General features: G+C 72.4%; 54 protein-coding genes and 2 pseudogenes (1 of these 56 running past the window's edge). 24 read left to right on the forward strand and 32 right to left on the reverse strand.

Going from position 1 to position 55901, the window contains the following annotated elements; translation table 11 throughout:
- Positions 1-53 precede the first annotated feature (53 nt).
- Both ACQF4J_RS06730 and ACQF4J_RS06735 read left to right on the forward strand, forming a co-directional pair.
- Entirely contained in the window at positions 54-1067 is a 1014-nt protein-coding gene (locus ACQF4J_RS06730) for a glutathione S-transferase family protein (RefSeq protein ID WP_427165085.1), read from the forward strand.
- A gap of 49 nt (positions 1068-1116) precedes the next feature.
- Complete coding sequence (locus ACQF4J_RS06735; protein ID WP_351580747.1) at positions 1117-1401, forward strand: DUF4235 domain-containing protein; 285 nt, start codon at positions 1117-1119, stop codon at positions 1399-1401.
- Between the two features lie 57 nt (positions 1402-1458).
- Here the strand turns inward: ACQF4J_RS06735 and ACQF4J_RS06740 are convergent, their stop codons facing one another.
- Together ACQF4J_RS06740 and ACQF4J_RS06745 are read right to left on the reverse strand one after the other, a co-directional pair.
- Entirely contained in the window at positions 1459-1851 is a 393-nt protein-coding gene (locus tag ACQF4J_RS06740) for a VOC family protein (protein WP_351580650.1), read from the reverse strand.
- A 114-nt stretch (positions 1852-1965) separates the two neighbouring features.
- A complete protein-coding gene (locus ACQF4J_RS06745) occupies positions 1966-2709 on the reverse strand; it encodes a TetR/AcrR family transcriptional regulator (RefSeq protein WP_351580653.1) in 744 nt (247 codons plus the stop codon).
- Positions 2710-2833: 124 nt separating this feature from the next.
- Between ACQF4J_RS06745 and ACQF4J_RS06750 the strand changes: the two genes are divergently transcribed.
- The 3 genes from ACQF4J_RS06750 to ACQF4J_RS06760 all read left to right on the forward strand — a co-directional run bounded on the left by ACQF4J_RS06750 (position 2834) and on the right by ACQF4J_RS06760 (position 8337).
- The gene (locus ACQF4J_RS06750) at positions 2834-4336 is read left to right on the forward strand and encodes an APC family permease (RefSeq protein WP_427165088.1); all 1503 of its coding nucleotides are present in this window, start codon (positions 2834-2836) and stop codon (positions 4334-4336) included.
- An 11-nt stretch (positions 4337-4347) separates the two neighbouring features.
- Positions 4348-5982 (forward strand): amidohydrolase, encoded by a 1635-nt coding sequence (locus tag ACQF4J_RS06755; protein ID WP_427165090.1) that lies wholly within the window; start codon positions 4348-4350, stop codon positions 5980-5982.
- 624 nt (positions 5983-6606) lie between these two features.
- On the forward strand, positions 6607-8337 hold the full coding sequence (locus tag ACQF4J_RS06760) for a hypothetical protein (RefSeq protein WP_427165092.1): 1731 nt from the start codon (positions 6607-6609) through the stop codon (positions 8335-8337).
- 79 nt (positions 8338-8416) lie between these two features.
- Here the strand turns inward: ACQF4J_RS06760 and ACQF4J_RS06765 are convergent, their stop codons facing one another.
- The 5 genes from ACQF4J_RS06765 to ACQF4J_RS06785 are packed head-to-tail and all read right to left on the reverse strand — an operon-like array spanning position 8417 to position 12806.
- On the reverse strand, positions 8417-9664 hold the full coding sequence (locus ACQF4J_RS06765) for a cytochrome P450 (protein ID WP_351580665.1): 1248 nt from the start codon (positions 9662-9664) through the stop codon (positions 8417-8419).
- A complete protein-coding gene (locus tag ACQF4J_RS06770; RefSeq protein ID WP_351580668.1) occupies positions 9661-10269 on the reverse strand; it encodes a GTP-binding protein in 609 nt (202 codons plus the stop codon). The genes ACQF4J_RS06765 and ACQF4J_RS06770 overlap by 4 nt, the downstream gene beginning before the upstream one ends.
- A complete protein-coding gene (locus tag ACQF4J_RS06775; protein WP_058921397.1) occupies positions 10250-10621 on the reverse strand; it encodes a DUF742 domain-containing protein in 372 nt (123 codons plus the stop codon). The genes ACQF4J_RS06770 and ACQF4J_RS06775 overlap by 20 nt, the downstream gene beginning before the upstream one ends.
- Positions 10618-11028: a roadblock/LC7 domain-containing protein gene (locus tag ACQF4J_RS06780; RefSeq protein WP_030043913.1), complete on the reverse strand. Its 411-nt coding sequence runs from the start codon at positions 11026-11028 to the stop codon at positions 10618-10620. The genes ACQF4J_RS06775 and ACQF4J_RS06780 overlap by 4 nt, the downstream gene beginning before the upstream one ends.
- A 5-nt stretch (positions 11029-11033) precedes the next feature.
- On the reverse strand, positions 11034-12806 hold the full coding sequence (locus tag ACQF4J_RS06785; RefSeq protein WP_351580672.1) for an ATP-binding protein: 1773 nt from the start codon (positions 12804-12806) through the stop codon (positions 11034-11036).
- Between the two features lie 287 nt (positions 12807-13093).
- On the opposite strand from ACQF4J_RS06785, the gene ACQF4J_RS06790 reads away from it, so the two are divergent.
- Both ACQF4J_RS06790 and ACQF4J_RS06795 read left to right on the forward strand, forming a co-directional pair.
- A complete protein-coding gene (locus tag ACQF4J_RS06790) occupies positions 13094-13456 on the forward strand; it encodes a DUF1304 domain-containing protein (RefSeq protein ID WP_351580675.1) in 363 nt (120 codons plus the stop codon).
- Entirely contained in the window at positions 13453-14016 is a 564-nt protein-coding gene (locus ACQF4J_RS06795) for a TetR/AcrR family transcriptional regulator (RefSeq protein ID WP_351580678.1), read from the forward strand. The genes ACQF4J_RS06790 and ACQF4J_RS06795 overlap by 4 nt, the downstream gene beginning before the upstream one ends.
- A 7-nt stretch (positions 14017-14023) precedes the next feature.
- Here ACQF4J_RS06795 and ACQF4J_RS06800 read toward each other — a convergent pair whose 3' ends face one another.
- On the reverse strand, positions 14024-14887 hold the full coding sequence (locus tag ACQF4J_RS06800; protein ID WP_351805708.1) for a hypothetical protein: 864 nt from the start codon (positions 14885-14887) through the stop codon (positions 14024-14026).
- A 66-nt stretch (positions 14888-14953) separates the two neighbouring features.
- A complete protein-coding gene (locus tag ACQF4J_RS06805; protein WP_351580684.1) occupies positions 14954-15913 on the reverse strand; it encodes a GlxA family transcriptional regulator in 960 nt (319 codons plus the stop codon).
- A 71-nt stretch (positions 15914-15984) separates the two neighbouring features.
- Between ACQF4J_RS06805 and ACQF4J_RS06810 the strand changes: the two genes are divergently transcribed.
- Positions 15985-16935: an NADP-dependent oxidoreductase gene (locus ACQF4J_RS06810; RefSeq protein WP_351805706.1), complete on the forward strand. Its 951-nt coding sequence runs from the start codon at positions 15985-15987 to the stop codon at positions 16933-16935.
- A gap of 1 nt (position 16936) precedes the next feature.
- On the opposite strand, the gene ACQF4J_RS06815 is transcribed toward ACQF4J_RS06810, so the two are convergent.
- Together ACQF4J_RS06815 and ACQF4J_RS06820 are read right to left on the reverse strand one after the other, a co-directional pair.
- Positions 16937-18043, reverse strand: a complete 1107-nt coding sequence (locus tag ACQF4J_RS06815) for an NAD(P)-dependent alcohol dehydrogenase (RefSeq protein WP_427165098.1) — start codon at positions 18041-18043, stop codon at positions 16937-16939.
- A 40-nt stretch (positions 18044-18083) separates the two neighbouring features.
- Positions 18084-19538, reverse strand: a complete 1455-nt coding sequence (locus tag ACQF4J_RS06820) for an aldehyde dehydrogenase family protein (protein ID WP_427165100.1) — start codon at positions 19536-19538, stop codon at positions 18084-18086.
- A gap of 103 nt (positions 19539-19641) precedes the next feature.
- Between ACQF4J_RS06820 and ACQF4J_RS06825 the strand changes: the two genes are divergently transcribed.
- Positions 19642-20079, forward strand: a complete 438-nt coding sequence (locus ACQF4J_RS06825) for a MarR family winged helix-turn-helix transcriptional regulator (protein WP_351805702.1) — start codon at positions 19642-19644, stop codon at positions 20077-20079.
- A 205-nt stretch (positions 20080-20284) separates the two neighbouring features.
- Positions 20285-20665 (forward strand): anti-sigma factor antagonist, encoded by a 381-nt coding sequence (locus tag ACQF4J_RS06830; protein WP_351580699.1) that lies wholly within the window; start codon positions 20285-20287, stop codon positions 20663-20665.
- 15 nt (positions 20666-20680) lie between these two features.
- Here ACQF4J_RS06830 and tuf read toward each other — a convergent pair whose 3' ends face one another.
- Positions 20681-21874, reverse strand: coding sequence for an elongation factor Tu (gene tuf / locus ACQF4J_RS06835; protein ID WP_351580702.1), 1194 nt, complete (start codon positions 21872-21874; stop codon positions 20681-20683).
- 56 nt (positions 21875-21930) lie between these two features.
- The gene (locus ACQF4J_RS06840) at positions 21931-22884 is read right to left on the reverse strand and encodes a ribose-phosphate diphosphokinase (RefSeq protein ID WP_351580705.1); all 954 of its coding nucleotides are present in this window, start codon (positions 22882-22884) and stop codon (positions 21931-21933) included.
- A 194-nt stretch (positions 22885-23078) separates the two neighbouring features.
- Between ACQF4J_RS06840 and otr(A) the strand changes: the two genes are divergently transcribed.
- Positions 23079-24938, forward strand: coding sequence for a tetracycline resistance ribosomal protection protein Otr(A) (gene otr(A), locus ACQF4J_RS06845; protein ID WP_351580708.1), 1860 nt, complete (start codon positions 23079-23081; stop codon positions 24936-24938).
- A 10-nt stretch (positions 24939-24948) separates the two neighbouring features.
- Here otr(A) and ACQF4J_RS06850 read toward each other — a convergent pair whose 3' ends face one another.
- Positions 24949-26139: a cytochrome P450 gene (locus ACQF4J_RS06850; protein ID WP_351580711.1), complete on the reverse strand. Its 1191-nt coding sequence runs from the start codon at positions 26137-26139 to the stop codon at positions 24949-24951.
- Positions 26140-26284: 145 nt separating this feature from the next.
- Between ACQF4J_RS06850 and ACQF4J_RS06855 the strand changes: the two genes are divergently transcribed.
- A complete protein-coding gene (locus ACQF4J_RS06855) occupies positions 26285-26947 on the forward strand; it encodes a DUF4230 domain-containing protein (RefSeq protein WP_351580714.1) in 663 nt (220 codons plus the stop codon).
- Here ACQF4J_RS06855 and ACQF4J_RS06860 read toward each other — a convergent pair whose 3' ends face one another.
- From ACQF4J_RS06860 to ACQF4J_RS06885, 6 genes are read right to left on the reverse strand one after another with little or no spacing between them, the layout of a single operon-like run.
- Entirely contained in the window at positions 26948-28720 is a 1773-nt protein-coding gene (locus tag ACQF4J_RS06860) for a complex I subunit 5 family protein (RefSeq protein WP_351805696.1), read from the reverse strand.
- Positions 28720-29067, reverse strand: a complete 348-nt coding sequence (locus tag ACQF4J_RS06865; RefSeq protein ID WP_427168575.1) for a sodium:proton antiporter — start codon at positions 29065-29067, stop codon at positions 28720-28722. Before ACQF4J_RS06865 ends, ACQF4J_RS06860 begins: the two co-directional genes overlap by 1 nt.
- Positions 29068-29075: 8 nt before the next feature.
- Positions 29076-29816 (reverse strand): MnhB domain-containing protein, encoded by a 741-nt coding sequence (locus ACQF4J_RS06870; protein WP_351580726.1) that lies wholly within the window; start codon positions 29814-29816, stop codon positions 29076-29078.
- Entirely contained in the window at positions 29813-30073 is a 261-nt protein-coding gene (locus ACQF4J_RS06875) for a hydrogenase subunit MbhD domain-containing protein (protein WP_351805694.1), read from the reverse strand. Before ACQF4J_RS06875 ends, ACQF4J_RS06870 begins: the two co-directional genes overlap by 4 nt.
- Positions 30066-30518, reverse strand: coding sequence for an MrpF/PhaF family protein (locus tag ACQF4J_RS06880; RefSeq protein WP_427165106.1), 453 nt, complete (start codon positions 30516-30518; stop codon positions 30066-30068). The genes ACQF4J_RS06875 and ACQF4J_RS06880 overlap by 8 nt, the downstream gene beginning before the upstream one ends.
- The gene (locus ACQF4J_RS06885; protein ID WP_351580735.1) at positions 30515-30697 is read right to left on the reverse strand and encodes a hypothetical protein; all 183 of its coding nucleotides are present in this window, start codon (positions 30695-30697) and stop codon (positions 30515-30517) included. The genes ACQF4J_RS06880 and ACQF4J_RS06885 overlap by 4 nt, the downstream gene beginning before the upstream one ends.
- A 250-nt stretch (positions 30698-30947) precedes the next feature.
- Between ACQF4J_RS06885 and ACQF4J_RS06890 the strand changes: the two genes are divergently transcribed.
- Positions 30948-31568 (forward strand): VanZ family protein, encoded by a 621-nt coding sequence (locus tag ACQF4J_RS06890; RefSeq protein ID WP_351580738.1) that lies wholly within the window; start codon positions 30948-30950, stop codon positions 31566-31568.
- A 139-nt stretch (positions 31569-31707) separates the two neighbouring features.
- A complete protein-coding gene (locus ACQF4J_RS06895; RefSeq protein ID WP_427165109.1) occupies positions 31708-32937 on the forward strand; it encodes a lectin in 1230 nt (409 codons plus the stop codon).
- An 8-nt stretch (positions 32938-32945) separates the two neighbouring features.
- On the opposite strand, the gene ACQF4J_RS06900 is transcribed toward ACQF4J_RS06895, so the two are convergent.
- On the reverse strand, positions 32946-33182 hold the full coding sequence (locus ACQF4J_RS06900) for a hypothetical protein (RefSeq protein WP_200703357.1): 237 nt from the start codon (positions 33180-33182) through the stop codon (positions 32946-32948).
- Between the two features lie 326 nt (positions 33183-33508).
- Here ACQF4J_RS06900 and ACQF4J_RS06905 point away from each other — a divergent pair, with 326 nt between their 5' ends.
- The 4 genes from ACQF4J_RS06905 (at position 33509) to ACQF4J_RS06920 (ending at position 37813) form a co-directional block, all read left to right on the forward strand.
- Complete coding sequence (locus tag ACQF4J_RS06905; protein WP_427165111.1) at positions 33509-34549, forward strand: PHP domain-containing protein; 1041 nt, start codon at positions 33509-33511, stop codon at positions 34547-34549.
- 134 nt (positions 34550-34683) lie between these two features.
- Entirely contained in the window at positions 34684-35340 is a 657-nt protein-coding gene (locus ACQF4J_RS06910) for an HAD family hydrolase (protein WP_351581457.1), read from the forward strand.
- Between the two features lie 61 nt (positions 35341-35401).
- On the forward strand, positions 35402-36610 hold the full coding sequence (locus ACQF4J_RS06915; protein WP_427165114.1) for an FUSC family protein: 1209 nt from the start codon (positions 35402-35404) through the stop codon (positions 36608-36610).
- Positions 36611-36853: 243 nt separating this feature from the next.
- Positions 36854-37813: an SDR family NAD(P)-dependent oxidoreductase gene (locus tag ACQF4J_RS06920; RefSeq protein ID WP_351581460.1), complete on the forward strand. Its 960-nt coding sequence runs from the start codon at positions 36854-36856 to the stop codon at positions 37811-37813.
- A 26-nt stretch (positions 37814-37839) separates the two neighbouring features.
- Here the strand turns inward: ACQF4J_RS06920 and ACQF4J_RS06925 are convergent, their stop codons facing one another.
- Positions 37840-38670, reverse strand: a complete 831-nt coding sequence (locus ACQF4J_RS06925) for an alpha/beta fold hydrolase (protein WP_427165116.1) — start codon at positions 38668-38670, stop codon at positions 37840-37842.
- Positions 38671-38830: 160 nt separating this feature from the next.
- On the opposite strand from ACQF4J_RS06925, the gene ACQF4J_RS06930 reads away from it, so the two are divergent.
- A complete protein-coding gene (locus tag ACQF4J_RS06930) occupies positions 38831-39859 on the forward strand; it encodes an SDR family oxidoreductase (protein ID WP_351581466.1) in 1029 nt (342 codons plus the stop codon).
- A 31-nt stretch (positions 39860-39890) separates the two neighbouring features.
- On the opposite strand, the gene nrfD is transcribed toward ACQF4J_RS06930, so the two are convergent.
- The 8 genes and pseudogenes from nrfD to ACQF4J_RS06970 all read right to left on the reverse strand — a co-directional run bounded on the left by nrfD (position 39891) and on the right by ACQF4J_RS06970 (position 49326).
- Positions 39891-40853, reverse strand: a complete 963-nt coding sequence (gene nrfD, locus ACQF4J_RS06935; RefSeq protein WP_427165119.1) for an NrfD/PsrC family molybdoenzyme membrane anchor subunit — start codon at positions 40851-40853, stop codon at positions 39891-39893.
- Positions 40850-41695, reverse strand: coding sequence for a 4Fe-4S dicluster domain-containing protein (locus ACQF4J_RS06940; RefSeq protein ID WP_351581470.1), 846 nt, complete (start codon positions 41693-41695; stop codon positions 40850-40852). Before ACQF4J_RS06940 ends, nrfD begins: the two co-directional genes overlap by 4 nt.
- Positions 41692-44937, reverse strand: coding sequence for a formate dehydrogenase (gene fdh, locus ACQF4J_RS06945; RefSeq protein ID WP_351806723.1), 3246 nt, complete (start codon positions 44935-44937; stop codon positions 41692-41694). Before fdh ends, ACQF4J_RS06940 begins: the two co-directional genes overlap by 4 nt.
- A gap of 12 nt (positions 44938-44949) precedes the next feature.
- Complete coding sequence (locus ACQF4J_RS06950; protein ID WP_351581474.1) at positions 44950-45183, reverse strand: hypothetical protein; 234 nt, start codon at positions 45181-45183, stop codon at positions 44950-44952.
- Positions 45184-45338: 155 nt separating this feature from the next.
- Positions 45339-46628 carry an ROK family transcriptional regulator gene (locus ACQF4J_RS06955; RefSeq protein ID WP_351581476.1) on the reverse strand — a complete coding sequence of 430 codons (1290 nt, stop codon included), beginning with the start codon at positions 46626-46628 and terminating at the stop codon, positions 45339-45341.
- Between the two features lie 90 nt (positions 46629-46718).
- Positions 46719-47684, reverse strand: a complete 966-nt coding sequence (locus ACQF4J_RS06960) for a phosphotransferase family protein (RefSeq protein ID WP_351806721.1) — start codon at positions 47682-47684, stop codon at positions 46719-46721.
- Between the two features lie 23 nt (positions 47685-47707).
- A pseudogene (locus ACQF4J_RS06965) lies at positions 47708-48165 on the reverse strand (reductase); the annotation flags it as partial.
- Between the two features lie 123 nt (positions 48166-48288).
- Complete coding sequence (locus ACQF4J_RS06970) at positions 48289-49326, reverse strand: LacI family DNA-binding transcriptional regulator (protein WP_351581478.1); 1038 nt, start codon at positions 49324-49326, stop codon at positions 48289-48291.
- A 133-nt stretch (positions 49327-49459) separates the two neighbouring features.
- Between ACQF4J_RS06970 and ACQF4J_RS06975 the strand changes: the two genes are divergently transcribed.
- Positions 49460-51097 (forward strand): glycoside hydrolase family 13 protein, encoded by a 1638-nt coding sequence (locus ACQF4J_RS06975; RefSeq protein WP_351806719.1) that lies wholly within the window; start codon positions 49460-49462, stop codon positions 51095-51097.
- Positions 51098-51135: 38 nt separating this feature from the next.
- A pseudogene (locus ACQF4J_RS06980) lies at positions 51136-51328 on the forward strand (diguanylate cyclase); the annotation flags it as partial.
- On the opposite strand, the gene ACQF4J_RS06985 reads toward ACQF4J_RS06980, so the two are convergent.
- The gene (locus ACQF4J_RS06985) at positions 51280-52182 is read right to left on the reverse strand and encodes a DUF3626 domain-containing protein (RefSeq protein WP_427165123.1); all 903 of its coding nucleotides are present in this window, start codon (positions 52180-52182) and stop codon (positions 51280-51282) included. The pseudogene ACQF4J_RS06980 and the gene ACQF4J_RS06985 overlap by 49 nt on opposite strands.
- Before the next feature lie 97 nt (positions 52183-52279).
- Positions 52280-52864 carry a TIGR03086 family metal-binding protein gene (locus ACQF4J_RS06990; RefSeq protein WP_351806717.1) on the reverse strand — a complete coding sequence of 195 codons (585 nt, stop codon included), beginning with the start codon at positions 52862-52864 and terminating at the stop codon, positions 52280-52282.
- A 123-nt stretch (positions 52865-52987) separates the two neighbouring features.
- Between ACQF4J_RS06990 and ACQF4J_RS06995 the strand changes: the two genes are divergently transcribed.
- The 3 genes from ACQF4J_RS06995 to ACQF4J_RS07005 all read left to right on the forward strand — a co-directional run.
- Positions 52988-54259, forward strand: coding sequence for an FUSC family protein (locus ACQF4J_RS06995; RefSeq protein WP_351581491.1), 1272 nt, complete (start codon positions 52988-52990; stop codon positions 54257-54259).
- 59 nt (positions 54260-54318) lie between these two features.
- Entirely contained in the window at positions 54319-55374 is a 1056-nt protein-coding gene (locus ACQF4J_RS07000; protein ID WP_427165126.1) for a hypothetical protein, read from the forward strand.
- 354 nt (positions 55375-55728) lie between these two features.
- Positions 55729-55901, forward strand: partial view of a beta-propeller fold lactonase family protein gene (locus ACQF4J_RS07005; RefSeq protein ID WP_427165128.1) — the 5' end (the start) only. 1066 nt of this gene lie beyond the right edge of the window; 173 of the gene's 1239 nt are visible here — the first part of the coding sequence; it begins with the start codon at positions 55729-55731; the stop codon falls past the right edge of the window.

The raw sequence follows: 55901 nt of genomic DNA on the forward strand, positions 1-55901 counted from the left end.
AGGGAATTCGGGGAACGCGGTGAGCAGGGCGCACACGATCGCAGGGAGGAACCATGGGCGGCGGGGGCAACGACTCGTACGGCAAGAAGGCGTTCAGGCGGTCCAAGAGCCACTTCGCGGACCGGATCACCGCGGACGGACGGGACGGCTGGCCGGTGGCGGCGGGCCGTTACCGACTGGTGGTCAGCCGCGCCTGTCCGTGGGCGAGCCGCGCCGTGATCTCCCGGCGTCTGCTGGGCCTGGAGGACGCGCTGCCGATGGGGATCGCCGACCCGATCCAGGACGACCGCAGCTGGCGCTTCACGCTCGATCCCGGTGGCCGCGACCCGGTGCTCGGCATCCGCTGGCTCAGCGAGGCCTACGACAAGCGGGAGAGCGGGTACCCCGGCGGGGTCAGCGTGCCCGCGATCGTCGACGTCCCCAGCGGGCGGCTGGTCACCAACGACTACCAGCAGCTCACCCTCGACCTCGCCACCGAGTGGAGCGCCCTGCACCGCGAGGGAGCGCCGGACCTGTATCCGCACGCCCTGCGCGACGAGATCGACACCGTGATGGCCGAGGTCTTCGAGGACGTCAACAACGGTGTCTACCGGGCCGGTTTCGCCACCGGCCAGGAGGAGTACGAGGGCGCGTGCGCCGGCGTCTTCCGGCGGCTGGACATGCTGAGCGCGCGGCTGGAGCGGCAGCGCTACCTGGTCGGCGACACGATCACGGAAGCGGACATCAGGCTGTTCACCACACTGGTCCGTTTCGACGCGGTCTATCACGGCCACTTCAAGTGCAACCGCTGGAAGCTGACGGAGAACCCGATTCTGTGGGCGTACGCCCGCGACCTCTACCAGACCCCCGGTTTCGGGGACACGGTCGACTTCGACCACATCAAACGGCACTACTACCAGGTCCACAGCGGTATCAACCCGACCCGCATCGTGCCCCTCGGACCGGAGCTGTCCGGCTGGCTCGCGCCCCACTTCCGGCAGGAACTGGGCGGCCGGCCGTTCGGCGACGGGACGCCGCCGGGGCCGGTGCCGGTGGGTGAGGAAGTCCCGGCGCAGGGGCGGCCCTGACCGAGCAGGATCGACCAAGGAGGCACACGTGGCCAAGAAGAAGAAAAAGATGAAGCTGCCCCTCGCCTACAAGCCCTTGGGCTTCGCGCTGGGCTGGGTGAGCGGCGCCCTGTCGGGGATGGCGTTCCGCAAGACGTGGATGGCGATCCGGCACGAGGAGGACGCGCCGGACGCCCTGGACCGGGACCGTGGCTGGGGGGAGATCCTGCTGGCCGCCGCGGTCCAGGGGGCGATCTTCGCCGTGGTGCGCAGCGCGGTGGACCGCGGCGGCGCCAAGGCCATCGAGCGCTCGACGGGCGTGTGGCCGACCGATGATCCGGGCGGCCGGGACTGACGAGCGGGGGCCGACGTCCCGGGGATGCCGGCCCCTCTTGCTCGTCCACCCCGATCCCTAACCCTGTTTGGGGGCCGTCGGGGTGGTGCGGCGGAAGGTGAACGAGTGGCCGGCCGGGTCGGCGTAGCCGCGTTCCTCGTACGGTCCGGCCGCGTCCTTCGTGTCGAGCGGGCGGCCACCGAGTTCGACCACCTTGCGCTCCGCCGCGTCCAGGTCGCTCACGTGGAAGTCCAGGTGGGCCTGGAGGGAGTTCTCGGGGCGCGGCCAGCTCGGCGGCGTGGCGTTGACGTCGCGGCGGAAGGCCATCCGGATGCCGTCGGCGCCCCTGATCTCCACCCGGTTGGCGGTCGCGTCGGTCTCCTCGGCGTCCAGCAGTTCCTTGTAGAACACGGCGAGCTTCTCGGGCTCGGCGCAGTCGAGCACCACGTAGCCCGCGTCAACCAGCGGCATGTCTCCTCCGAAGGGTCCCGGGCGCGGGGCAGGTCGTGTCCCGCCGCCCTCCCCCTCCGGATATCCCGGCCCGGCCGGTTCAGTCGCCGACCAGCCACTTCCAGAGTGACGCCGTCAACTGGCGTGATCCGTCCCGTCGTCGGGCTCACCCGGCGTCCTGATCTCCGCCAGCCGAGCGGCCGCGGCGCTCAGCAGCAGATCGAGGGCGGCCGGGTAGGAGCTGCGCGGCATGTCGTGCACCAGGTGACGGGCCGCGGCGGCGATGTGCGGGTGGGTGGCGGCGGGCAGCCTGGCGTACGTCGCCCGCCATACGGCCGCCTCCGCCTCCCGGGCGGCCTTCGGCAGGGCCGTGCTCGCGGAGTCGAGGGCGCCGAAGGCGAGGGCCTGGTCGATGAAGGAGTGGTAGACGCGCACGGCATCGGCGTCGGGGAAGCCGGCGCCGCGCAGCACGCCGAGGACGGTCTCGACGGCCTGGATCTCGTGGACGCGTCCGGTGACGCGGTACGAGCTCAGGACGGCCGCCCGCGGATGCGCCAGGGCGCTGGCGTGCATGCGCAGGCCGAGGTCGCGCAGGTCGGCGCGCCAGTCGCCGGTGGGCCGCCAGGTGCGCAGGGTACGGCCGATCAGCTCGTCGGCGACGGCCAGCATCAGGTCGTCGGTGTGCCGGAAGTAGCGGTACAGCGAGCTGGGGTCGGCACCGAGGGCACGGCCCAGGCGGCGCACCGACAGGGCGTCGGCGCCGTGCTCCTCGATCAGGCGCAGGGCGGTCGCCACGATCAGCTCCTCGGACAGCACGACACCCTGCTTGGTGGGGCGCCTGCGCCGCCGGGCGTCGGGCGGAACGACTCGCTCGCTCATGGACTGCCTCCTGTGCCGGTGCCCGCACCTTATGACAACACCGTTGACCTGTTAAGTGCCCGGGCAGTTTCATGTGCGGTCACCGGGGCCAGCCAGGCCCCCCGGTGCGAGCGGAGACCCGCCCATGTCCGACCAGCCCCTCGGCGCAGCGCCGCCCGCGCGGCCCGCGCTGCGCAAGTCCCTCGGCGTCCTCGACGGCGTCGCCATCGCCGCGTCCAGCACGGCCGCGACAACGAGCATCGGCATCGGCCTCGGTGTGACCGCCGGAGTGGTCGGCCTGCATCTGCCGGCGATCATGCTGCTGGCGTTCCTGCCCGTGCTGGGCATCGCCGGCGCCTACTCCCGGCTCAACCGCGTCGAGCCGAACGCGGGCAACGGCTATGTGTGGGTGGGCCGTTCACTCAGTCCCTGGCTCGGTTTCATGGTCGGCTGGGTGAACATCGTGGCGACGGTGGCCTTCCTGGCGTACACGACCGCGGTCACCGGCTCGGCGCTGATCCAGCTCGCCGGGGAGGCCGGCGTGCACCGGATCGGCGGACTCGCCCTGGACGCGGGCTCGACGGCGCAGACCACCGCCCTCGGCATCTTCGTCCTGGTCGCGGTGACCGTCACCGCGGTCACCGGGGTCCGCACGGCGGCGCGGCTGCAGACGGGGCTGCTGGTCTTCGAGTACGTCGTCCTGCTCGGGTTCTGCGGTTACGGCATCGTCACCGGCCCGCACGCCTTCAGTCTGAGCTGGTTCGACCCGTTCGCGATCCCCTCGGCGTCGGCGCTCGCCCAGGGACTGATCCTTTCGGTGTTCTGCTACTGGGGTTTCGAGGCCGCCTTCAGCGTCAACGAGGAGGTGCGCGAGCCCAGGGACGCCTCCCGAGCCGGCTTCATCACGCTCCTGACCATGCTGACCCTGTTCCTGCTCGGCTCGATCGCCTTCCAACGGGTGCTGTCCGAGCCGGAGTTGGCCGGGCACGGTGCTCAGGGGCTGGCGTACTTCGGGGACCGGCTGGCCTCGCAGCCGCTGGCCGCGCTGCCGCTGGTGGCGCTGATGTTCTCGGCGGTGGCCTCGCTGCAGGCCGGGGTGATCCCGACGGCTCGCGGCATGTTCGCGATGAGCCGGGATCGTACGCTCGGGCCGGTGTGGTCGAAGGTCAGCGCCCGCTACGGCACTCCGGCCGCCGGGACGTTGCTGATCGGCGCGCTGGCGGCGGCGGTCGCCGCACTCGCCCTGGTGATTCCACGGCTCGCGGACATGATCATGGCGACGGTGAACGCCGTCGGCATCGTGGTGGCCCTGTCGTACGCGCTGACGGCGCTGGCGGCGGGCGTACGCTTCCGCTCGCTGCTGCGACAGGACTGGCGCCAGGGGCTGCGGGCCGTTGTGCTGCCCACGCTGAGCGCGGCGGCGCTGCTCGGGCTCGGCGGTTATCTCGGCTGGAGCTTCTACTCCTCCACCGACCATTTCGAACTCCGCGCGGACAACGGGTGGTTCCTGCTCCTCACTCCGCTGGTCATGATCGGGTCGGGCTTCGTCGCCGCCGCCTGGGCCAAGTGGGCGCGCAGGTCCCCGTACTTCCGCACCGGCGAGGGCACGGACGCGGACGCGCCCGCCCTGCTGACGACCATCTCCTAGGAAACGGATCCATGCACGCAGACCTCCTCTTCACCGGCGGCCCCGTCCTGACCCCCGAGGGCCGCACCGCCACCGCCGTGGCCGTCACCGGCGGCCGCGTCACGGCCGTGGGGCACGACGAGGTGCTGGACCTCAAGGGGCCGCGGACCCGAGTGGTCGACCTGGCGGGACGGTTGCTGCTGCCCGGTTTCCAGGACGCGCACGTCCATCCGATCCCGGCGGGTCTGGAGCTGTCGCAGTGCGACCTGACCGGGGCCAGGACGGCCGAGGAGACGGTCGCCGCGGTCCGCGCCTACGCCGACGCACACCCCGAGCGGGAGTGGATCCTCGGCGGGGGCTGGTCCATGGAGGCCTTCGAGGGCGGTACGCCGACCCGGGAGCTGCTGGACGCGGTCGTGCCCGACCGGCCGGTGTACCTGCCCAACCGCGACCACCACGGCGCCTGGGTCAACGGTCGGGCTCTGGAGCTCGCCGGTGTCACCCGGGACACGCCGGACCCGGCCGACGGACGCATCGAGCGGGACGCGGCCGGGGAACCGAGCGGCACCCTGCAGGAGGGGGCGATGCAGCTCGTCGGCCGGATCACTCCCCCGGCCACCGCGGCCGACCGGCTGGCGGCCCTGCTGCACGCCCAGCGCCATCTGCACGCGCTCGGCATCACGGCCTGGCAGGACGCGCTCGTCGGGGACTTCCTCGGCATGGACGATCCGTCCGGCGCGTATCTGCAGGCCGCGCGGGACGGCTCGCTCACCGCGCGGGTCGTCGGTGCCCTGTGGTGGGACCGGGAGCGCGGGGCCGAGCAGATTCCCGAACTGGTGGAGAAACGTGAGGCGTTGAGCCTCGGGCGGTTCGGTGCGAGGGCCGTGAAGCTGATGCTGGACGGGGTCGCCGAGAACGGCACGGCCGCGCTGCTGGATCCGTACCTGGACCGGTGCGGCTGCGCCACCGCCAACCGCGGCAAGAGCTTCATCGACGCCGGTCAACTCCCCAAATATGTAACCGAGTTGGACCGGCTCGGCTTCCAGTGCCACTTCCACGCACTGGGCGACCGGGCCGTCCGCGACGCGCTGGACGCGATAGAGGCCGCCCGGGCGGCGAACGGGCCGAGCGACACCCGGCCGCACCTGGCACACCTTCAGGTCGTGCACCCCGACGACGTGCCGCGCTTCGCCGAGCTGGACGCCACGGCGAACCTCCAGCCGCTGTGGGCCGCGCACGAACCGCAGATGGACGAGTTGACGATCCCCTTCCTGGGGGCCGAACGGGCGGCGTGGCAGTACCCGTTCGGCGCGCTGCTGCGTTCGGGTGCGCGGCTCGCCGCGGGCAGCGACTGGCCGGTGAGCAGCCCCGATCCGCTCCAGGGAGTCCACGTCGCGGTCAACCGCCTCGCGCCCGACAGCGATGGCGCCCCTGTGTTCCTGCCCGCCGAACGGATCGGCCTCACCGAGGCGTTGACCGCCTACACGGCCGGATCGGCGTACGTGAACCATCTCGACGACACCGGACGGGTGCGGGTCGGCCAACTGGCGGACCTCGTGATGCTGGACCGCGATCCGTTCGCCGCGCCGCCGCAGGAGATCGGGCGGACGCGGGTGGCGATGACCTTCGTGGGAGGGGAGGCAGTGTACGCAGCTCAAGAGGCGTAAGCAGTAACGGATATCACGGTGAGGTCACGCGTAGATCATTTAGGCTCTGGGCAGTCTCGTAGCGCTTCTCGGTTCAACTTTCGGCCATAGAAGCTGAGTTCGAGTGCACGGGCGGCCAGCAGGCCGCCCGTTCGCAGGGCGGGGGGGCTCTGCCTGTTCCGGATCCCGGAAGGAAACGCATGCCTAAGGACGCCAGGTTCGACCTCCCGTTCGACGCTCCCGTCAACGGACACCTGGGCCACGCCCAGCACCGTCCGCCCCTCCTCGCGCTCCTCGTCTGACAGCGGCGGCCGTGAACACCGCGGCGGCGCCGAGCCGTTGACGACGGCCGGCGCCGCCGCGGTGAAGCCGCCGCGGACGGGCGGCTCGCCGCGTTCGAGAACCGAACGCGCCCGCAGCGGTTCGTCCGCGAAGGACAGCCGTGCTGTCCACCCCCACATCCTCGCCGCGTAAGCGCAGCAGTCGTGCCCCCTCGCGGGCGTCACGCACCAGGAGCGGAGCCGGTCACATGAGTCCGGCTCCGGCGAGGCCTGCGCGGAGGGCGCAGAAGTTCCCGGAGTCGACCGGCCGACAACCACGGCCGATCGATTCCGTTTCCACGACCACAGTTGATGGGAGACCTGTGTGAAATCCCGAGTCGTAGGTGCCGTTCCGGAGGCGTCCACCGACACCTCGCTCCCGGCGCAGCCGAACGCCCCGCTCGAGCCCACGGAGGCCGGGGACGCCCTGGCCCGCCTCTTCCTGACCCGCATCAACGACAGTACGGAGCAGTACCGGAGGTATCAGGACGCCGCTCGGCAGCGGCTCGAGGCCCTCGGGTCCCCCCACCCCAGTACCACTCTGCGTGTGGAAGGAGCCCTCCATCTGGCGCGGCCCGCGTTCCTCCCGCCCGATGAGGAGGGCCTCGCCCGCCTGAGGCACCTCGACACCAGCCTGCGCCTGATAGAGGCGGCCTTCCCCCAGGTCGCCACGGACATCGAGGTCTGCAGACTGACCTGCACCATGCTGGAAGGCGCCTGGCGGAGCCGGGCCCTCGACCCGCCGCGCGAGGAGGAGCAGGCGACCGCCTGCGGCTGCCCGCTGTGCCGCCGGCTGCCCACGCCCCCCGCCCGGACGCTGGACGACTACCGCTGGCGGCAGAGCGCCGGCCGTCCGCTCACCGTCAAGACCTGGCCGAACCGTCCCGAACTCGACAGCGTCCTGACCGGTGGATGGTCCTGGACCCGGCAGATGAACGACCTCGAACGGGACCTCGGCCACCGCCACCGCTTCGAGGACGACATCCTCGTCTTCCACGAGTACAAGCGCGTGATCGAGACCATCGACACCACGCGCCTCACCCACCACGTCGAAGACCGGCTGGCCGAGGATTTCAGCACCAACAGCGCACGGGCCCTGGTCTCCGGACTCTTCGCGGCCCACAAGCGATCGGTCGACGAGTACTGGCTCCAGCGGCACGACGCGGGCAACGTCACCCTCCCGCAGACCAACCCGCTCAGCCAGAGCACCTACTCGGCCCTGCAGATGCTGGACTGCCTGTTCTGGCACGTCTCCCCCGACACCGAGCTCTGGCAGGAGGAACATCTCGCCTCCCTGCTGCTGTGCCGCGTCATCGACGACATGGCCGACGTACGCGCCGACGCCCTCACCGGCGAGATAAGCAACTTCTGGCTCGCCGACATGCCCACCCACACCAAGGCCCTCTACGCAGCCTGCGCCATAGCCCTCGTGAAGTACGGCTGCACGCCCGAGGCCCATCCCCCGATGTGGAACACCTGGCTGATGACCACCACCATCGTCTGGATGGGGCTCACCGGACGCCACGCGCTGTGGTTCGACGGCATCACCCAGGGCCTCCCCCCGGCCGAGGGCTGCCCGCTGTGCGACCTGCAGCCCAACCCGTGCAGCGGCATCCTCACCCACGGCACCACCCTCACCGTCGCCCCGCGGCCCACCGTACCGGCGCTGAGCGCCCGGACCGCCGAGCTGTCCGCACGCTGCCGGGCCCAACACCCCGACACCTGGCCCCTGTTCGACGCCGAGCTCCATGCCTTCGAGGCGCTGCACGGTCAGTGGTACGGCGACATAGACAGCACCTGGGAGATCCTGCGGCGCACCTACATCGCCGCTGTGGAGGCATCCGCCGCGGCGGCGTCACCGGACCGCGCCCGCGAGGTCCAGCAGGACGCCGGCGTCGTCGGATCCGAGCTGTTCCACACCCTGCACGACCCTGGGACCGGCAGGGAGGACACCACACTGCTCGCGTACATGTTCGGCTGCGCGCACCCGCATTTCCTGTGGAACGCCACGGGGCACCGTCCCGCGGACGTCGCGGGCGACTGGCTCGACGGCTGACACCCGCGCGTGTGCGAACCGTCCCGAAAGACGGCGCTGCCCGGCCGGGGGGACCGGCCGGGCAGCGGTGGTGTCGGTGTCAGACGGAGAACTCGACCGGCAGGCTGTCGAGCCGGGACTCCCAGGTGGAGGCGGTCGAGGAGAGCTCCTCCGACGGCACGGCCAGCCGCAGGTCCGGAAGCCGGTGCAGCAGCACGTCCACGCCGATCTCGATGATGGACTGCCCGATGTTCTGTCCCGGGCACTCGTGCGGTCCGGCGCTGAACGCCAGGTGGGACTGGTTGCCCTGCACGGTGACGGCCGCGTCGGGCCGTACCTCCGGGTCGAGGTTGCCGGCGGCCAGGCCCAGGACGAGCAGTTCTCCCTCCTGGATGTGATGGCCGCCGAGCTCCAGGTCGGCCGCCGCGAACCGGCCCGGCAGCACGGCCAGCGGCGGGGTGTCCCACATGACCTCCTCCACCACGGAGGAGATGTTCAGCTGCCCGCTGACCAGACCGGACAGCCGGGCGGTGTCGGTGAGGATCAGTTGCAGGACCCGGGCCAGCAGGTTGCTGGTGGTGGTGTGGGCGGCGATCAGCACCAGGCGCAGATGGCTGACGACCTCGTCGTGGTCGAGGCCGGCCGGGTGCTCCAGCAGTGCCGTGGTGAAGTCGGAGCCCGGCTCGGCCCGCTTGCGCTCGGCGCATTCCGACAGGATCTGGATGATCCGGCCGTTGTGCTCCAGGGCGTCCTCGCCGCCCTTGAAGACCTGGGCGCAGGACTCGATCAGGCGCAGCCCGTCCGCCGCGGGAAGGCCCAGGATGCGGGTGAGCACGAGCATCGGCAGGAGCTCGGCGTAGTCGGCCACCAGGTCGGCGCGCCCGGCGTCGGCGAACGCGTCGATCTGCTTGTTCGCGAAGTGCGTGGCGTGTCGCCGCACGCCCCGGCTGGACGCCGCGAGCAGCCCGTCGGTCACCGCGCCGCGCAGCCGGCGGTGCGGTTCGCCGTCCTGGGAGACGCAGTCGGGCCGCCAGCCGACCATCGGGATCAGCGGATGCGTCTCGGAGACACGCCCCTCCCGCCAGTCCCGCCAGATCCGCGCGTCCCGGCTGAACTGCCGCGGGTTGTCCAGCACCCGCCGGTTGTCGCGGTAGCCGAGGACCAGCCAGGCGGGGACGTCGCCCTCCAGCAGCACCGGCGCCACGGACCCGTGCTCCTTGCGCAGCCGCTCGTAGATGCCGTACGGATCGGTCGACGCCTCCGGCCCGAACAGCCGGGTGAGGTCGGCCCCGTGCGCGACCGGGCACCCGCTCGGCGTGTCGGGATCGTTTAAGGGCTGCGCGTTCATCGGGACTCCAGTGCGACGGCGGAGCGGTCCTTCAGGTGGTGGATCAGCGCGACGAGCACGTCACGGCTGGAGGCCCGGTCGCGGGCGTCGCAGGCCACGACCGGGATGTGATCGGGGATGTCGAGCGCGTCCCGGATCTCCTCGACCGGGTAGTCCTTGGAGTCGGGGAAGACGTTCAGGGCGACGACGAAGGGCACGTTCTGCCGCTCCATCTCCTCGATGGCCCGGAAACTGGAGGCCAGGCGCCGGGTGTCGACCAGGACGACCGCTCCGAGCGCGCCCTTGAACAGCCCGTTCCACAGGAACCAGAACCGCTCCTGTCCGGGCGTGCCGAACAGGTACAGCATCAGGCTGTCGTTGAGGCTGATCTTGCCGAAGTCCAGGCTGACGGTGGTCTCCGTCTTGTCGGCGACGCCGATGAGGTGGTCGACGTCGGCACTGGCCTGGGTGAGCGTCTCCTCGGTGGTCAGCGGCTTGATGTCGCTGACCGAGCGGACCATGGTGGTCTTCCCCGTGCCGAAGCCGCCGGCGATCATCACCTTCACCGAGCGGGTGGTGCCCCCGGCGGCCGGGCGCCCGGGGTGGTCAAAGCCGTTCAAGTCCACTGAGTACCTCCTCAAGGAGCGCGAGGTCGGGCCCGCGACCGGCGTCGTGCGCCGGGATGGGGTCACGGGCTTCGACGCGGCCTGCCTCGAGCAGATCCGCCAACAGCACCGCGAGAATGTTGAAGGGCAATCCGAGGTGGGCGCCGAGTTCGGCCACCGACAGCGGATCGCGGCAGCGCCGGAGGATGTCCTCGTGCTCGTGCTGCATGCCCGGTACGGGGGCGGTCACCGAGACGATGAGGGTCGCCACGTCGAGACTCGACGCCGAACCGCCCGGTCCGCTGCGCCCACGGGTGAGGACGTAGTAACGCTCGAGACCGGACGGATTCGTGGGCCGGCGGGGAGCACTCATCCAGAGTGCTCCTCCAGCCGCGGAGTGGTGCCGAGGAGCTCACCCATCCTGCGGGCCAGATCCCTCATCTGGTGTCCGAGCAGCCCCTGGTCGAGGCCTTCCCGGGCAAGGACACCCAGATACGTCTCCACACCCGCGCGTACGACGAAAAGATGGCCACCGTCGACCTCGATCATCGCCAGCCGCAGCTGCCCCGCGTACTTGGGGAACTGCTCGGCGACCGGCTGGGCCAGGGCCTGCAGTCCGGCGACCACGGCGGCGAACCGGTCCACGTCGTCCGGGTCCTCGGCGCCGAAGGAGGTGATGGCCTTGCCGTCACTGGAGGCCACGAGGGCGAAGCGGATCTCCGGGATGGACTCCACGAGATCGCGGAGCGCCCAGCTCACGTCGGTTCCCTGTTGCGTCATGTGGACTAGTCGCTCTCTTCAGTGCGGTGCTCGTTGGACTCACGGCCGTCAGGCGTGATGTCCCCCTCGGCTGACTCCCCGGTGGGCTCCTCGGCGGACGTGCGGCCGGCGGTTGCGAAGGCGGCCAGGCCCGCGAACGAGGCGTCCGGCGGGACGGCGTGGACCGCGTTCTCCCCGGTCCGCCCGGCACGGTCGGCCGGCTCGTGCCGTACCGTCTCGTGCCGTTTGCTGCGGCGTCGTGGCAGTCCGCCGGGCGTGGTGTCCACGGAGTCACCGGCCTCGGTCACGGTCTCGGCGGCGGCCGGGACGGCCACCGTGAGGGCGGGCGAGGACGGGGCGGCAGGGGCCGCCTCGGTCGCCTGCGCCTGCGGGGCCGCGGGAACCTGGGCGGTGACCGGGGTCGTGGCGGGCAGCGGGCTGAAGTACTTGTGCGGGACCACTACGACCACCGAGGTGCCGAGCCAGGGCGAGTCCGCGAAGGTGACGCGGATGCCGTAGCGACGGGCGAGGGCCCCGACGACCCGCAGACCGATGTTGGCGTCCTCGGAGATACCGCCGATGCCGGGTCCGGCCGCGGTGCCGGCCAGTGCCTCCTCGGCCTCCCGCTTCTTCTCCTCGCTCAGGCCCTTGCCGGAGTCCTGGATCTCGATCCCGACGCCGTTGGGGACCTCCTTGCCGGAGACGATGACCGGCTCGGTGGGCGGTGAGTAGCGGGCCGCGTTGTCCAGCAGCTGCGCGAAGACCAGGGTGAGGTGGTCCACCAGGCCGCCGTCCACGCCGAGTTCGGGCAGATGCCGTACCTCGACGCGGTGGAAGTCCTTGATCCGGCCGATGCCGCCGCGCACCACGCTCAGCAGTCGCTGCGGTTCCTGCCACTGGCGTCCGGGGCGGTCCGAGCCGCCCAGTACGCCGATGCTCGCGGCGAGCGAGTCGGCGGGGCCGAGCTGCTGGTCGAGCTCCATCAGGCCGCGGGCCACCGCGGGCAGCCGGCCGTGTTCGCCCTGCATCTCGTGCAGCCGGCCACGCAGCTTGCTCGTGAGCACGTGGATGCGGTTGCCGATGCTGATCACGGCCTGCTCGGCGGAGGTCGAGCGGTTGAACTCCTCCTCCACACCGATCAGCGCGGTGCGCAGCACCTTGCGCAGTTCGGCCTGCAGGTCGGAGCTGACCTTGGCGCACTGGTTGCCGGCGGGCAGCAGGTCCTCGATCGCCTCACCGGCGCGCAGCTGCTTCAGCGCCTCGGGCAACTGCTCGTCGGCGAGCCGCGCGACGGCGGCGTGCTGGTGGGCCAGCTGCTCCTGCCAGGCCTCGTTCTGCTCCGCGAGCCGGGCCTCGTAGGACTCGACCTGCTCGGCGAGCCGCGCCTCGAAGGCACGGGTCTGTTCGGCGAGCCGGGCCTCGTACGCCGAGCTCTGCTCGGCGAGTTGGGCCTCGTAGCCGCTGGACTGCTCGTTGAGCTGGGCCTCCAGGGAGGCGCGCTCGGCGGTGAACTTCCGCTCCAGCACCGACACATGCTGCTGCCACTGCTGCGAGTGCTCCGCCTGCGTCGTGCGGAAGGAGTTCTCGGAGCGGCTGAGCTGGGCCCGGGTGCGGACCAGCAGCCGTACGCAGACGGCGCTCGCGGCGGTCGCCGCGGCACCCGCGACGCCGGCGGCTATTCGCTCGGAGCTCATGAACGTGGCGGCAACCGTCCCGCCTCCTAAGGCCAGCGGCATCAACCACCAGCTGTACCAGGCGACAGGGGCCCGCGCCGCCGGCGGCGGAGTGGCGAGTTCCATCTGCATCCTTCGTAGCGACACGAACGAACAAGGGGGGTGTACAAGGGGGTTCCGCACTCATGGGTGCGCACCACGAAATGAACGGACGTAATCCGTCAACTCGCAGTGCCGAACGGGAGCTTATCGGGTTTGAACCCGAAAGGATCAACCTCGAACACCCGGTGGAAGTGAGGGTTCCATCACTCTCCGCCAGGAAGTACGCCCCCGTCGCCCGGCTACACCACCTCTGCACTTCATGGACAGGTGTCCAGCTATAGTGGACACCTGTCCACGAAAGGAAGGTCGCCATGGCGACGCTCGCTGATGTCCTGGTCGCTCTGGTGGCCGCCCTGCACGCCTACATCCTGGTACTGGAGATGTTCCTGTGGCAGAAGAAGCCCGGGAAGGCGCTGCACGGCTTCGACCCGGAGATGGCCAGGGCGACCGCCCCGATGGCCGCCAACCAGGGCCTGTACAACGGGTTTCTCGCGGCCGGCCTGGTCTGGGGCCTGATCGCGGCCGACCCGACCGGCTACCGTGCCCAGGTGTTCTTCCTCTCCTGTGTCGTGGTCGCCGGCGTCTACGGCGCCGTCACCGCCAACCGCCGCATCCTCTTCGCGCAGGCTCTGCCCGGCGCCCTCGCCCTGGCCGCCGTCCTGATCGCGCAGTGACCCGTCCCGCGCCCGAGGACCCGAGGGCCGCGCGCACCAGGACACGGCTGCGCGAGGCGCTGCTCGCGGAGTGCGCCGAGCGGCCGCTGGCCGAGGTCGGTGTGGCGGCCCTGGTGCGGCGGGCCGGGGTCGGGCGGGCCACGTTCTATGTCCACTACGACGGCCTGGAGGCGCTGGCGGTCGACGCGTGCGCGGACGTCGTACGGGAGGCCGTCGAGGCGCTGCACTCCTGGACGGGCAGGCCCGATCCGGTGCACGCGCCGCCCGCGCTGGCGGAGTTCTTCGCCTCACTCGCCCCGCACGCCGGCCTGTACCGCGAGCTGCTGACCCCGGGGGGCGGCGGCCCGCTCGGCCGGGTGCTGCACCGGGATCTGCGCGCCTACAGCCTCCGTGAACGCGAGCGCGCGGGCGCGGCGGACGCCCCGCTGGTGGCCTCGGCGGTGGCCGCCACCTTCGCCGGCGTGCTGGCCGACTGGCTGCACGGCCTGCTGGACGGTGACGCCGCCCGGATCGCCGACGAGGTCTGGCAGTTGCTGGTCGCCCTGCACGCCAGCCGCTGACCCGCGCTCACTTGCAGCCGTAGCCGTCCTTCACCCGCGCCCAGGCCTCCACGCCGTGGGAGGTACGGACGTAGGCCCTCGACGGGTCGCCGGTGAGCCACAACTCCCGTTCGTGGTACCGGTATCCGGTGTCGTGGGCGTCGGCCGGCATCCGCACGTCACCGTCGTACGGGACGGTGAGCATGCCGTCGGGGAGCACGCCGTCCGGGTCACGGGCGTACGTCCTGCCGCCGGACCCGCGCCCGCCCTCGCCCAGCGACAGGAAGTGCGCCTTCTGCCAGTCGCAGTGCTCGGGCCCGGCACCACCGCTCACCTTGGCGACCGGCACCCGCCTGCCGTCCCGGTCGGTCCAGATCTCGTACGGCTGTGTGTCGGTGAAGCTCGCCGGGAGTTCCGCCGGGTCGCAGGAGGCGCTGGTCTCCGGCCCCCAACCGGGCCTGTTCTTCTGGTCCTTGGCGACCACGACCGCCACCTTGGTCCGGCCGCCGACGTCGAAGGAGTACAGCACGCGGTCCGCCTCCCTGCGCTCGACGCGGTAGCCGTAGTGCGGGACGTCGGGCTGCTCGAAGTCGAAGTAGGCCTTGAGGCCCTCTTCCGGCGTACTGCCTCCGTCGCCCTTGCTCCAAGGGTCGCTGCCCGCGCCGGAGTAGATCTCCCCGTCGCACTCCAGCGCCCGGCCGGCGGCCCCCGACGCGAGGCGTGCGGCCCGGGCGCCGTCCTCGTCGACGTGCTTCACGGGCACGTGCAGCGGCCCGCCGTACGGTACGGCCGGCGGGGTGCCGGTGACGACCAGGGCCCGTCCCTTGTCGGCACCGCATGCCACCACCGCCGACGCCACCAGCACCGTCGTCGCCACCAGTCCCGCGCGCATCCCCACCCCTGTTCCCCTCGCCGTCCTCCGCTCCTGCGACGCGGACGCGGCACGAAACGTTCGGGCCTACCCGGCCGCCGTGCGGAACGTGCGGCGGTACGTCTGCGGCGAGACGCCGATCGCGGCGTGCAGGTGCTGCCGCAGGGAGGCGCCCGTGGCGAAGCCGACGTGGCCGGCGATCTGGTCGACGGACAGGTCGCTGGACTCCAGCAGGTGCCGGGCCCTGGCGACGCGCTGCTGGACTATCCAGCGGCCGGGGCTCATGCCGACCTCCTCGTTGAAGCGGCGCGCGAAGGTACGCAGGCTCATCCGGGCGTGGCCGGCGAGGTCGGACAGGGTGAGGGATTCGTCGAGGCGTTCCAGCGCCCACGCGCGCGTGGCGGCCGTTCCGGCGGCGCCGTTCTCCGGAACGGGCTGCTCGATGTACTGGGCCTGGCCGCCGTCCCTGAAGGGCGGCACCACGCAGCGGCGGGCCACGGAGTTCGCGAGCTCGCTTCCGTGGTCCGTGCGGACGATGTGCAGGCAGACGTCGACGCCGGAGGCGGCGCCGGCCGAGGTGAGGATGCGGCCGTCGGCGACGAACAGGACGTCCGGGTCGAGGTCGACCCGCGGGTAGCGGCGCCGGAAGGCGTCGGTGACCTGCCAGTGCGTGGTGGCCTTCCGGCCGTCGAGGAGCCCGGCCGCGGCGAGCACGAAGGCGGCCGTGCAGATGGAGACGATCCGGGCGTCGGGACGGATGCGGGCGAGCGCGTCGGAGACTTCCGCGGGCAGTTCGGCGGGGATGCGCGAGGGCGTCATGGAGGCGACGACCACCGTGTCGGCCGTGGCCAGGATCTCGGGTCCGTGCTCGACGCCGATGGTGAAGTCCGCGCAGGAGCGCACCGGTCGGCCGTCGACGCTGCACGTCAGCACCTCGTACCGGCCGTCGGCCGCGCCGAAGATCCGGCTGGGGATGCCGAGCTCGAAGGGATACACACCGTCCAGGGCCAGTACGACGACCCGTTCCACCCGCTGTTCACCACGCATGGCACGATCTTATCGAAGGTTGGCAATCGTGCCATTTCCCGGGGCGGCGGAGCCCGGCAGGCTGGTTCACCATGAGCACTGTGAAGACGATGCGAGCCATCAGCCAGGACGTCCTCGGCGGTCCCGAGGTACTGAAGGAAGTAGAGCTGCCGCGGCCCGAGCCCCGCACGAACGAGGTGCTGGTGCGCGTGCGCGCGGCCGGCGTCAACCCGACCGACTGGAAGCACCGCGCGACCGGCGGCTTCCTGGGCGAGCCGCCCTTCGTCCTGGGCTGGGACGTCTCGGGCGTGGTCGAGGCGGTCGGGATCGGCGTGGCCCGCTTCAAGCCCGGCGACGAGGTCTTCGGCATGCTGTCCTACCCGTTCGGTCACGGCTCGCACGCCGAGTACGTCACCGGCCCGGCGCGCTGGTTCGCGCACAAGCCGGCCTCGATCGACCACACGCAGGCGGGTGCGCTGCCGCTGGTCTCGCTGACCGCCTGGCAGGCGCTGGCGGAGTACGCGGACGTGCGGCCGGGGCAGCGGGTGCTGATCCACGCGGCGGCCGGCGGGGTCGGGCATGTGGCCGTGCAGATCGCCAAGGCGCGCGGCGCGTACGTGATCGGCACGGCGAGCGCGGCCAAGCACGACTTCCTGCGGGACATCGGGGCCGACGAGGCGGTCGACTACCGGGAGACGGACTTCGCCGAGGCGGTGAAGGACGTGGACGTCGTCCTGGACACGATCGGCGGCGACACCTCGACCCGCTCACTGCGAGTGCTGCGTCCGGGGGGCATCGTGGTGTCGATCCTGCCCGTGGGCTCGAATGACTTCCACGAGGAGGCCGAGCGCCTCGGCGTCCGGTCGCTGCGGATGCTCGTGGACGCCTCGCACAGCGGTATGACGGCGATCGCGGAGCTGGTGGAGGCGGGGAAGCTGCGCCCGACGATCGCCGGCACCTTCCCGCTGGCCGATGCCGCCGAGGCCCATCGGCTCGGCGACACCGGCCGGACCACGGGGAAGCTGGTCCTGACGGTCGGCTGAGTCAGAACGTCAGCACGGGCTTGATCGCCTTGCCCGCGCGCATGTCCCGCACCGCCTGGTCGATGTCCGCGAACGGATAGGTGCTGATCAGGCGGTGCAGCGGGAGCCGGCCGTCCTTCACGAGCCGGACCAGGGACGGGATGAAGGACTGGGTCTCGGCGTCGCCGAGGGTGAGGCCGACGACGCGCTTGCCGCCGAGCAGCCCGTTGACGTCCAGGGCGACCTCGGTGCCGAAGGGCGGAGCGCCGACGACGACCAGGGTGCCGCGGGCGGCGAGGGCGTCGACGCCCTGGCGCAGAACGCCGACGTTGCCCGTGGTCTCCACGACTCCGTCCGCGCCCTGGCCCGCGGTGATCCCGGCGAGCGCCTCGCCGAGCTCCTCCTCCCCGGCGTTCACGGTGTGGGTGGCTCCCAACTCCCGTGCCAACAGCAGGCGTTCGGCGACCCGGTCGACGGCGATGACGGTGGTGGCGGGCGTCAGGGCGGCCGCCATGACCGCGGACAGCCCGACGGCTCCGGCGCCGAGGACGACGACCGTGCTGCCGGTGGCCGGCTTCAGCACGTTCCAGACGGCGCCGACCCCGGTCTGCACACCGCAGCCCAGCGGGGCGATCGACTCCAGCGGCACGTCCGGGTCGACCTTGACGAGGCTGCGCTCGTCCACCAGCGCGCGCTCGGCGAAGGAGGACTGTCCGAAGAAGTGGCCGCCGAGGGGCTCCCCGTCGCGGCTGATGGTGCCACTGCCGTCGGCGCGGCGGCCGCCGATCAGGTTCAGCGGCAGCCAGGTGGCGCAGTAGGCGGGATGGCCGCCGTCGCAGTTGCGGCACTCGCCGCACGAGGTGAACGACAGCACGACATGGTCGCCGGGCGCGACGCCGGTGACCGCCGGGCCGACGGCCTCGACGACGCCCGCGCCCTCGTGCCCCAGCACGCCGGGCAGCGGGAAGGGCAGGCCGCCGCTCGCCACACCGAGGTCGGTGTGGCACAGGCCGGTGGCCACCATGCGGACCACGGCCTCGTGCGGTCCGGGCTCGTCGAGCTCGACGTCGGCGAGCGTGAAGGGTGCCCCGCCGGACTCGACGACCGCGGCGCGGGTGGTGATGGACATCGTACGAACTCCTCTGTGGTTCGGGCGTGTTCAGCCGGGATCAGTCGAGCGAGACGACGACGGACTTGACCTTGGTGTAGGCGGCGAGGGCCTCGGGTCCGTACTCGCGTCCGAAACCGGAGTCCTTGACGCCGCCGAAGGGCACCGCGGGGTCGAGCATGGCCCAGTCGTTGATCCACACGATGCCCGCCTGGAGCCGGTCGGCGATGCGGTGGGCGCGGGCGAGGTTGGCGGTCTGGACGCCCGAAGCGAGGCCGTACGGCGTGGAGTTGGCGAGTTGAACGGCCTCGTCCTCGGTGTCGAAGGGCTGCACGGTCAGGACGGGGCCGAAGATCTCCTCCTGCACGACCCGGGAGTCGTTCGACAGATCGGCGATCACGGTGGGCCTGTAGTAGTAGCCGCCGTCGAGGTCGAGCCGCTCGCCGCCGGCCACGATGCGGCCGCCCTCCTTGCGGGCCAGGTCGACGTACTCCTCGACCTTCTTCAGGTGCTTCTCCCCCGCCATGGGGCCGACGACGGTCCCGGGGTCGCGCGGGTCGCCGACCGGCACGCCGGGGACGGCCTCGGCCAGGATGCCGAGGAGGGTCGAGTAGACCGGGCGGGCCACCAGCAGGCGCGGGCCGCCCATGCAGAACTGGCCGGTGTTGAAGACGAACGCCTTGATGATCGCGCCGACCGCCTTCTCCAGGTCGGCGTCCTCGAAGACGATGTGGGCCGCGTTGCCGCCGAGTTCCATGGTGACGGGCTTGAGGGCCTCGCCGGCCACGCCCGCCACATGGCGGCCGACGGCGGTGGAACCGGTGAAGGCGACCTTGTCGATGCCGCGGTGGCGCAGCAGGGCCTCGCCGGCCACCGGTCCGGTGCCGGTGACGACGTTGACCACGCCGTCGGGGACGCCGGCCTTCTGGAAGAGGCGGGCCATGTACAGGGCGCTGAGCGGGGTCTCGTCGGCCGGCTTGTGCACCACGGTGTTGCCGGCCGCGAGGGCGGGGCCGATCTTCGAACCGGCCAGGATCAGCGGGAAGTTGAACGGCGTGATCGCGGCGACCACACCGAGCGGTTCGCGCTTGGTGTACGCGAGGGCGTTCATGGGGGTGTCGCGGACCGCGCCGTCGAGGGAGTGGGCGAGGGCGGCGAAGTGCTCGTAGTCGTTGGCGGCGTTGGTCACGTCCACGGCGTGGCAGAGCGAGATGGGCTTGCCGACGTCCAGGCTCTCCAGACGGGCGATGTCGTCGGCGTTCTCGCGGATCAGCTCGGCCACCCGGTGCAGGATCCGGCCGCGCTCGCGGCCGCTCAGCCCCGACCAGGCGCCGCCGTCGTAGGCCTCCCGGGCGGCCCGGACCGCCGCGTCCACGTCGGCGGCGCCCGCCTCCGCGACGGTGGTGAGGACCGCGCCCCGGGACGGGTCGACCACCTCGGTGCGCGCTCCGTCGGCGGCATCGCGCCACTGTCCCCCGACGAACAGCCGTCCGGGTTCGATCTCGAAGGTGGTCATCGCCACTCCTCAGCCTCTTCGCCAAGATTTCAACAAACAGGAATCCTGTTGGTTCGCAGTTTCATTACGGACAGGTTTCCTGTCAATGCTCTACGCTGAACCCATGTCCGATTCCCAGGCTACGAAGACATCGCCGTCCCTGCTCTACATGGTCAAGCAGGTGGAGCTCGTGGTGCGCTCACACCTGGACGAGCTGGTCAAGCCTGCGGGCATCACCGCACTGCAGTACACCGCGCTCACCGTGCTGGAGCGCCACGACGGACTGTCGGCCGCCCAGCTCGCCCGCGACTCGTTCGTCACCGCGCAGTCCATCGCCGACCTCGTACGGTCCCTGGAGAACCGGGGGCTGGTGCGCCGGGAGCGCAATCCGCGCAACCGCAGGGAGCTGCTGATCCTGCTCACCGACGCGGGCCGGCGACTGCTCGAACAGCACGCGGAGCCGGTCCGGGAGCTGGAGGAGCGCATGGTCCGCGATCTCACGGCCCACCAGACCGAGCAGTTGCGCCAGTCCCTGTCCAAGGCCTGGCACGCGCTGTCGTAGCCGTTCACCGCAATTCGAAGACATATGTCAATCGAACATGCTCAAATTCACTCCATCGAGGGTAACTTGCAGGGCGGGGAACGCTTTTGTGCTCACTCGGTACCCAGGGGACGGGCCGACGCTCGTAGGCTCACGGAACGTTGTCACCCCGGCCCCCGGTGACCTGCAAACCCACAGCGTCGGAGCAGGTGGAGGCGATGTCGTCGTGGAGCAGCAACCGGCGCCGCTGACCCGGCATCTGCGGGTCCGACAGGACCGCGGACACACGGTGCTGGAGTTCCGCGGCGAGATCGACATCGCCGCCGCCGTCGAGATCGGTCCGTACCTGGACCGGTTGACGGCGCGTCAGGACGTCCGGCTGGTCATCGATCTGCGGCCCGTGGACTTCTTCGACTGCTCCGGGCTGCGCCTGCTGTACCGGGCCCGCACCCGGATCCTCGACCAGGACGGCGAGTTGCGGCTGGTGTGCACGCATCCTCTGACGCTGCGCATCATGCGGGTCACGGGACTGGCGAAACTGCTGCCCCCGCATGCGACCGTGGACGCGGCCCTGGGTCAGCCCGAGGCCACGTCCGGGTCGTGGTGAGCGCCGTCGGAGCCACTACTTGAGGATCTTGGTGACCTGGCCGGCGCCGACCGTGCGGCCGCCCTCACGGATGGCGAACTTCAGGCCCTCCTCCATCGCGATGGGCTGGATCAGCTGGACGTGCATGCCGGTGTTGTCACCCGGCATGACCATCTCGGTGCCCTTGGGCAGGGTCACCACGCCGGTGACGTCGGTCGTGCGGAAGTAGAACTGGGGCCGGTAGTTCTCGAAGAACGGCGTGTGCCGGCCGCCCTCGTCCTTGGACAGGATGTACGCCTGCCCCTCGAACTCCGTGTGCGGGGTGACCGTCCCGGGCTTGATGACGACCTGCCCGCGCTCCACCTCCTCCCGCTTGACGCCGCGCAGGAGCAGGCCGACGTTCTCCCCGGCCCGGCCCTCGTCGAGCAGCTTGCGGAACATCTCGATGCCGGTGACGGTCGTCCTCGTCTTCTGCTCGTGGATGCCGATGATCTCGACCTCGTTGTTGACGTGCAGCACCCCGCGCTCGATCCGGCCGGTGACGACGGTGCCGCGGCCGGTGATGGTGAAGACGTCCTCGATCGGCATGAGGAACGGCTTGTCCACGTCCCGCTGCGGTTCCGGGACCGCCTCGTCGACGGCGTCGAGCAGGTCGATCACGGACTGGGTCCACTGCGGGTCGCCGTCGAGGGCCCTGAGCGCGGACACCCTGACGACGGGCACGTCGTCGCCGGGGAACTCGTACTCGGTCAGCAGCTCACGGACCTCCAGCTCCACCAGTTCCAGGATCTCCTCGTCGTCCACCATGTCGGTCTTGTTCAGGGCGACGACGATGTACGGCACACCCACCTGCCGGGCCAGCAGCACATGCTCCTTGGTCTGCGGCATCGGCCCGTCCGTCGCGGCCACGACCAGGATCGCGCCGTCCATCTGGGCCGCGCCGGTGATCATGTTCTTGATGTAGTCGGCGTGTCCGGGGCAGTCGACGTGCGCGTAGTGCCGGCGCTCGGTCTGGTACTCCACATGGGCGATCGAGATCGTGATGCCGCGCTGCCGCTCCTCGGGCGCCTTGTCGATCTGGTCGAACGGCGTGAACGGGTTCAGGTCGGGAAACCTGTCGTGCAACACCTTGGTGATCGCCGCCGTGAGCGTGGTCTTCCCGTGGTCGATGTGACCGATGGTCCCGATGTTCACGTGCGGCTTGGTCCGCTCGAACTTCGCCTTCGCCACTGCAACCCCTCCTGAGCATCCCTGGTGATGCCGAGCGTTGCTCCACTACCTCATGTCTATTCGCTCCGGGGCGCGTCGAACAGGGCGCTGACGGACTCCCCGTTGTGAATGCGGCGCACGGCCTCGGCGAGCGCCGGGGCGACGGTGAGGATCCGCAGCTTCTCGGTGCGCTCCTCCTCCGGGACCGGCACGGTGTTGGTGCACACGATCTCCAGTACGTCGGGCTGCTCACCGATGCGTTTGAGCGCCCCGGCGGCGAACAGCCCGTGCGTACAGGCCACCCGGATCGAGCGGGGCTCCAACTCTCTGAGACGCTCCAGGAGTTCGAGGACCGTGCTGCCCTTGGCGATCTCGTCGTCCAGGACGATGACGTCCCGGCCGGCGACCTCGCCGATGACCGAGCTGATGGAGACCCGGTCGTCGGCGAAGCGCTGCTTGGCGCCGGCGGCCACCTGGGCGCCGATCATCCGCGCGAACGCGGCCGCCTCCTTGGCGTTGCCGAGGTCCGGTGAGACGACGGTGGTGCGGGACAGGTCGTGCCGGCGGAAGTGGGCGGCGAGCTCGCGCCGGGCGTGCAGGTGGTCGACCGGGACCGAGAAGAAGCCGTGGACCTGCGGCGAGTGCAGGGTCATGGTCAGGACACGGCTCGCGCCCGCCGCGACCATCAGGTCGGCGACCAGCCGTCCGCCGAGCGAGATGCGGGGCGCGTCCTTCTTGTCGGAGCGGGCGTAGGAGTAGTGCGGCATGACGACGGTGATCCGGGCGGCCGAGGCCCCGCGCGCCGCGTCGCACATCAGCAGCAGCTCCACCAGGTTCTCCTGGACCGGCTTCACCAGCGGCTGGATCAGGAAGACGTCCCTCTCCCGGCAGTTGGCCTGCAGCTGCACCTCGAGGCAGTCGTTGGCGAACCTGCTGACGCGGGTCGGGCTGAGCGGCACACCGAGATGGGCGCAGACCTCGGCGGCCAGATCGGGGTGGGCGCTGCCGCTGAACACGGAGATGTCTCGCACGATCCGCTCCTCGCATGATCACGTACGGTCCTTCATGCTACTGACGCCGGAAAATCCGGTTGCGCCGCACGCGAGCCCGCACGCCATGATGTGACCGTCCGAGTCCCCTCACGTCAGGACCCCTCGCATGCGCCGACTCCTCGAAATCACCCAGCGCCCCCACCGGCCCACGGTCTTCGAGGAAACGACCCCGCATGCACACCCTGAACATCGGCATTCTCGCCCACGTCGACGCAGGTAAGACCAGCCTCACCGAGCGGCTGCTGTTCGACCACGGGGCGATCGACCGGCTCGGCAGTGTCGACGCCGGCGACACCCGTACGGACGACGGCCGGATCGAGCGGCAGCGCGGCATCACCATCCGCTCCGCCGTCGCCGCCCTCACCGTCGGGGACACCCAGATCAACCTCATCGACACCCCCGGCCACTCCGACTTCATCGCCGAGGTCGAGCGCGCCCTGGAGGTCCTCGACGGCGCGGTGCTGCTGCTGTCCGCCGTGGAGGGCGTGCAGGCGCAGACCCGGGTGCTGATGCGGACCCTGCGGCGGCTGCGGCTGCCCACCCTGGTCTTCGTCAACAAGATCGACCGGGCGGGCGCCCGCTCCACGGACCTGCTCGCCGACATCCGCCTCAGGCTGACGCCGTACGCCGCCGCGCTCACCGACGTGTCGGGCCTCGGCACCCCCGGCGCCCGGGTGACGCGGCGCCCGCCCGGGGACGGCCGGCTGGCGGAGGCGCTCGCCGAGGTCGACGCGGACGTGCTCGCCGGGCTGGTGGACGGCCCCGAGCCCACCCCGGACGATCTGCGCGGGGCGCTCGCGGCCCGCACCGCCGACGGCTCCTTCCATCCCGTCTTCTTCGGCTCGGCCCTCGGCGGACAGGGCGTGGCCGAGCTCGTCGACGGCCTGGTCCGGCTGGTCCCGCCCGCCCCGGCGCGGGGCGGCGCACCCCGCGGCACGGTGTTCGCCGTACGACCCGGACCGGGCGGTGAGCGGACGGCCTACCTGCGGTTGTACGACGGTGAGGTCTCCCCGCGCCAGCGGCTGACGTTCCGGCGGCGCGAGGCCGACGGGCACACCACCGAGGTCTCCGGCCGGGCGAACGGCCTGGTCGTGATCGGCCGGGACGGCCCGCTCACCGCCGGGAACATCGCGGCGGTCACCGGCATCGGCGGCATCCGCGTCGGCGACCGGCTCGGCGATCCCCCGTCCGAGGGCGCACAGCGGTTCGCCCCGCCGACACTGCAGACCCTGGTGCGCGCCCGCCGCCCCGAGCAGGCGGCGCCCCTGCGCGCGGCCCTCCTGACCCTCGCCGACCAGGACCCGCTGCTGCACGCCCGGCCCGCGGCCGCCGGCGCCACCGCGCTGCTGCTGTACGGCGAGGTGCAGATGGAGGTGCTCGCGGCCACGCTCGCGCAGGACTTCGGCATCGAGGCCGACTTCGAACCGGGCCGCGTCCGGTTCCTGGAGCGGCCCCGGGCCGTGGGCGAGGCGGCCGCCGAGATGCCGTGGCACCTCGGCAGCCGTGTATGGGCCACGGTCGGGCTGCGCGTGGAGCCGGGACCGCGGGGGCTAGGCAACGTGTTCGCGTACGACACGGAACTCGGCGCCCTGCCCCGGGCCTTCCACCAGGCCGTCGAGGACTCCGTGCACGCGAGCATGCTCGGCGGGCTGTCCGGCGCGCCGGTGACGGACTGCCGGGTGACGCTGATCCGGTCCGGCTTCAGCTCGGTCATGAGCACGGCCGGCGACTTCCGCACCCTCACGCCGGTCGTGCTGCGCCGCGCCCTGGAGAGCGCGGGGACCAGGCTGTACGAGCCCTACCACGCCTTCGAGACGGAGGTCCCGCTCGACGCCCTCGCGCCGGTCACCGCACAACTCGCCCAGTCCGGCGCGGAGTTCACCGGAACGTCGGGCGGGAGCACCTCCTGGGTGATCACCGGTGAGGTGCCGGCCCGCCGGGTGCGCGAGGTCGAGCTGCGGCTGCCGGGTCTCACCCACGGCGAGGGAGTGTGGTGGTCACGGCCGTCGGGTGATCGCGAACTGCGCCCGTAGCGGGGGGAGTTCACCACGACACCGGCAGTCTGCGCGGACTGCGCGTCAGCTGGCCCTCCCGCCACTCGATCGTCTCCGGCGTGAACTCGGCGCGCAGGCCGGGGAGCCGGGAGGCCAGCCGGTGCAGGGCGAGGCCGAGTTCCAGCCGGGCGAGCCAGGCGCCGAGGCAGTGGTGGGGTCCGGCACCGAAGATCAGGGTCGGTGAGGTCAGGGGGGTGAAGGGGTCCGGCGGGCCGGGCGGGAACACGTCGGGGTCGCGGACGGCGGCATTGGTCTGCACGGCGACCACCGCGCCCGCCGGGATGGCCACCCCGCCGACCTCGACGTCCTCGACGGCGCGGCGGATCAGTCCCGGCAGCACCCGGCCCTCGCTCAGCGGGACGGCGCGCAGCAGCTGTTCCGCCGCGCCCGCCGCCGTCTCCTCGTCGGCGGCGAGCCCGGACCAGACGTCTTGGGCGTCGGTGAGCAGGTAGACGACGATGTTGCCGAGCGCCGTCATGGTCGTCTCGTGGCCGGCCACCACCAGCCCGCACACCAGGCGCACCAACTGCCGCTCGTCGATGTCGAGGCTGTCGCCCGCCGCCACCAGGCCGCTGACCAGGTCGTCGCCGGGCGACTTACGCCGTTCGGCGACCAGGTCGGCGCCGAAGGCCGTGAACTCGGTCAGTGCCGCGGACACCTCCTCGCGGGTGTGGGCGCCGCCGGAGAGCGCGTGGTCGGCCCAGTGGCGGATGCGCTGGCGGTCGAGGTGGTCCAGGCCCATCAGCCGGCAGATCACCGAGACGGGCAGCGGGCGCGTGAAGCCCTCGACGATGTCGGCGGGCGGCCGGCGTGCGGTGAAGTCGTCGAGGAGGGCGTCGACGGCCTGGGCCACCCAGGGCCGCCAGCGGGCGATCGCCCGGGGCGTGAACGCCCGCTGCACGGTGCCGCGCAGCCTGCGGTGCGCCTCCCCGTCCATGTTGAGCAGGCCGTTCGGGTCGTCCAGCAGGTTCGGTACGACAAGCAGCGGGGGCGCGTCCTCGGCGTACAGCGACCTTCTGTCGAAACGCGGGTCCATCAGCACATGACGTACGTCGGCGTACCGCGTGACAAGCCACACCGGGGTTCCGGTGGCGAGGGCGGCCGGGCGCGGCGGCCCCGCTTCGGGGAGGTCGATGCGGTGCATGGGACACAAGGGGCGGGAAGTGCTGTCTGTGGTCATCCGGGGCTCCCGGCGTGCCGGTACGGACAGTTCTCCCACGCTAATGCGCCCCGGCTGCCTCGACCAAGGGTGCCAATCGGCCAACGAGACGGTCTGGCCGGGCATTTGGCGGGCATCCGTGTCAGTGGAAAGGAGGGCCGTCGCCATGACGACTCCCATCAGGCGCGTGTCCAGGCGCATGCCCGGCTGGGCGAAGGCGGTGAGCGCCGTCGTGCTGGTGCTCGTGGTGTTCTTCGCCGGTATCCGGCTGGCCGTGCTGCCGGGCCTCAAGGACCTGTTCGGCACCGAGACGCACGACCGCACGGGCCCCACACTGCTCCAGTCCATCCAGGACATGAGCCGTTACGACGCCGCCTCCGGCAACTTCCAGGTCGTCGTCGACCTGGAGAAGGACACCAAGTACCTGCCCGACGCCATCCGCGGCACCCGCGTCCTCTACGTGGGCGCGGGCACCGTCGACGCCTATGTCGACCTGGGCAAGGTCGGCAAGGACGACGTGACGGTCAACGGCGACCGCACGTCCGCCACCCTCCGGCTGCCGCACGCGGCGCTGGGCAAGCCCGCCCTCGACCCGGACCGCTCCTACGCGGTCTCCAAGCAGCGCGGTCTGCTGGACCGGCTGGGCGACCTCTTCTCGGACAACCCCAACAGCGAGCAGGCCGTGCAGAAGGCCGCGGTCAAGCACATCGGCGACGCCGCCAAGGACAGCGGACTGACCAAGCGCGCCGAGAGCAACACCACCGACATGCTCGAGGGGCTGCTGCACTCGCTCGGCTTCAAGGAGGTGAACGTCTCGTACCAGAGCTGATCAGCCGCCCAGCACCCCGGGCAGGGCCAGCGCGCCGAGCAGGGCGGCGCCGACCAGCATCCAGGCCACGTAGTCCCCGACGTGCCCGGACTGCAGGCGCCGCAGCCGCGAGGCGCGGTAGGCACCGGCGAGCAGCTTCGGCCGGGCCACGGCGAGGGCCGCGAGCCCTCCGGCCAGCGCGGTCGAGGCCAGTGCGAGGAAGACTCCGGCCGGCGTCCAATGCGGAGCCGAGACCACGGCTCCGCCGGCGCCGGCCTCGTTGACGCCGTGCGCGACCACGCCGGCGAAGCCGGGAGCCACGCCGACGGCGAGGGAGGCGGCGAGCAGCACCGCGGGAACCGTCGTCATGGTGTCGGGGACGCGGCCGAGCCGGCTCCGGGTCTCGGGCTGCTCGCCGGAGCCGGTCGTCTCGTACTCGGTGTCCTCCTCGGGCCGGGGCCCGAGGCCCAGGAAGACCCGCGCGGTGACGCGCAGCACCACCGCGCCGGTCACCGCGCTCACCACCACGTACACGACGGTGAGCGGGCCGCCCACGGCCTCCTCGGCGACGGCCTTGCCGAGGCCCGTTCCGAAGGGCGGCAGCCCGGCGAGGGCGAGGCCGCCCAGGCCGTAGAGGACGGCCACGCCGCGCAGCCGCCGGGCGCGGCCGTGCAGGGCGTACTCGTCGACGCTGCCGAACCGGTCGAGGAGGATGCCGGTGCAGGCGAACAGGGCGGCCTTCACCCCGGCGTGGCCGAGGACGTACAGCGCGACCCCGTCGTCGCCCTCCGGCGTCAGCACCCCGAGGCCGATCAGGAACAGCCCGGTGTGGGCGACCGTCGAGAAGGCCAGCTGCCGTTTGATGTGCCGCTGGAACCAGCACATCACGGCACCGATCAGCGCCGTCAGGGTGCCGAGCACCAGCAGCACCCGTTCCGCGTCGGCCGCCGGGACGCCGCCCGGGCCGGAGAAGACGGTGCCGTACACGCGCCAGACGCCGTACGTGCCGAGCTCGACCATGACGCCGGACAGCAGCATGCACACGGGCGTCGGCGCGACGGCGTGCGCGTCGGGCAGCCAGAAGTGGAAGGGCGCGGCGGCGGCCTTGACCAGCAGACCGGTCAGGACGAGGACGAAACCGGCGAGGGTGAGCGCGTCGGGCCCCCCGTGGACGGCGGCACTGTCCAGGCCGCGCCCGATCTGGGTGAGGGCCAGTTCTCCGGTGCGGGCGTACAGCAGCCCGATGCCCATCAGCATGGCGTAGGCGCCGAGCGAGGTGACGACGCCGAAGGTGAGGGCGCCCTGCACGGCCTTGGCCTCCTCGACGCGGGTGCCGGTCAGGGCGTAGGCGACGACGCTCATCAGCTCGAACCAGACGAACATGTCGAACAGGTCGCCGGCGATCGCGAAGCCGCACATGCCGCCCTGGAAGAGCAGCAACAGGGCGGGGAAGGAGCCCGCGTGACGGCGGGGCGGTTCGTCGAAGTAGTGCCAGGAGTACGCCATCGCCGCCAGGGTCAGCAGCGAGGCCAGCGCGGCCATGCCGAGGCCCGGCCCGTCCCCGACGAGGACGATGCCGACGCTGTGGCCGTTCACCGGCTGCCAGCCGCCGACCCATTCGGTCATCGGCGGCGAGGAGTCGAGCAGCAGCACCAGCGCGAGTCCTGCGGTACCGGCGCAGACGGCGCAGGCCACGGACTCGGCGACGGCCCGGGGCAGCCGGCGCCCCACGGCGACCAGGACGGCCGCGCCGAGCAGGGGGACGGCGACGAGGAGGGGCAGCAGATCGTTCATCAGCCGCGCAGCTCGGAGAGCTCATCGGGGTCGACCGTGTCGTGGCGCTTGGCGATCTGCACGACGAGCGCGAGCAGCAGGGCGGTGACGGTGGCGCCGACGACGACGTCCGTGAGGGTGAGCGCCTGGACGACGGGGTCGACGACCGGCCGGGAGCCGGGCTTGATGTCGGAGAAGACGGGTGCGGTGGCCTTGTCGCGGTAGCCCACCGCCAGCAGCAGGACGTAGGTGGCGGCCTGGCAGACGGACAGGCAGCCGACGGCGTGGATGAGGTTGCGGCTGGCGGCCAGGCCGTAGCAGCCGACCAGGAACACCCAGGCGGCCACCAGGTAGGGCAGTACGTCCATCACGGCGTTCACGTCCCGTCCGCCTCCTCGATCTCGACGGCCTGGTCCAGGAAGCGGGCGAGCAGGATGACGACGGCGCAGGCGACCTCCATGCCGATGGCCGCGTTGAGCAGGGGGACGGTGCCGCCGGAGGACAGGGTGTTGAAGGTGCCGTACGGCAGCAGCGTGTTGGCCAGGAAGGCGGTGCCCCCGACGAGTCCGGCGAGGCCGGTGACGAGGTAGGCGGAGGCGGCCAGCGCGTCGCCGACCTCGTAGGCGCCGATCGGGCGGACCCGTTCCAGTGCCCCGTAGTCGGCGCCCAGGTAGAGCAGGTGCAGGGCCGTCGCCGCGACGACGCCGCCCTGGAAGCCGCCACCCGGGCTGAGCTGGCCGTGGGCGACCACGTACAGCCCGCTGAGCAGGGCGAGGGGCAGGACGACGAGGGCGTAGCGGCGTACCGGCGGGGCCACCTCGGCGGGTTCGGGGCGCGCGCGGTGTTCGTCGCGGGTCTGGCGCAGCAGCACGACACAGCCGACGACGGCGGCGAACAGGATCATCATCTCGCCGAGGGTGTCGAAGGCGCGCTGGTCGAAGTTGACGGAGGAGATGGTGTTGGCGGTGTGCCGGGCGAGGGAGGCGCGCACGGCCCGGTCGCCGTAGGGATGCCGGGCCCCGCCGAAGTCCGGGAGTCTCAGACAGGCGGCGACGAGCAGCGCGGCGAGGCCCGCGCCACCGGCCAGCAGTACCCACAGCCGGCCGCGCCGGGTCATCGGCCGTCCTCCTTGCCCCGGCCGCGCCGCCTGACCTTGCGGACGGTGAGCATCAGCAGCAGCGGGGTCAGGGCGGAGCCGACGGCCAGCTGCGACAGACCCACGTCGGGTGCCTGGAGGACGGTGAACAGCACGGCGAGCACGACGCCGAGGACGGCCAGGACGAGGGCCTGGCGCACGGGATCACGGGTCGTCACCGCCGCCGTCGCGGCCGCCACGACCAGCAGCAGCGCGACGACGATCACCGCGTCAGCCACCGCGCACCCCCCGGAACCCGCCGGACAGGGCACGCGAGGCGACGATGTTCCCGATGATCAGCAGCGCCCCGATCACCAGGAGTTTGACCATGGCCCGGCCGGGCCCGGTGGCCACGCACAGCGCGATGACCGCGGCCGCGCCCAGGCCGGCGACCGCCCACGTCGCTGCCCAGGTGCGCGGGGGGTCCTCGGCGAGTTCGTCGGCGAGCAGCCGGGCGAAGACGAGGGTGCCGACCGGGCCGAGCAGGGCGAGGACGAGGCCGAGGTCGACGTAGGAGGGGCGGCCGTAGGCCTGGGAGAGGAGGAGCAGGCCGGGGCAGGCGAGGGCGGTGGACAGGTTCTGGGCCAGGACCCGGCGCCGCAGCGGGCCGGTGGTCACACCCCACAGGGCAGCCCCCAGGCCGCCGCCGAGTTCGACGGTCGCGGCCAGCGTCCAGCCGTTCACGATCCGGTCACCGCCCGCCGGGCGGCTCGCGCGGCGAGGGCGCCCACGGCGGCACAGCCCGCGCCGACGGCGAGTTCCAGGGGGTCCACCGTGCTGATGAGGACCAGCCACAACAGGGCGAGCGCGGCCCACCAGACGAGCAGTTCGGCCAGGGCGAGGAGTGCCGTCCGCGGGGTCATGCGCCACCTCCTCGGGCTCCGCTCGCACACCGTGCCGACGAGATGTCCGGTCCGTCCCTGCGCGGCATCCAAGCATCACGACGGGCGCCGCGGGTGGCGGCGCGCTCGGCTCACCGCCCGGAGTGCCCCGACAGCGGGAAGGAAAACCGGACGGGCGCCCGGCCCGGACCGCGGATACGGCGGCATCGTCGGGCATCGAGGGGGTAAACGCCTTGAAACGCAAGCAAGTTGAAGACTGGAGGACCACCTGATGGCCCGAGCAGCAGTGCGCCCGCTGTCCGCCCTGCGCCTGCGCACCGCAAAGGCCGGGAAGCCGGAGAAGAGCGCGCAGCCCGCGAAGAAGGCGAAGGCGCGTCCCGCGCCCCGCCCGGAGCCGCGGGAGCGGCATGTGCTGCCCTGGCCGATCCGGGTGCTGGCGATGCTGGTCGCGTTCGCGACCATGGTGGCCTTCGCCGTGGTGCTGGCCAAGCTGACGCTGGAACCCTCCCCCGCCTCGGCCTCGCTGGTGCACACCAACCTGCATCCGGGCCGCTCGATCCGGGCCTACTTGGAGCAGCCGGCGCTGCGGGACACCGTGAAGCAGATCGGCGGCAACATTCTGCTGGGCATCCCGTTCGGCGTCCTCGTACCGGTCGTCGCGCCACGGGCACGCGGGCTGCTGCGCGTGCTGCTGCTGACCGCCGTCGTGATGCTGCTCGTGGAGTTCGCCCAGGGAGCACTGGTCAACGGGCGTGCCTTCGACATCGACGACGTCATCCTCAACACGACCGGCGCCCTGATCGGCTGGGTGCTGCTGGGGCGGCGGATGGGCAAGGTGCACGCCCGGGAGCGGGTGCCCGGCAGGCCGGCCAAGCGGACAAAGAGCGCATAACCAGGAGCCCCTACCCCTGGTCCGTACCAAACTATTGACGCTGCCCTTATCTCACTTCTTAAATCAAGAGGCGACGCCTTCACCCCCCACCCCGGCCGGGCGCACGTGTGCGCCCGGCCGCCGTACGGAAGGAAGTGCCGTGGCCTCCCCACGACTGCTGCGCAGATGTCTGTTCGCCGCCCTGTCCGCCGTCCTCGTCGCGTCCGCCGCGACCGGTGCGGCGCAGGCGGAGACGCCCAGGGCCACCGCCGCCGCGGTGACGTTCTCGGACACCTTCGACGGGCCGGCCGGAGCCGCCGTCGACTCCTCGAAATGGCAGATCGAGACCGGCGACAACGTCAACAACCACGAGCGGCAGTACTACACGTCCGGCAACAAGAACGCGGCCCTGGACGGCCAGGGCCATCTGGTGATCACCGCCCGGCGCGAGAACCCCGCCAACTACCAGTGCTGGTACGGCACCTGCCAGTACACCTCGGCCCGGCTGAACACCTCGGGGAAGTTCACCGCCCAGTACGGGCACGTCGAGGCCCGGATGAAGATCCCGCGCGGACAGGGCATGTGGCCCGCGTTCTGGATGCTGGGCACGCCGGTCAACTGGCCGGACTCCGGCGAGATCGACGTCATGGAGAACGTCGGCTTCGAACCCTCCACCGTGCACGGCACCATCCACGGCCCCGGCTACTCCGGCTCGGGCGGCATCGGTGCCGCCTACACGCTGCCGGGCGGCCAGGCCTTCGCCGACGCCTTCCACACCTTCGCCGTCGACTGGGCGCCCGACTCGATCACCTGGTCCGTGGACGGCAACGTCTACCAGCGCCGCACCCCCGCCGACCTCGGCGGCAAGACCTGGGTGTTCAACAAGCCGTTCTTCCTGATCCTCAACCTGGCGGTGGGCGGCTACTGGCCCGGCGACCCTGACGGCTCCACGGTCTTCCCCCAGCAGCTGGTGGTGGACTCGGTGTCGGTCACCACGAGCGACACGGCCACCGGCGCGGCGATCAGGGGCCTGGCCGGCAAGTGCGTGGACGTCGCCGGCGCGAACCCCGCCAACGGCACGCCCGTCCAGCTCTACGACTGCAACGGCACCGCCGCCCAGCAGTGGACCGTCGGCCCCGACGGCACGCTGCGCGCGCTGGGCAAGTGCCTGGACGTCACCGGCAACGGCACGGCGGACGGCTCGACCGTCCAGCTGTGGGACTGCACCGGCGGCCCGAACCAGAAGTGGACGGTCACCGGGGCGCACGACATCGTCAATCCGCAGGCGAACAAGTGCCTGGACGTCACCGGCAACAACTCGGCCAACGGCACCCGCCTGCAGATCTGGTCCTGCGCGGGCGGCGCCAACCAGAAGTGGACGGTCGGCTGACCAGCGGGCTAGTGCAGTCTCCAGGTGAACTTGTCGCCGCCGACCCAGCGCACCACGTCCGGATCGTCCATGTCGTGGACCGTGATGCCGAACGCCGCGGCGGCCTCCAGGACGTCGATGACGCCCTTGGCCTCGCCGACCACTTCGCCGTCGATCTCCACGATCCGGAACGGAGGCGTGCCCGGCTGCACTCCGAGCACCATGATCCGCGGATGCGCGATGTAGGGAGCTGCTTGTTCGGTCATGCAATAGAGCGTAGGACGCAACCGGCCCACCTGGCTCGGGCGCGTCACTCCTGGAGAAGCTCCAGCACAGCCGACTCGACGGCGCCGTGAGTGGTGGGACGCCCGAAGTGCCCGTGCTCGCCCAGCCGGGTGAGCGCGGGCCTCCTCCGTCACGACGGCGAGCGCGACGGCGGCGAGGACCGTGGCGTACCAGGTCCGGAAGTCCTTCCTCGCCGGACGCGGACTGTCCCGACGGCGGCGGCCCGGCCGAGCCCGAGTCGGAACCGGTGACCAGACCAACAGTGCGGCCCGGGCGCGGGTGGGGAACCCTGGACGTGGAGGTGACCATGGATCCCGTCGAGGCACTGGAGCGGATCGCCTTCCTGCTGGAGCGGTCCCTGGCGCCGACGTACCGCGTACGCGCCTTTCGCACGGCGGCCCGGGTCCTGACGTCCCTGCCCGAGGGCGAGGTGCGTGAGCGGGCCGACGCCGGGACGCTGGAGTCGCTCAAGGGCGTCGGCCCCAGGACGGCGCAGGTGGTGCGGGAGGCGCTGGCCGGGCAGGTCCCCGGCTACCTGGGCAAGCTGGAGAGCGAGGCCGCGGCGCCCCGTGGCGAGCGGCGCGGTGAGCAGCTGCGGGCACTGCTGCGGGGCGACTGCCATCTGCACTCCGACTGGTCGGACGGCGGCAGCCCGATCGAGGAGATGGGGCGGGCCGCGGCGGCGCTCGGCCACGAGTGGGCGGTGCTGACCGACCACTCCCCCAGGCTGACCGTGGCCCGCGGTCTCTCCCCGGAGCGGTTGCGGCGGCAGCTGGACGTGGTGGCGGAGCTGAACGCCGACTGGGCGCCGTTCCGGCTGCTCACCGGCATCGAGTGCGACATCCTCGACGACGGCACGCTCGACCAGGAGCCCGAGCTGCTCGAGCGGCTCGACGTGGTCGTGGTGTCGGTGCACTCCAAGCTGCGCATGGACGCCCGGGCGATGACCCGCCGCATGGTGGCGGCCGTCCGCGATCCGCACTCCGACGTGCTCGGGCACTGCACCGGGCGGCTGGTGACGGGGCGGGGCCGGCCGGAGTCGCATTTCGACGCCGACGAGGTGTTCGCCGCGCTGGCCGAGACGGGCACCGCGCTGGAGATCAACAGCCGGCCCGAGCGGCTGGACCCGCCGCGGCGGCTGCTGCGCCGGGCGGTGGAGGCGGGCGTGCTGTTCTCGGTCGACACCGACGCGCACGCCCCGGGCCAGCTGGACTGGCAGATCCTCGGCTGCGCGCGGGCCGAGGACTGCGGGGTGCCGGCCGAGCGCGTGGTGAACACGTGGTCCCGCGAGGACCTGCTCGCCTGGGCCGGGCGGCGCACTCTGCCCGCAGGAGTGCCGGGCACCTGACGTGGTACCCGTGCGGGCGTGGGTCAGGCGGCCGTGCTTGTGCGGCCGTGCTTGTGCGGTCGCAGTGAGGCGGTCGTATTCGAGCAGCCGTGTTCGGGTGGTCGTCTTCGGGCGGCCGGAGAGAAGGAGCGCGCATGCAACGGGCGGCCGTGTTCGACGTCGACGGAACCCTCGCCGACACCAACCACCTGCACGTGGTGGCCTGGTGGGAAGCCTTGCGGCAGGCGGGGCACGACATCCCCATGCACGCCGTCCACCGCTCCATCGGGCTGGGGTCCGAGGACCTGGTCGCCCGGCTGCTCGGTGAGCGGCGGGACAAGGACCAGGACGCCGAACTGAGCGCCGCGCACAAGGCGTTGTACGGCCAGTACTTCGACCGGCTCCCCGCGTTCAAGGACGCCGGACGGCTGCTGCGCCGCCTCGACCACGACGGCTGGCAGGTGGTGCTGGCCACCTCCGCGAGCGGCCCCGAGCTGTCCGCGCTGCGCCGCGCCATCTCGGCCGACGACGCGATCACCGCCACCGCGAGCGCCGACGACGTCGAGGAGGGCAAGCCGGCACCCGAGCCGGTCGAACACGCCCTGGAGCTGGCCGGGGTGCCGCCCGAGCGGGCGGTGTTCGTCGGCGACACGGTGTGGGACATGCGCGCGGGCAGCCGGGCCGGGGTGCGCTGCGTGGGCGTGCTGTGCGGCGGCATCCCCCGCCGCGACCTGGAGGAGGCGGGCGCCGAGGCGGTGTACGACGATCCCGCGCATCTGCTGGCCTCGCTGAAGGACGGCCCCTTCGCCTGAGTGCGGCACGTCACAGCGTTCCCCCCGCTCCGGCTCCGCGATCTCGGACACCCGTACGCCCATGAGCGGGACGAAAGCGGTGCTCAGGCACTCGGCACACGCCTGGCGGCGGACGGCCGGCAGGACCGGTCGCTCCGCGCGGGCGGCCTGGCGGTCACCGGGCCGGGAGCGGGACCTGGTGGTGCAGTCGCTCAAGGCGGCCGGGGCGGCGCTGCTCGCCTGGGTCGTGGCGAGCGACGGGATGAACGATCCCATGGCCCTGATGGCGCCCTGGGTGGCGCTGCTGCTGGTGCAGGCCACGGTGTACAGCTCGCTGCGGCAGGCGGCGCAGCAGTTCGCGGCGATCTGCGTCGGCACCCTGTGCGCGTCGGCGGCGCAGGCCCTGACCGGGGCGACGCTGGGCGCGCTCGCGCTGTGCCTGCCGGTGCTGATGCTGTTGTCGAACTGGTCGCGCTTCGGCGACCAAGGGGTCTACGCCGCGACCACGGCGGTGTTCACCCTGGCGTCGGGCACCGTGACCGCGACCGCGGTCGGGCACCGGGTGGGGCAGGCGGCGCTGGGCGCGGTGATCGGGGTGGCCGTCAACGCGCTCGTCCTGCCGCCCATTCACCTGCGGGACGTGCGGGAGAACCTCGCGGCCCTCGCCCGGGAAGCCGGTGACGTGCTGCGGACGGTCGCGGACGACCTGCGGCACGAGCGCTGGGACGGGCGGACCACGGCCGGCTGGTCGCATGCCACGGCGCGGCTGGAGCACCGGCTGGAGGCGCTGCGCTCGGCGCGCCGCTGGAGCCGGGAGAGCCTGCGGCTGACGAGCCGGCCGCTGCGCGCCCTGCGCCGGGTTCCGGCGGCGGTGCCCGAGGAGGCGGAGGACGAGCGCTTCAGCCGGGTCACCGGGCATGTGGAGTCCCTGGTGCGGACGCTGGTGGTCGCGGCCGAGGACGGGCGTACGCCGACCCTGCCCGAGGGGCGGGTGCTGCGGACGTACGCGCGGCTGCTGGAGCTGATCGCCGAGGCCTGCGCCGCGGAGGGGGCCCGGCTGCTCGACGCGCGCGGTGTCGAGGGTGCGGACGGCCGGGGCGAGGAGGCCCGGCGCGCCCTGCACCGGCGGCTGCAGGAGGAGTTGCGGGAGCAGGCGGCCGACGGAGCGGACCGGACGACCGTGCTCGGCTCACTGGTGCTGCAGGCGGAGAACCTGTGGGTGGACTCCGTTCCCGCCGCGGCGCAGGTGACTCAGATCACCGCCGAAGAGGCCGAACAGCGGAACACCTGAGGGTGGTTGCCCGTTGAACAAGCCGTGGGTGTGGACGGGACAGTGTCCCCGGGCCTCACCTTTCGCACACAGGGACGATCGTTCGGCTGAAGCCCTGTGGAGCCTTTCGCCGAGAGGCGACCGCCGTCCGCACCCACCCTTCGGCTGCCCCGACCGGCATCCCCCGTCCGGTCGGGGCTTCTCTCTGCCCGCGGCCAGGTCGCGCTTGACTTCGAGAGCACTCCAATCCGTAGCGTTCCCGGCATGAGCACTCCACAGCACAAGATCGGATCCGGATTCGGTGCGACGAGTACCGCCGACGACGTCCTGCGGGGCCTGGACCTCACCGGCAAGCTGGCCCTCGTCACCGGCGGCTACTCGGGACTCGGCCTGGAGACGACCCGCGCCCTCACCAGGGCGGGCGCCCGGGTGGTCGTCCCGGCCCGGCGCCGGGCCACGGCCGAGGAGGCGCTCGCCGGTCTCGACGGCGTCGAGGTGGACGAACTGGACCTCGGCGACCTGGAGAGCGTGCGGTCCTTCGCCGAGCGGTTCCTCGCCACCGGCCGCGCCCTCGACATCGTGATCGACAACGCCGGGATCATGGCCTGCCCCGAGACGCGTGTGGGGCCCGGCTGGGAGGCGCAGTTCGCGACCAACCACCTCGGCCACTTCGCCCTGGTCAACCGCCTCTGGCCGGCGATCGCGGCGGGCGGCGCCCGGGTCGTCTCCGTCTCCTCCCGCGCCCACCACTTCTCCGGCATCCGCTGGGACGACGTCAACTGGCAGCGGGGATACGACAAGTGGCAGGCCTACGGCCAGGCCAAGACCGCCAACGTCCTGTTCGCCGTCCACCTCGACCGGCTCGGCCGCGACGCGGGCGTCCGCGCCTTCTCGCTGCACCCCGGCGGCATCCTCACGCCGCTGCAGCGGCACATCCCCCGCGAGGAGATGATCGAGCGGGGCTGGATCGACGAGGACGGCAACATCCTCAACCCCGAGGGCTTCAAGACCCCGCCGCAGGGTGCGGCCACCCAGGTCTGGGCGGCGACCTCGCCCCAGCTCGACGGCCTCGGCGGCGTCTACCTGGAGGACTGCGACATCGCCGAACCCGCGCCGGACGACACCCCGACCGGCGTCAAGCCCTGGGCGACCGACCCGGCCGAGGCGTCCCGCCTGTGGAACCTGTCGGCACAACTGACGGGCGTGAACGCCTTCGCGGCCTAGGCAGTGCCTGATCATCCCGCGCCGGCTCAGCTCGTCATGAACTCGCGCAAGTCCGCCGTGAGTTGGTCGGCGTGGGTGATGAACAGGCCGTGGCCGGCGTTGTCGTAGATCTTGAGGGTGGCGTCGGGGAGCAGGCGGGCGGCGCGGCGGGCGGTCAGGTCCAGGGCGGCCGAGGTGTCGTGGGTGCCGTGGACGATCAGCACCGGCAGGTCGATCTTGGGCAGTTCGGGGGTGACGTCCACGAGGGCGACGAGTTCCTGGACCGCGGACGTGGAGTGCGGCGAGGAGAGCTGGGCGCGCTGGATGAAGTACTGCATGAACGCCTCGGACACCTCGTTGCCCGGCCGGTCCACGGCGAAGAAGCCCGCGATGCCGTCCTGGAAGAACGCCGGCCGGTCCCGGCGGCAGACCTCGTTGGCGGCCCGCATGGCGTCGGGGTCCAGGCCGTCCGGGTTGTCGGCGGTGCGTACCACGCCCGGGGCGATGCCGGCGACGAAGGCGACCCGGGCCACCCGGTCGGCACCGTGCCGGGTGAGGCAGCGGGTGATCTCGACGGAGCCCATCGAGTGACCGATCAGCGTGACCTCGCGCAGGTCGAGGTGGTCGATCAGCCCGTACAGGTCGTCCGCGAGGGTGTCGAGGTCGAAGCCGTTCCAGACGTCGTCGGAGCGGCCGTGCCCGCGCCGGTCCAGACTCACGCAGCGGTGGCCGGCCGCGGCCAGCGCCGGCATCTGGAACTCCCACATCTCGGAGCCGAGGTAGGCGCTGTTGACGAAGACGGCCACCGGTCCGTCGGCCGGTCCGTAGTCGGCGTAGTGCAGCCGCGTTCCGTCGGCGGGGCTGGTGAAGTACGGCATGGGACGACCTCCTGCAATCCGGTGCGGTGGGTACGTCCTCAATGGTTCCGGCGGACGCCGCCGGGGTCGATTACCTCCGGGGTCATGCCGGGCGGCAGGTGAATCCGCGCCGCACGGGTACTCGGTCGGCTCGTCCGGCGAGCGAGCGAAGGAGCCGAAGGTGAGCAGCACAGCGGGCAGCAGGATCGTGGTCACGGGCGCCACCGGCAATGTCGGCACCAGCGTGGTGCGCGCGCTCTCGGAGGACTCGGACGTCGGCTCCGTACTGGGGCTGGCCCGGCGCATCCCCGACTGGTCGCCGCCCCGGACGGACTGGTCCGCGGTCGACCTGGCGTCCGAACGGGCGGATCTGGCCGAGGAGTTCGCGGACGCCGACGCGGTGATCCATCTGGCGTGGGCGTTCCAGCCGACGCACGACCCGGCGACTACCTGGCGCACGAACGTCCTCGGCAGCATCCGGGTGTTCGAGGCGGTGGCGGCGGCAGGGGTGCCGACGCTGGTGCACGCCTCGTCGGTGGGCGCCTACTCTCCGGGGCCCAAGGACCGCGCGGTCGACGAGTCGTGGCCGACGCACGGCTGGCCGGACGCCGCGTACTGCCGGGAGAAGGCGTATCTGGAGCGTGCGCTGGACGCGTTCGAGCGTGAGCATCCCGAGGTGCGGGTGGTCCGGATGCGGCCGGCGTTCCTGTTCAAGCGGGAGTCCGCGAGCGAGCAGCGACGCATCTTCGGCGGCCGTTTCCTGCCGGGTCCGCCGGCCCGCCCCGAGCTGCTGCCGTTCCTGCCCGACGTCCCCGGCCTGCGGGTGCAGGCGCTGCACACCGACGACGCCGCCAGGGCGTACGTCGCGGCGCTCGGCACGGAGACCCGCGGCGCCTTCAACCTGGCCGCCGAGCCCTGGGTCGACGCGGAGCTGCTGGCGGAGATGCTGGACACCCGCTCGGTCCGCCTCCCGCGCGCCGCGGCCCGCTCGGCGATCGCGGCGGCCTGGAACCTGCGTCTGCTGCCCGCCTCGCCGCACCTGTTCGACGCGGTGCTGCGCCTGCCCCTGATGGACTGCACGCGCGCGCGTACCGAACTCGGCTGGCAGCCCCGGCACTCGGCCACCGAGGTCCTCCGCGAGTTCCTCGGCGGCCTCCAACAGGGCGAGGGCGCCCCCACGGAGCCGATGCGGGGACGCAAGGTCGGCTGAACCGGGCGGTGCCGACCGAACTCCAACTCCGCTACGAGGGCCGGTCGGACGCCGCCCCGTCGAGCCGCTCCCGCTGGGGTACCACGGTGTACTTCGGGTCCTCCGCGGAGGCGACGCCCGCCGCGAACACGCCGAAGCGGGTACAGGCGGAGCCGGCGAGGAGCGCCAGGCCGGAGGCGACCGCGACCGGGCGCCGGTCGCCGAACAGGGCGGCCGCGACCGCGCCGCCGGCCGTGAGGGCGCGGGCCGAGCGCAGCAGCGTGCCCGCCCTGCCTTCCTTCCAGGTCTCGGCGACCATGCCCAGCCGCCGCTCCGCGGCCTTCTCCACCGCCGTGTCGGCCAGGGCGGCCAGCCCGGCGGCGCACCGGGCGGGCAGGTTCTCGCCGGTGGGACCTGCCACCAGCGCCATTCCGGAGGCGGCGGCCGTCGCGGACGCCGCGAACAGGTAGGGCAGTTCGCGATGGACGCCGTGCCAGGCCGGCACGGCGGTGTCCGCGGCCAGCACCCCGGTGTACGTGGCGACGGCGGGGCCGAGCAGCGCGGCGGCGCCGGTTGCCACGCCCCCGAGACGCGGCAACCGGCCGGTCACGGCGCTCGCGGCGGCCACACCCGCGGCGGGCCCGTACGCGCCGAGCAGCCAGGAGCCCATGCTCATCGGCGAGGTCGGCTTGAACACCCGCAGCATGTTCGCGAAGCGGCTCGGTTTGCCGAGGTCGTGGACGAGGGCGGCGGCCGAGAGAGAGACGGCGGCGAGCGAGGACACCTTCAGTGCCGTCGCGGTGGTGGTACGTCCCGTCAGGTGCGCCCCCGCCGCGAGCACCGAGCCCGCCCCCGCGAGCCCTCCGAGGAAGAAGTACCCGGCGATGTCGGGGGCCGCCCAGGAGGGCGGCTTGATGACCGGACGGCCGTAGTAGGACCGGAACTCGGCGCGCGGGACGACCGGTTGCTCGCCGCGCCGGCGCCGGCCGCGCCGCGCGTTCTGGATCACGCTCATCGTCGGCCCCTTCCCGCCGTCGCCGCGAAGCACGCCGCGACGCCGCCCAGCAGTGACAGTGCGGCGACGCCCGCGTGTTTCCACATGGCCGGCAGGTCCCGGGTGGTGACCACGGGGTCCGGCGGCAGCCCGTACACCTCGGGCTCGTCCAGCAGCAGGAAGAACGCGCCGTCGCCGCCCACGCCGTCGTCCGGGTCGTGGCCGTACAGCCGGGCCTCGGGGACGCCCGCCTCGTGCAGCTGGTCGACCCTGAGGGCGGCGCGCTCGCGGAGTTCGTCGAGCGGCCCGAACTGGATGGACTCCGTGGGGCAGGCCTTGGCGCAGGCCGGTTCCTGTCCTGCGCCAAGGCGGTCGTAGCACATCGTGCACTTGAACGCGCGTCCGTCGTGCGGCCGCTGCTCGATGACGCCGTACGGGCAGGCGGGCACGCAGTAGCCGCAGCCGTTGCAGATGTCCTCCTGGACGACGACCGTGCCGAACTCGGTGCGGAAGAGCGAACCGGTGGGGCAGACGTCGAGGCAGGCGGCGTGCGTGCAGTGCTTGCACACGTCGGAGGACATCAGCCAGCGCAGCTCGCCGTCACCGCCGACGGCCGTCTCCTGGGCGGTCGATCCGCCTTCCACGACGGGGAGTTGGGTACGGCCGTCCGGCCGGGGCTGCTCGATGAAGGCGACGTGCCGCCAGGTGGAGGCGCCGAGGGCCTGCGTGTTGTCGTAGGACATGGCGGTCAGGGACAGGCCGTCCTCGGGGACGGCGTTCCACTCCTTGCAGGCCACCTCGCAGGCCTTGCAGCCGATGCACACGGAGGTGTCGGTGAAGAAGCCGACGCGTTCCTCGCTCACTTGCGTGTCTCCGTTCCGGTGTCCGAGGTGATGCCGGCCCGCCTGCGGTAGTCGGCGACCAGCCTCGGCAGTTCCGGTCCGCGCGGCCGGCGGCCCGGGCGGATGTCGGCGGTCAGCGCCTTGTCCTCCTGGATGTGGGCGTTGGGGTCGAGGGCGATGGCCGTCAGCTCGTTGGCCGCGTCGCCCGTCGCCACACCGTTGGGGCCCCAGTGGAAGGGCAGGCCGATCTGGTGGACGACCCGGCCCTGCACCCGCAGCGGCCGCATGCGCTCGGTCACCAGCACCCGCGCCTCGACGGCGTTGCGGGCGGTGACGACGGTCGCCCAGCCGCCGTTCTCCAGGCCGCGTTCGCGGGCCAGCTCGGGCGAGACCTCGCAGAAGAACTCCGGTTGCAGCTCGGACAGATACTCCGACCAGCGGCTCATCCCTCCCGCCGTGAAGTGCTCGGTGAGCCGGTGGGTGGTGACGATGTACGGGAAGACCTCCGCGCCCTTCTCCCCGCCGCTCGGGTGGTAGCGGTTGCCCTCGCGCGGCAGCAGCCGGCGGACCGGACTGCGCGGGGTGGAGGGGTACAGGGCGTTGGGGAACGGGGAGTCCTGGGGCTCGTAGTGGGTGGGCATCGGCCCGTCCTCCAGGCCGGCCGGCGTGAACAGCCAGCCCTTGCCGTCGGCCTGCATGATGAACGGGTCGTCGCCGCGCAGCGCGTCGGGCCCCACCGCGTCGTCGTCGGGTACGAAGTCGGGCGCGCGGTCGGGTACGAAGTCCGGGACGTCGTGCCCGGTCCACTTGCCCTCCTCCGGGTCCCACCAGACGTACTTCTTGCGTTCGCTCCAGGGGGTGCCGTCGGGGGCGGCCGAGGCGCGGTTGTAGAGGATGCGGCGGTTGGCGGGCCAGGCCCAGGCCCATTCGGCGGCCACCCAGTCCTGTTCCCACTCGGGCTTCTTGCGGGCGGCCTGGTTGACGCCGTCGGCGTAGACGCCGCAGTAGATCCAGCAGCCGCAGCGGGTGGAGCCGTCGTCCTTGAGCTCGGTGTAGGCGCCCAGCGGGGAGCCGTCCGGGCCGTGGCCGCTGATCTCGGCGAGCACGGCGTCGGCGACGGGCTCGTTCAGCTCGCCGGTGACCGGATAGTCCCAGCTCAGGTCCTGGATCGGGCGGTCCATGGGGTCGGTGGAGGCGGCCAGCCGCTCCTTGATCCGGCGACCCAGGTGGTACATGAACCACAGGTCGCTGCGCGCGTCGCCCTCGGGTTCCACGGCGGCGTGGTGCCACTGCACCCAGCGGTTGGTGTTGGTGAAGGAGCCGGACTTCTCGGTGTGGGCGGCGGCCGGGAAGAAGAACACCTCGGTGCCGATGTCCTCGGTGCGCAGCTCGCCGGTCTCGATCTCGGGGCCGTCCTTCCACCAGGTCGCCGACTCGATGAGGGAGAAGTCCCGCACCACCAGCCACTCCAGGTTGGCCATGCCCAGGCGCTGCAGGCGCGTGTTGGCCGAGCCGACGGCCGGGTTCTCGCCCATCAGGAAGTAGCCCTTGCAGTCGCCGTCGAGCTGGGCCATCACGGTGTCGTAGGTGGAGTGGGAGCCGGTCAGGCGCGGCAGGTGGTCGAAGCAGAAGTCGTTGTCGGGGGTGGCCGCGTCGCCGTAGTAGGCCTTGAGCAGGCTGACGATGTAGGCCCGCATGTTCGACCAGAAGCCCTTGACCGTGCGGGTCGTCTCGATGTGGTTGTCGAGGTTCATGTTCTCGTGCGCGTGCGGCATCGGGATGTAGCCGGGCAGCAGGTTGTACAAGGTGGGGATGTCGCTGGAGCCCTGGATGGAGGCGTGGCCGCGCAGCGCCTGGATGCCGCCGCCGGTGCGGCCGATGTTGCCGAGCAGCAGCTGCAGGACGCTCGCGGCGCGGATGAACTGGGAGCCGGTGGTGTGCTGGGTCCAGCCGACGGCGTAGCAGAAGGCGCTGGTCCGGTCGGGGCCGGAGTTGGCGGTCAGGGCGTCGCACACGCGCCGGAAGGTCTCGCGGGGGATGCCGCAGACCTCCTCGACCATCTCGGGGGTGTAGCGGGCGTAGTGGCGCTTGAGGACCTGGTAGACGCAGCGCGGGTGCTGGAGCGTGTCGTCGGTGGGGGCGCGGTGTCCGGTGCGGGCGCCGCCGGAGCCGTGCGCCTCGGCGCCGGCCGTCTTGCGGGTGCGCTCCTCGTACAGCTCGTCGGCCTCGCCCGCGGGCTGCTGGATCTCCACACCCTCGTACTGCCAGGTGGTGGGGTCGTAGTGGGCCTTGTCCTCGTCGAGTCCGGAGAAGACGCCGTCGAGGTCCTCGGTGTCGCGGAAGTCCTCGCCGACGAGGGTGGAGGCGTTGGTGTAGCGCAGGACGTACTCGCGGAAGTCCTTCTCCTCGGTCAGGACGTGGTTGATGATCCCGCCGAGGAAGGCGATGTCGGTGCCCGCGCGGATCGGCACGTACAGGTCGGCGAGCGCGCTGGTGCGGTTGAAACGGGGGTCGACGTCGATGATGAGGGCGCCGCGCTTCTTCGCCTCCATCACCCACTGGAAGCCGACCGGGTGGCACTCGGCGAAGTTGGAGCCCTCGATGACGATGCAGTCGGAGTGCTGCAGGTCCTGCATGAAGGTGGTGGCGCCGCCGCGCCCGAAGGAGGTGCCGAGGCCGGCCACCGTGGCGCTGTGGCAGACCCGGGCCTGGTTCTCCACCTGGACCACGCCGAGGCCGGTCAGCAGCTTCTTGATGAGGTAGTTCTCCTCGTTGTCGAGGGTCGCGCCGCCGAGGCTGGCGATACCCATGGTGCGGGCGGTGCGCATGCCCTCGTACTCCCACTCCCAGGTCTCCCGCCGGGTGCGGATCACCCGCTCGGCCACCATGTCCATGGCGGTCTCCAGGTCGAGCGGCTCCCAGTCGGAGGAGTACGGGCGCCGGTAGAGGACCTGGTGTTCCCGGGCCGGCCCGGTGGTCAGCTGGAGGCTCGCCGAGCCCTTCGGGCACAGCCGGCCGCGGCTCACCGGGGAGGCGGGGTCGCCCTCGATCTGGACGACCTTCTCGTCCTTGACGTAGACCTGCTGCCCGCAGCCGACCGCGCAGTACGGGCAGACGGACTGCACGACGCGATCCGCGCTGTCGGTGCGCGCGCGCAGCTTGTCGGTGTACGGCGATTTCGCGGCGCTCCCGCGGGCCGTACGGTCGGTTCCGCCGAGCTGACGGTAGACGGGCCAGGAGCGGATCCGGTCGCCGATACCCATGGTGGCTCCCTGTCAGGCGGAGGACTCGTCCGGTTCGGGGTGCTCGGGATGCACGGTCGCGGACCGCCGCTCTCCCTGACGGCCGGTACCGGCTTCGTCGGTTTCGGGCAGACCGGAGCCGGACTCGTCCTCCTCCGCGGCGGGTATGGGCACGTCCAATGGGTCCTCGCCCTCGGTGACCTGCTGATCCGGCAGGTCCCTCGGCACGGGCTCGCCGTCCTGTCCCGTAGGGTGTCGATCCGCCACGGCGCACTCCTTTCGCGTCGTCGAGCGACACGCGAGTACCTCCGGCGGTGACCGGTAAAACATGGGGTCGCGGGGCGCCCCTCAAGGGGCGTGGGGAACTGCGCGACCAGCCACAACACAGCCGCAGTCGCGCAAATGACCCCGCTGCCCAGCCCTTACCGCGGAGCCCGCTCCTCCAGAGCCGTCTGCCACGCCGGCACGGGCCCCTCCGCCGCCGGTTCCAGCCGGCGCCCCCCGCGGCCGAAGAAGTCGGCCAGCGGCAGGATCGCCGCCCCCACGGTCACCGCGTCCGGCCCCAGCCGCCCCAGCTCGATCGCGACCTTCTCGGCCGGGTGGCGCAGGGCGTACGACACCGCGTACCGCCGCACGGCGGGCAGGAACCGCGCACCGAGCTGAAGCCCGCCCCAGCCGCCGATCAGGATCCGCTCGGGCTGGAAGAGGTTGATCAGATCGGACAGCCCCGCGCCCAGGTACTCGGCGGTCTCCTCCAGCACACCGAGCGCGACGGGGTCGGCCGTCCCGCCCCCGGAGGGGTACGCCGCGGCCAGCATCGCGGACAGCGCCGTCTCCTCGTCGGCGCCCTCCGGCGGCCGTCCCCCCTCTTCGCGCCAGCGCTCCAGCAGGGACTCCGCACCCGCGTACGCCTCCAGGCAGCCGAGCGCGCCGCACCGGCAGCGGCGCCCCCTGACCCGGACGGTCAGATGCCCCCACTCGACCGCGCGCCCGTGTTCCACCTCGGGCGTGACCAGGCAGGCGCCGACGCCGGAGCCGAAGAGCACGACGATGGCGTTGCGCGCCCCGCGTCCGGCGCCGAACCACATCTCGGCCTGGCCGAGGGTCTTGGCGCCGTTGTCGATGAAGTAGCGGACGGAGTCCGGCAGCCGGGAGGTGGTGCGCAGCAGGGACTCCAGCGGGACGGCGTCCCAGCCGATGGTCTGGCCGTGCACGACGGCGCCGCGGTCGGGGGTGCGTTCGACGATGCCGGGGACGCCGATACCGACGCCGAGGAGCTGTTCGGGCGGGATGCCGGCCTCGTCCAGGACCTCGGCGATCCCGTCGCGGATGTGGCCGACGATGACCTCGACCTCGTACCGCTGCTGTTCCAGGGGCCGTTCGGCGCGGGCGAGTTCGGTGAGGGTCAGGTCGAACAGCTCGACGCGGACGCGGGTCTCGCCGACGTCGACGCCGATCATGTGGCCCGCGCCGGGCGCCACCCGCAGCAGGGTGCGGGGGCGGCCGCCGTCGGAGTCGACACTGCCCGCCTCCTCGACCAGTCCGTCGGCGACGAGGTCGGCGACGACGTTGCTGACCGAGCCGGAGCTCAGCCCGGTCGCCGGACCGAGCTCGAAGCGGCTGAGGGGTCCGTCGAAGTAGAGCCGTTGCAGCACCGCCGTGCGGTTCGCCCGCCTGAGGTCGCGCACGGTGCGCCCGTTCCGCCCCGCCATATGGCTCCTTCCGAACCCTGCCGACCTGCAACATACCTCTGCGGGCGGGTCCGGCGCGACATTCCTCCAACCCTTAGTTCACGATGTGAGCTAAGAGGCGTGTTCCCGGATGCCGTCCAGGGCCGCGACGAGCTCCGGCGCGACCGCCTCGTCCCGCCACCTGACGTGCTCCTCCCCCATCGCCCGCGGCACCGTCTCCACCAGCATGATCAGGTAGAGATAGGCGCGGTAGAGGGCGAGGCGGAGCAGCGCCGGGCTGTCGAACTCGGCCCGTCCGCCCGCCTCCCGGTAGCCGGAGAGGAACGCCTCGTCCTTCCTGATGTCCCCGAGCAGCGCCAGGGAGACGAACTCGGCCAGCGGGTCGCCCCAGAACATGCGCTCGCCGTCGATGAGGCCGCCGACCCGCGCGGAGCCGGCCGAGCGGTCCACGAGGATGTTGCCGTCCCACAGGTCGAAGTGGACGAGGGCGGGGACGGTGACCTCGTCGAGCGCGCCGTGGGCGGCCTCCAGCGTGCGGGCCACCTCGTCGACGGGCCTCGGCAGCCGGGCGCCGAAGCGGCGGGCGTCGTCGAGGACGGCGTCGAGCATCCCGGTGAAGGCGGTCCGCCAGTCCGCGGCCAGCGGGCCGAGCGCGCCGGAGGGATAGCCGAAGGCGGGTCCGACGACCCGGTGCAGGGCGGCCACGTGCCGCCCCAACTCCCGTCGCAGAGGGGGCCGTTCGGCTTCGGTGAGCGAGGCGTCCCAGGGGGTGCCGGGCGATGCCGTCATCAGCAGTACGCCGCCGTCCTCGTCCAGCGCGAGCAGGCGGGGCGCCGGCACCCCGGCCGCCTCGGCGCCGCGGTAGAACTCCGCCTCGGCGACGAGGAGCCGTCTCTCGTGACTCAGCCCCGGGGCGTCCGGCGCGGCCTTGAGCACGTGGCGGCCGCCGTCGGTGAGGGTGAGCTCCTCGACGGTGTTGTACGTGCCGCCGGCGAGGGGGCGCAGGCGGGCCAGCCGCCCGGGAGGGATGCCCGCGTCCCGGAGGATGCGCCGGGCCCGTTCCCAGGAGTCCACCACCGTGCGCCCACCTCTCCCCTCGGTCAGCCGGCCGCGTACACGTCCTCGACGTAACGGCCGTCCGCGATCACCGTGTCGAGCCACTTCACGGCCGCCGCGTCGTCCGCACCCGGCACGTGGTGCCGGTACAGCGTACGGAACGCCTCCCGCACGCCGGGCGCCATTTTCGAACCGTCTCCGCAGACGTACACCTGGGCCCCCGCACCGAGCAGCTCCCAGACCTCGCCCGCCTCGGCGGCCACGCGGTGCTGCACGAAGGTGTCCGCGGTACTGAAGGCGGGGCGCAGCTACACGGCGCCGGCGGTCTCGGCGGCGCGCGGTTCGTCGGCGTGCAGGAAGTCGCCTCGGGCGCGTCGCAGCCGAAGTGGCAGAGCGCGGGGGCGAGTTCGGCTCCCGTGGCGAGTGCTGCCACGCGGTCGGCGACGGCTCCGCGGAAGGGGGCCAGGCCCGTACCGGCCGCGATCATGATCACCGGCGCGGAGGCAACTGCCTTTCGCGGTACGGGAGTACCGCGCTCAAGGTTCGTCGAGGAAGACGGGCGGACCGCGCCGCCGCACTACCTGATCATGTGGTCAAGACCTCGCCGAAGGGCTTGCGCGGGAGGTCAGTCGGTGTCCGCGCCGGGTGCCGGGGCGGTGCTGCCGCGGGGGATGAGGCGGGTCGGCAGCAGGAGGTGCCGGGCGGGGTCGGCGTCGGGGTCGGCGATCAGGCGCAGGACCAGTTCACCGGCCTCCCGGCCCATGTCGGCGGGCGACTGCGCCACCGTCGTCAGGTCGAACAGCTCGGCGACCGGCTGGTCGTCGAAGCCGAGGACGGACATCCGCTCGGGCACCTCGATCCTGGACCTGCGCAGGGTCCAGATCAGTGAGACGGCGAGCTCGTCCTGTTCGGCGAAGACCGCGGTGGGCGGTTCGCGCAGGCCGAGCAGCTGCCCCAGGGCCTCGGCGACGGCGCGCCGGTCCCCGGCCGGCGCCGCCACCACGAGGGAGTCGTCCAGGGGGACGCCCGCCTCGGTGAGCGCCCGCCGGTGGCCGAGGAGCCGCTCGTGCGAGCTGAAGGAGAAGCCGGTGGGGCCCGCGCTCTGCATGAAGGCGATGCGGCGGTGCCCGAGGTTGAGCAGGTGCCGGGTGCCGGCCCGGGCCGCGGCACCGTCGTCGACGTACACGCTCGGCCGCCCGTCGGCGTGCTGGCTGACGTAGACGACGGGCATGCCGAGGTCGTCGAGGCGTGCGCTCTCCGCGTCGGTGAGGTCGAAGCAGAACACCAGCAGGGCGTCGGCGTTGCGCCGGGCCGGCAACCGCTCGAAGAACGCGGCGCGTTCGGCCAGGTCCGGTGTGACGTAGACGGTGAGCTCCAGGTCCGCGGCCCGCAGCAGGGGGCCGAGGGCGGACAGGGCCGAGCCCATGAACCACGAGTCCAGGGTGGGCACGAGCGCCGCGACAACGCCGGTCCGGCCGGTCACCAGGCTGGAGGCGTGCCGGGAGACGGCGAAGTTCAGCGCGCGGGCGGCGTTCTCCACCCGGGCGCGTACGTCGGGCGAGACGTTCGACAGCCCGCGCAGGGTGCGCGAGACGGTGGAGACGGAGACCCCGGCGCGTTCGGCGACGTCGGCCATCGTGGGGTGCCGTCGGGCGGGCGGCATGGGCGGACGCTAGCACAGGTGTACGTGGCTCGTGACAGCGCTGCCAGGGCATTACTGACCCGTAACGCATTGACGGTCCACGCAGGAACCCTCAGGCTTGCAAGCGTTGTCACGACCGAGGAGCACGCACCGAATGTCCACCTCCGCCGTACCTTGGTGGCGCGATGCCGTCATCTACCAGGTCTACATCCGCAGCTTCGCCGACGGGAACGGCGACGGTGTCGGCGACATCGCCGGCATCCGCTCCCGGCTGCCGTATCTGAAGTGGCTCGGCGTCGACGCCGTCTGGATCAACCCCTGGTACCGGTCACCGATGGCCGACCACGGCTACGACGTCGCCGACTACCGGGAGATCGACCCGCTGTTCGGCACGCTGGAGGAGGCCGAGCGGCTGATCGAGGAAGCGCACGAGCACGGCATCCGCGTCATCCCCGACATCGTGCCCAACCACACCTCCGACCAGCACGCGTGGTTCCGGGCCGCGGTGGCGGCCGGACCGGGCAGCCCGGAGCGGGAGCGCTACGTCTTCCGGCCCGGCCGCGGGCCCGACGGCGCCGAACCGCCCAACGACTGGGTCTCCTGCTTCGGCGGTCCGGCCTGGACCCGGCTGCCCGACGGCGAGTGGTATCTGCATCTGTTCGCCCCCGAGCAGCCCGACCTCAACTGGCAGCACCCGGAGGTCCGCGCCGAGTTCGAGTCGATCCTCCGGTTCTGGTTCGGCCGGGGCGTGGACGGATTCCGGATCGACGTCGCGCACGGACTGATCAAGCACCCGGAGCTGCCCGACCTGCCACCGGCCGTCCAGGAGAGGGGGCCGCGGCGGCATCTGGACCACCCGCACTGGGACCGTGACGAGGTGCACGACATCTACCGGTCCTGGCGCCGGGTGGCCGACGAGTTCCCCGGCGACCGCTCGTTCGTCGCCGAGGCCTGGGCGGACACCCCCGAACGGCTCGCCGCCTACGTCCGCGCCGACGGCCTGCACACGGCGTTCAACTTCGACTTCCTGATGTCCAGTTGGGACGCCGAGGACCTGCGGGCCGTCATCGACGGCTCCCTCGCCATGCTCGGCGCGGTGGGCGCGCCGGCCACCTGGGTGCTCTCCAACCACGACGTCGTACGCCATCCCAGCCGCTACGGCCGCAAGACGGTCAAGCGGTGGACGGTGAACGAGCCCTACCGGCCCGAGGGCCCCCTGGACCTGGAACTGGGCACGCTCAGGGCCCGCGCGGCCGCCCTGCTGATGCTCGCCCTGCCCGGCGGCGCCTACGTCTACCAGGGCGAGGAACTGGGCCTGCCGGAGGTCGAGGACCTGCCGGAGTCCGTGCTCCAGGACCCGGTCTGGGAGCGCTCCGGGCACACCGACCGCGGGCGCGACGGCTGCCGGGTGCCGATCCCGTGGTCGGGTTCGAGCCCGCCGTACGGCTTCGCTCCGGACGGCGCGCGGGCCGAGCCATGGCTGCCCCAGCCGGCGGCCTGGGCCGGCCGCGGGGTCGCCGAGCAGCGGGGCGACGAGCACTCGATGCTGGAGCTGTACCGCGCCGCCCTGCGGCTGCGCCGAGAGCATCCCGCACTCGGCGACGGCGACCTGACCTGGCTCGACGCCCCGGCCGGCGTGCTCGTGTTCGCTCGCGAGCCCGGGTTCGTGTGCGCCGTCAACCTGTCGTCCGAGGGGTACCGGCTGCCCGCGCACACCTCGCTGCTGCTGGCGAGCGGCCCCGTCGAGGACGGTGTGCTCGCGCCCGACCACGCGGCCTGGCTGGCGGTGTAGCGAGGCACCCGCGGACAGGTTCGCGCGCCGTCGCATGAAGGGGGGTGGCGCTGCCGGCCGGGGGCGCGACCACCGCGGGCCGTCAAGGAGACCGGCCTGACGACGGACGGCGTCACCTGTCACCTGCGGCGGCTGTCGGCACGCTGGGGCGCGCCGAACCGCACCGGGCTGGTGGCACGCGCCTACGCGCTCGGCGCGTTCACCCCCGGGGTGTGGCCGCCGGACGCGTAGGCGGTGCCCGCGCCCTCCGGAGCGCCGAAGCGGGCGAGGGTGTGCCACACCATCTTCAGGTCCTGCGGCTCGTGCCGGCCGGTGCGGGCGGCGTCGCCGATGATCCGCGGGTCGATCCGGCCGTCCTGGGCGATCCGGGCGCCGAGGGCGGCGTACTCGGGCCCTCGGTAGTCCGCGTGCTCGCGCAGCTGTTCCACCGTGAGGCGGTAGCCGGGGTGCCATTCGAGGGGGCAGGGCAGCCGGCGGGCCTCGGCCTCGACGGCGGTGCCGCGGTAGCTCGCGTCCAGGACGAGCGCCTCGACGTGCCGGTCGAGCAGGACGCCGCCGTGCACCTGCGCCTCGACGTAGTCGTTGAGGGCGTCCTGCTCGTCCGCCTCGGCGAGCGCGATCAGCGACATGCCGGCGGCGATCCCGAAATCGGTCGGCTCGGCGGCGCTGTCGGGGTAGCAGAAGGTGGTCCGGTCCACGGTGTCGGCGGTGAGCCGGAAGTGCGAGGAGCCGAACCGCGGGGCGGCGCCCACCACTTGGCGCCGGAAGTTCAGCGCGCCGTACACCGGCCGCTCGTGCGGGTCGGCATCGTCGTAGGCGCCGCCGAAGATCCGGCTCTCCCAGCGCCACCGGTCGCCGCCGGGGTGCGCGGTGAGGCCGCCGTTGCCGGTGCCCGTGACGAACTGCGAGTGGTAGGCGCCGTCCTGGGCCAGGGCCCGCAGGATGGGCAGCCCGCCGGCCGCCCGGTCGGGATGGAAGTTCAGCGTGGTCCGCGGCCCGGGGCCGACGGCCGGGCCGCGGGAACGCGCGGCCACGTGCCGCAGCGCTCGCAGTGCCCGGGCTGACGCGAGCTCGCTCGACTCCACCGGCTCCCCTTCGTGAGTGCGGACGTCCTCCCCAAGAGATCACTCATCGGAGGGGGTATCCGCAACTCATTTGCGGGCGGGCCGTGTGCCGGCCGGGTCACGGGGTCCAGTGCGGATCCCGGCCGAGGAAGGCCAGCAGCGCCTCGGCCCGGTCGTGGCCGTCCGGGAGCGGCCTCGCGGGTGCGAAGACCTGGTAGGAGTCGCGGAGATGGTCCACGAGCCGCTCCGCCGCCGGCCAGATCCCCTCGGCCGGCTCCACGTCCAGCGGACGGTCCTGGCCCGTGGCCACGGCGATGTCCCAGGCGTGCACGGCCGCGTCCATGGCGGCCGCAGCCGCGGCGATCGGCGGAGGCAGCGGGCCGAGCGGCGTCGGCGCCCGCTCGGCGTCCGCGGACAGCGCGGCATAGGCCTCGGCGACCTGGCTCAGCACCTTGCCGAGCTCGGCCACCGGGTCCCCGTCCAGGGCGTCGGCCGGGTGGAAGGGGTCGGAGTCCGGCCGGCCGCCGGTGAGCGCGAGGCCATAGCCCTGCTGGTCGATCCGGGCGTGATTGAGGACCTGCCGCACGGTCCACTCGGTACAGGGAGTCGGCGCTCCCCACGCCGACTCGGGCACCGCGGCGACGACGTCGCCGAGATAGGAGTGCGCACGTGTGAGAACCTCGAAGTCCCGGGTGTCCGCCATCACCGTTCTCCCCTCTTGCCGTCCGCCGGCCGTCGCCAACAATCTAGGTGCCCTTGCGGAAAGTGACGGTCCGCAAGGGGAACGTCGTACGTGTTCGAGGCAGTGGAAAGGGAACGGCCCGTAGTGCCAGATGTACGTGAGTGGAGGGCGTCCCTCGTCCGGTACGTGAAGCGCCGCCGCGACCCGGTGGTGGTGCAGACGCTTCGGTCGGCCGTCGCGGCGACGGTGGCGTACGTCGTCGCGCTGCGGCTGAGTCCCGAGGCGGCCCCGCTGACCGCGCCGCTCACCGCGCTGCTGGTCGTCCAGGTCACCCTGTACGCCACGCTCACCAACGGCATCCGCCGGGTCAACTCGGTGGTGGCCGGCGTCCTGGTCGCGATCGCCTTCAGCCAGCTGGTCGGTCTGACCTGGTGGAGCCTCGCGCTGCTGATCGTGGCGGCGCTCGCGGTGGGGCGGCTGGTGCGGGTCGAGGAGTACGTCCCCGAAGTGGCGATCAGCGCCATGCTGGTCCTCGGCGTCACGACCGTCGGCGACACCGCGTGGGCCCGGATCGTGGAGACGCTGATCGGCGCGGTCGTCGGCATGGCCTGCAATCTGCTCCTCGCGCCACCGGTATGGGTGGACGAGGCGGGCGAGTCGATCGAGGGACTGGCCAGGCGGGTGCGGCAGCTGATGCTGCGCATGGGCGAGGAGGCCGCCGGGCGCACGCCGGTCGAGCACGCGACCGAGCGGCTGTACGAGGCGCGCCGCCTCGACCACGACATCGTCGAGGTGGACGCGGCACTGCGGCAGGCCGAGGACAGTCTGCGGCTCAATCCGCGCGTGCGCGAGGGACTGCTGCACCGGGTGGTGCTGCGCACCGGGCTGGACACGCTGGAGATCTGCACGGTGGTGCTGCGGGTGCTGGCCCGTACCTTCACCGACCTCGCCAAGGAGCGCGATCCGGAGCCGCTGTTCGCACGGGAGACGGGAGCCGCCGTGGAGCGGCTGCTGTCCGAGATCGCGGACGCGGTGGTCAGCTTCGCGGTCCTGGTCACCACCAGCGTCAGCGTCAGTGCCGAGTCGGCCGAGGCGCGGCTGGCCGCGGAGCTGCGCCAGGCCGGGACGACCCGGGACAAGCTGGCCCAGCTGCTGCTGGAGGAGGTCCAGCGCGACGCGCGCAGCTGGCAGCTGCACGGCGCGGTGCTGACCGAGGTCAACCGCATCCTCGACGAGATGGACACCGAGCACCGCTCGCGCCGGCTGCTGGAGGAGCTGGACCGCGCCTCCGGCGAGCAGCGCGAGCGCATGCCGCGGCTGACCGGGCTGCGCGAGAGCCTGCGCGACTCCGGCCTGCTGCGCGTTCCCGAGGTGCTGCGCCGGAACCGCGCGGGTGCCCGGCGTCGTTCCAGGTGATGTGGTCACCGGGGAGGCGTACGTTTCCCCGGCAGCGGAAAGGCGAAGGGGGCGGGCCGATGGCCGACAGCGGCGTGCGGATCGACGGGAACACTCTGCGGCTGCCGGGCGGGGTGGCGGTGCGCTTCGTGCGCACCCTGCGGCTGCCCGAGACGGGGACGCATCCGCTGCCGCCGGGGCTGGGCGAGTTCCCGCTCCGGCGAGTGGCGGGCTGTCCGGACACGGTGCCCGAGGCGTGGCGTGCGCGCGGCGGGGTGATGCTGCCGGTGTACCTGCGTGAGGCGATGTGGCTGAGTTTCTCGGGTACGACCGAGCCCGCCGCCCTCCAGGTCGGGGTGGGCAAGGTGTGCGCGGTCTCGGGCACGCCGTGGAGCGACCGGCTCTCGCGCAAGCCGCAGAACTACGTCGTACTGCCGCGTCAGCCCTGGCTGGACGGCATCAACTCGGGCAAGGGCACCGTCCGTCAGTTCGTGGCGGTGCCGCTGGGGCTGGGGGCGACCGTCGAGGGCCAGGTCACCGGCGAGGAGGTGTGGGGCGGCGTACAGCTGCAGTCCTTCCCGCTGCGCGAGCGGAAACTGGCCGAGTGGCGGGAGGCGGAGCGGCGCCGCGCGGAGCTCGCCCGGGAGCGGGCTGCCGCGCCGGGCGGGGGCTACGGGATGGCCGCGATGCCGATGGCGGCGCCGGCTCCGGGCTCGGCGCCCGCGCCCGCCGCGGCTCGGGCGCCGCGGGCCCCGGCGGCCATGGGGCTCGGCGTCGGCGGCTCCATGCGGCAGGAGGTCTACCAGGACGACCGGCCGCTCGACGACTGGTCCGAGCAGGCCGCCGGCCGGGTCTTCGTGCACCTGGTGACGCCCCCGGAATGGCGCCGCATCACCGGCGAGGAGCCCCCGCCGTCACCGGTGGACCGCGCCGCCTACACCCGCGCCGGCCTGCCCTGGTACGACTACTACGACCAGGACGGGCAGGACCTCTCCCCCACCGACACCCTGGAGGCCGTCAAACCGGTCGGCGACTGGCTCGGCGACGACCACGACCCCTGGCAGGCTCCGCCCCCGCACCAGGTCAAACCCCTCAAGGACGCCCCGGGCAAGCCGGTGGAGGACGGCGACTGGTAGGGCCCGACCCGGGCTGTGACGGGTGGGGCGCGCGCCCGGACGTCGACTGACAGGGCGTTCCCCGGAGCCCGGGCGGCTACGAGCCGGCGCCCGGCGCCGCACTTCCGGGAGGGACGGGCCACCAATGGTGGCGGGCGGTGGCCGGGAGGCCGTGACCACGAGCCCGGGCGGGGCCAGCCACGCCCGGCAGGTCACTCACGGGCACGCCGGGACGGGGCGTGGCGGAAGGTGGCCGGGAGGCCTGCCCGGATGTTGCACAGCGTGCAACACGTGGGGTCGTTGTTTGCGTGCGGTGGGGCTTTCGCGTCAAGGTGGCTTGTCAGGCGGAGGCGGGCGACCACGCGAGGTGCGGGCATGGGCAGTGGGACACGGGCGGCGGGCGGCGGCTGGAGCAGGCGCCGTTTCGTCGGCGCGCTCGCCGGGCTCGGCGCGGTGACGGCGCTCCCGGCCCCCGCACCGCCCAGGAACGCCGAGAGCGCCTCGGTGCCACGGCACGCGGCAACCTCCTCGGCGCCTGCGCAACCCGC

The sequence above is a fragment of the Streptomyces sp. C1-1 genome, from assembly GCF_050214755.1.
Classification (GTDB): Bacteria; Actinomycetota; Actinomycetes; order Streptomycetales; family Streptomycetaceae; genus Streptomyces.

Bases quoted from the DNA above. Each gene is read 5' to 3' on its own strand.
- ACQF4J_RS06860 (WP_351805696.1), bottom strand. From the start codon at position 28,720: ATGAACGATCTGCTGCCCCTCCTCGTCGCCGTCCCCCTGCTCGGCGCG.
- ACQF4J_RS06890 (WP_351580738.1), top strand. From the start codon at position 30,948: ATGGCCCGAGCAGCAGTGCGCCCGCTGTCCGCCCTGCGCCTGCGCACC.
- ACQF4J_RS06955 (WP_351581476.1), bottom strand. From the start codon at position 46,628: ATGGCGGGGCGGAACGGGCGCACCGTGCGCGACCTCAGGCGGGCGAAC.
- ACQF4J_RS06755 (WP_427165090.1), top strand. From the start codon at position 4,348: ATGCACGCAGACCTCCTCTTCACCGGCGGCCCCGTCCTGACCCCCGAG.
- ACQF4J_RS06750 (WP_427165088.1), top strand. From the start codon at position 2,834: ATGTCCGACCAGCCCCTCGGCGCAGCGCCGCCCGCGCGGCCCGCGCTG.
- nrfD (WP_427165119.1), bottom strand. From the start codon at position 40,853: ATGAGCGTGATCCAGAACGCGCGGCGCGGCCGGCGCCGGCGCGGCGAG.
- ACQF4J_RS06915 (WP_427165114.1), top strand. From the start codon at position 35,402: ATGAGCGGGACGAAAGCGGTGCTCAGGCACTCGGCACACGCCTGGCGG.
- fdh (WP_351806723.1), bottom strand. From the start codon at position 44,937: ATGGGTATCGGCGACCGGATCCGCTCCTGGCCCGTCTACCGTCAGCTC.
- ACQF4J_RS06740 (WP_351580650.1), bottom strand. From the start codon at position 1,851: ATGCCGCTGGTTGACGCGGGCTACGTGGTGCTCGACTGCGCCGAGCCC.
- ACQF4J_RS06735 (WP_351580747.1), top strand. From the start codon at position 1,117: ATGAAGCTGCCCCTCGCCTACAAGCCCTTGGGCTTCGCGCTGGGCTGG.
- ACQF4J_RS06855 (WP_351580714.1), top strand. From the start codon at position 26,285: ATGACGACTCCCATCAGGCGCGTGTCCAGGCGCATGCCCGGCTGGGCG.
- ACQF4J_RS06790 (WP_351580675.1), top strand. From the start codon at position 13,094: ATGGCGACGCTCGCTGATGTCCTGGTCGCTCTGGTGGCCGCCCTGCAC.
- ACQF4J_RS06990 (WP_351806717.1), bottom strand. From the start codon at position 52,864: ATGGCGGACACCCGGGACTTCGAGGTTCTCACACGTGCGCACTCCTAT.
- ACQF4J_RS06900 (WP_200703357.1), bottom strand. From the start codon at position 33,182: ATGACCGAACAAGCAGCTCCCTACATCGCGCATCCGCGGATCATGGTG.
- ACQF4J_RS06820 (WP_427165100.1), bottom strand. From the start codon at position 19,538: ATGACCACCTTCGAGATCGAACCCGGACGGCTGTTCGTCGGGGGACAG.
- ACQF4J_RS06805 (WP_351580684.1), bottom strand. From the start codon at position 15,913: ATGCGTGGTGAACAGCGGGTGGAACGGGTCGTCGTACTGGCCCTGGAC.
- ACQF4J_RS06800 (WP_351805708.1), bottom strand. From the start codon at position 14,887: ATGCGCGCGGGACTGGTGGCGACGACGGTGCTGGTGGCGTCGGCGGTG.
- ACQF4J_RS06970 (WP_351581478.1), bottom strand. From the start codon at position 49,326: ATGCCGCCCGCCCGACGGCACCCCACGATGGCCGACGTCGCCGAACGC.
- ACQF4J_RS06810 (WP_351805706.1), top strand. From the start codon at position 15,985: ATGAGCACTGTGAAGACGATGCGAGCCATCAGCCAGGACGTCCTCGGC.
- ACQF4J_RS06920 (WP_351581460.1), top strand. From the start codon at position 36,854: ATGAGCACTCCACAGCACAAGATCGGATCCGGATTCGGTGCGACGAGT.
- ACQF4J_RS06870 (WP_351580726.1), bottom strand. From the start codon at position 29,816: ATGACCCGGCGCGGCCGGCTGTGGGTACTGCTGGCCGGTGGCGCGGGC.
- ACQF4J_RS06745 (WP_351580653.1), bottom strand. From the start codon at position 2,709: ATGAGCGAGCGAGTCGTTCCGCCCGACGCCCGGCGGCGCAGGCGCCCC.
- ACQF4J_RS06775 (WP_058921397.1), bottom strand. From the start codon at position 10,621: ATGAGTGCTCCCCGCCGGCCCACGAATCCGTCCGGTCTCGAGCGTTAC.
- ACQF4J_RS06865 (WP_427168575.1), bottom strand. From the start codon at position 29,067: ATGGACGTACTGCCCTACCTGGTGGCCGCCTGGGTGTTCCTGGTCGGC.
- ACQF4J_RS06975 (WP_351806719.1), top strand. From the start codon at position 49,460: ATGTCCACCTCCGCCGTACCTTGGTGGCGCGATGCCGTCATCTACCAG.
- ACQF4J_RS06730 (WP_427165085.1), top strand. From the start codon at position 54: ATGGGCGGCGGGGGCAACGACTCGTACGGCAAGAAGGCGTTCAGGCGG.
- ACQF4J_RS06910 (WP_351581457.1), top strand. From the start codon at position 34,684: ATGCAACGGGCGGCCGTGTTCGACGTCGACGGAACCCTCGCCGACACC.
- ACQF4J_RS06905 (WP_427165111.1), top strand. From the start codon at position 33,509: ATGGATCCCGTCGAGGCACTGGAGCGGATCGCCTTCCTGCTGGAGCGG.
- ACQF4J_RS06885 (WP_351580735.1), bottom strand. From the start codon at position 30,697: ATGACCCCGCGGACGGCACTCCTCGCCCTGGCCGAACTGCTCGTCTGG.
- ACQF4J_RS07000 (WP_427165126.1), top strand. From the start codon at position 54,319: ATGGCCGACAGCGGCGTGCGGATCGACGGGAACACTCTGCGGCTGCCG.
- ACQF4J_RS06780 (WP_030043913.1), bottom strand. From the start codon at position 11,028: ATGACGCAACAGGGAACCGACGTGAGCTGGGCGCTCCGCGATCTCGTG.
- ACQF4J_RS06825 (WP_351805702.1), top strand. From the start codon at position 19,642: ATGTCCGATTCCCAGGCTACGAAGACATCGCCGTCCCTGCTCTACATG.
- ACQF4J_RS06815 (WP_427165098.1), bottom strand. From the start codon at position 18,043: ATGTCCATCACCACCCGCGCCGCGGTCGTCGAGTCCGGCGGGGCACCC.
- ACQF4J_RS06925 (WP_427165116.1), bottom strand. From the start codon at position 38,670: ATGCCGTACTTCACCAGCCCCGCCGACGGAACGCGGCTGCACTACGCC.
- ACQF4J_RS06765 (WP_351580665.1), bottom strand. From the start codon at position 9,664: ATGAACGCGCAGCCCTTAAACGATCCCGACACGCCGAGCGGGTGCCCG.
- ACQF4J_RS06850 (WP_351580711.1), bottom strand. From the start codon at position 26,139: ATGACCACAGACAGCACTTCCCGCCCCTTGTGTCCCATGCACCGCATC.
- ACQF4J_RS06785 (WP_351580672.1), bottom strand. From the start codon at position 12,806: ATGGAACTCGCCACTCCGCCGCCGGCGGCGCGGGCCCCTGTCGCCTGG.